The sequence below is a fragment of the Streptomyces sp. NPDC004111 genome, assembly GCF_042874215.1.
GTDB lineage: Bacteria > Actinomycetota > Actinomycetes > Streptomycetales > Streptomycetaceae > Streptomyces.
This window is the reverse complement of the sequence record NZ_JBIAMU010000002.1, coordinates 558,059-615,729: the sequence shown is the minus strand read 5'-3', so window position 1 is coordinate 615,729 and position 57,671 is coordinate 558,059. Positions and strand designations below refer to the sequence as shown.

The following is a 57,671-nucleotide window of genomic DNA, read 5'->3' as shown; positions in this document are numbered from 1 at the left end:
ACTCGGCATCTACGCAAGGCCCGAGGACGACGAACACGCCTGGACCCGCCACGCGGCGGGCGTCCTCGCCCCCGCCTCCGGGCCCGCCCCCGACACCCTGGCCCAGTGGCCGCCGCCGGGTGCCGAAGCGGTCCCGGTCGGCGGACTGTACGAGGACCTGGCAGCCGTGGGCTTCGGCTACGGCCCGGTGTTCCAGGGCCTGCGCGGGGTCTGGGTGCGGGACGGCGCTGTGTACGCGGACGTGGCGCTGCCGGACGGGGGCGCGGGGAATGCCGCCGACGGCCCCGGCACGGAGTCCACGCCCACCGGCATCGGGTCCGTCGACGACTTCGGCGTGCACCCCGCACTCCTCGACGCCGCCCTGCACGCCCTGGGCTTCGGCGGACTGGTCGAGGACTGGGGGCGCGGACAGTTGCCGTTCGCCTGGACCGGTGCACAGGTGCACGCGGTGGGTGCGCGCGCACTGCGGGTGCGGCTCACCTCGGCGGGCGGCGGTATCACGCTGACCGCGGCCGACCCGGCCGGGCAGCCGGTGCTCACGGTCGAGGGCATCCGCCTGCGGCCGGTGTCCGACGGGCCCACCGCCCGACCGGCGCTGCGCCCGCACCGCGTCGAATGGACCGAGGTCACCCCCGACGCGTCCGGCGAGACCCGGGCCGACGGAGGAACGGACCCCTTCGAGTCCGACGACCTCACCGAACTGGCAGTCCCGGGTGCGACTTTGGGCGGTGACACCGTCGCCGAGACGCATGCCGCGGTCGTCGACGTACTGGCCCGCATCCGGGCCTGGCTCGCCGACGACCGGCCGGGACGGCTGGTCCTCGTCACCCGTGGAGCCGTCGCGGCGACCGCCGACGAAGCACCCGACCCGGTGGCCGGCGCGGTGTGGGGCCTGGTGCGCTCGGCCCAGTCCGAACACCCGGACCGGTTCGTCCTCGTGGACCTGGACCCGGAGGAGCCGGCCCCGGTCGATGCGGCTGCGGACGAGGCGGCCCCGGACGTCCAGCGCCGGGGCGTCGAGGCCCCGGGCGCCCAGGCCCCGGGTGTTCATGACCCCGACGGTCAGCACCAGCACGTGACCCGGTCCAGCTCCTCCCCGTCCGCCGCCCGCACCGCCCTGGTGGCGCGTGCCGTCCGTACCGGTGAGCCGCAGACCGCCGTACGCGGCGACAGGGTGCTGGCTCCCCGGCTGGTCCGTCCGCTGCCCGGGTCCGACAGTGCCCCCGGCGTGGTCCTCGACCCGGCGGGCAGCGTGCTCGTCACCGGCGGCACCGGCACCCTCGGTGCCGTCATCGCCCGCCACCTGGCCGTCGAACACGGCGTACGCCACCTCGTCCTGACGGGCCGTCGCGGTGCGGCGGCCCCGGGCGCGGCCGATCTCGTGGCGGAGCTGGCGGAACTCGGCACCACCGCCCGCGTCGTGGCCTGCGACGCCGCCGACCGGGACGCGCTGGCCGGGCTGCTCGCGGGCATCGAACCGCCGCTGACCGGCGTGGTGCACGCGGCGGGCGTCCTCGACGACGCGACCGTGGAGTCCCTCACCCCCGAACGGGTCGCCGCTGTCCTGCGGCCGAAGGCCGACGCCGCCTGGCACCTGCACGAGCTGACCGCGCACCTCGACCTGCGGGCCTTCGTCCTCCTCTCCTCGGCCGCCGGTGTGTTCGGCGCCCCGGGGCAGGGCAACTACGCCGCCGCCAACGCCTTCCTCGACGCGCTCGCCGCCCACCGCCGTGCCACCGGCCTGCCCGGCACGGCACTCGCGTACGGCCTGTGGGAGGCGCGCGGCGGCATGACCGCCGGACTCGCGGACGCCGACGTGCGCCGGGTCGGCCGGGCGGGCATGCGACCGCTCGGCGCCGAGGACGGCACCGCCCTCTTCGACGCCGCCCTGCGCGGCGGCGACGCCCTGGCGGTGGCCGCGCTCTGGGACCTGCCCGCGCTGCGGGCCGCCGCCGACCCGCTCCCGCCGATGCTGCGCGGACTCGTCGGGCAGCCCGCCCGCAGGGCCGCGAGCGCCGGAGCCGAATCCTGGGCGCAGCGGCTCGCGGGCCTGTCCGCCGCCGAACGGGAACGCGCCACCGTCGACCTCGTACGCGAACACGTCGCGGTGGTCCTGGGCCACGCGTCGGTCGCGGCCGTGGCCACCGACCGGGCATTCCTCGACCTCGGCTTCGACTCGCTGACCGCGGTGGAACTGCGCAACCGGCTCGGCACCGCACTCGGGCTGCGCCTCGGCACCACCGCCGTGTTCGACTACCCGACCCCGGCCGCGCTCGCCGCGCACCTGCGGGAACGGCTGCTCGGCGCCGCCCCGGCCGCCCCCGCGCCTGCCGCCGCCCAGGCGGCCCCGGCCGACGAGCCGATCGCGATCGTCGGGATGGCCTGCCGCTACCCCGGCGGCATCGCCTCGCCCGACGAACTGTGGGACCTGGTGGCCGCGGGCGGCGACGCGGTGTCCGGCTTCCCCGCCGACCGGGGCTGGGACCTGGCGACCCTGTTCGCCGACGACCCCGACCGGCCCGGCAGCAGCCACACCCGCGAGGGCGGATTCCTGCACGACGCGGGCGAGTTCGACGCCGGCTTCTTCGGCATCTCGCCGCGCGAGGCCCTCGCCATGGACCCGCAGCAGCGGCTGCTCCTCGAAACGTCCTGGGAGGCCGTGGAGAGGGCGGGCATCGACCCCACCTCGCTGCGCGGCAGCCGCACCGGTGTCTACGCGGGAGTGATGTACCACGACTACGTCGCCGCCGTGGACACCCTGCCCGAGGGGGTCGAGGGCTACCTCGGCACCGGCAACTCCGGCAGCGTCGCCTCCGGCCGGGTCGCCTACACACTGGGCCTGGAGGGCCCGGCCGTCACCGTCGACACCGCGTGCTCCTCGTCGCTGGTCGCCCTGCACTGGGCGATCCGCTCGCTGCGCTCCGGCGAGAGCGACCTCGCGCTCGCGGGCGGCGTCACCGTGATGGCCACCCCCGGCGTGTTCGTCGACTTCTCCCGGCAGCGCGGCCTGGCCGCCGACGGCCGCTGCAAGTCCTACTCCACCGGCGCCGACGGCACCGGCTGGGCCGAGGGCGCGGGCATGCTGCTCGTCGAACGGCTCTCCGACGCCCGCCGCAACGGGCACCCCGTGCTGGCCGTCGTCCGCGGCTCCGCCATCAACCAGGACGGCGCCTCCAACGGGCTCACCGCCCCCAACGGCCCCTCCCAGCAGCGCGTCATCCGCAGCGCCCTGGCCGACGCCGGACTCGGCACCGCGGACGTGGACGCCGTCGAGGGCCACGGCACCGGCACCTCGCTGGGCGACCCCATCGAGGCCGAGGCGCTGCTCGCCACGTACGGCAGCGGGCGCGAGCGGGCGCTGTGGCTGGGCTCCGTGAAGTCCAACCTCGGCCACACCCAGGCCGCGGCGGGCGTGGCCGGTGTCATCAAGATGGTGCAGGCCATGCGGCACGGCGTGCTGCCCAGGACGCTGCACGTGGACGAGCCCTCCACGCACGTCGACTGGTCGGCGGGCGCGGTCGAACTGCTCACCGAGGCCAGGCCGTGGCCCGAGACGAACGGGCCGCGCCGGGCCGGGGTCTCCTCGTTCGGCCTCAGCGGCACCAACGCCCACGTGGTGCTGGAACAGGGCGAGCCGCGTCCGGCGGAGAGCGAACACGCACCGGACGCCGCACCGGCAGCCGCTCGGGCCGCCACCGAAGGGACCGTGCCCGCACCCGTACCCGTGCCGCTGTCCGCGCGGACCGAACCGGGACTGCGGCTCCAGGCCGAGCGGCTGGCCGCCGCCCTGGCCGCCGACCCCTCGCTCACCCCCGCCGACATCGCGTACTCCGCCGTCACCGGACGGGCCCGCCTCGACCACGGCGCCACCGTCGTCGCGGCCGGCCGCGACGAACTCCTCGCGGGAATCGCCTCGTTGGGCGCGACCACCGCGCCGGGCGCCGGCCGCACCGCGTTCCTGCTCACCGGGCAGGGCGCCCAGCGGGCCGGCAGCGGCGAGGAACTGGCCGCCGCCCACCCGGTGTTCGCCGCCGCGTACGCCGAGGTGTGCGCCGCCTTCGACACCGTGCTGGAGCGGCCCCTGCGGGACGTCGTACGCTCCGGCGACGGGCTCGACGACACCGCGTACGCGCAACCCGCGCTGTTCGCACTGGAAGTGGCCCTCGCCCGGCTGCTCGCCTCCTGGGGCGTCACCCCCGACCTCCTCCTCGGCCACTCGGTCGGCGAGCTGGCCGCCGCGCACCTCGCGGGCGTGTGGTCGCTGGCCGACGCGGTCACCGTCGTCGCCGCCCGCGGCCGGCTGATGGCCGCACTGCCGACGACCGGCGCGATGGCCGCGATCGAGGCCCCCGAGGCCGAGGTCGCCGCCGCACTCGTCGAGGGCGCGGTGATCGCCGCGGTCAACGGGCCCGAATCGGTCGTCGTGTCCGGCGACGAGACAGCGGTGCTGGCCACCGCCGGACACTGGGCCGACCAGGGCCGCCGCACCCGCCGGCTGCGGGTGAGCCACGCGTTCCACTCGCCGCTGATGGAACCGATGCTGGCCGACTTCGCCCAAGTGCTCGCGGACGTCGCGTTCCACCGCCCGTCCGTACCCGTGGTGTCCACGGTGACCGGGGCCCCCGCCGGGGACGAGTTCGCCACCCCCGCGTACTGGGTGCGGCACGTACGGGACGCGGTGCGCTTCGCCGACGGTGTGCGCGCCCTCGGCGAGGCCGGCGCGGACACCGCGGTCGAACTCGGCCCCGACGCCGTGCTCACCGCGATGGCTGCCCCGCTGCTGCCCGCCGACGCGGTCGCCGTACCCGTGCTGCGGGCCGGGCGGCCCGAGGCGCACGCGGTGGCCGGGGCGCTCGGCACCCTGCACCACCGGGGCGCCGCCGTGGACTGGGCGGCGTTCTTCGCCGGAACCGGTGCCCGGCGTGTGGAACTGCCCACCACCGCCTTCCAGCACACCCGCTACTGGCTGGAGTCCGCCCCGCGCCGGGGCGACCTCTCGGCCGCCGGACTCGCCGACGCGGGCCACCCGCTGCTGGGAGCCGTCCTGGAGTCGCCGCAGGGCCTCACCCTCACCGGCCGCCTCGGCACCACCAGCCACCCGTGGCTCGCCGACCACACCGTGCTCGGCAGCGTCCTGCTCCCCGGCACCGGCTTCGTCGAACTGGCCGCCGCGGCGGGCACCCGGGCGGGCCTGCCCGTCGTACGCGAACTCACCCTCGCGGCGCCCCTCGTACTGCCCGCCGATGGCTCCGTGAACCTCAGGGTCCACGTCGGGGAACCCGCCGACGGCGAGCGCCCAATCACCGTGTCCGGCCGCGCCGACGGCACCGAGGAGTGGACCGGGTACGCGACCGGCGTACTGGCCGCGAGCGGTGCCACCGCCCCGCCGCGGACCGTCGAAGCGCCGCGGACCTGGCCCCCGTACGGTGCCGAACCGGTGCCGCACACGGGCGGCTACGACGAACTGGCCGCCGCCGGATTCGGCTACGGTCCGGCCTTCCGGGGCCTGCGCGCGCTGTGGCGGCGCGAGGCGGGCGCGGCGGCCGGCACGGGCGGGGACACGGGCCAGGACGGCGGCGCCGAGGTGTTCGCCGAGGTCGAGCTGCCCCCGGTGGCCGACCCGGCCGGTTTCGCCCTGCACCCGGCGCTGCTGGACGCCGCCCTGCATGCCATCGGCGCCGCCCGGCTGCGCGCCCCCGGCGTGCCGTTCGCCTGGAGCGACGTCACCGTGCACGCCACGGGCGCCCGGACGCTGCGGGTCAGGCTCGCCCCCGTCGGCGCCGACGAGGTGTCGCTGCACGCCTGGGACGACACCGGAGCCCCGGCCGCCACCGTCGGGGCGCTGCGCCTGCGCCCGCTCGGCCCCGACGACCTGCGCGCCGCGCCCGGCACGGCCGACGCGCTGTTCGACCTCGACTGGGTACCCGCCACCGCCACCGGCACCACCACCGGCCGATGGGCGGTGCTCGGCACCGAGGAGCACGCGCTCACCGAAGCGCTGCGCCCCTTCGCCGAGGTCACCACGCATCCGGCGGCGTCCGCCGTGCCCGCGGGGACGGACCTGCTGATCGCACCGCTGCCCGCCAAGAGCACTGCGGACGTGCCGTCGGCCGTGCGCGACGTACTGCGCGAAACCCTGGAACTGGCGCAGACGTGGCTGGCGGGCGACGCCCCCGCGCACGCCCGGCTCGTCGTCCTCACCAGGGGAGCGGTCGCGCTCGACGGCGAGCGGCCCGACCTGCCGGGCGCCGCCGCCTGGGGGCTGCTGCGCGCGGCACAGTCCGAGCACCCCGAACGGATCGTGCTGGCCGACACCGACGACGCCCCCGCGTCGCTCGCGGCCCTGCCCGCCGCCCTCGCGACCGGCGAACCGCAGCTCGTGATCCGCTCCGGAGCGGTACGCGTCGCCCGGCTCGTCCGGTCCGCACCGGCCGCCGAAGCCCCCGTACCGCTGGGCGGCGACGGCACGGTGCTGGTGACCGGTGCCACCGGCGCCCTGGGCGCACTGGTGGCCCGCCACCTGGTGGCCGAACACGGCGTCCGCAGGCTGCTGCTGGCCAGCCGCTCGGGCCGGCACCCCGAACTGGCGGCGGAACTCGCCGCTGCCGGGGCGGCCGTCGACTTCGCCGCCTGCGACGTCGGCGACCGGGACGCCCTGGCCGCGCTGCTGGCCGGGGTGTCGCCCGCCCACCCGGTGACCGCCGTCGTGCACGCCGCGGGCACGCTCGACGACGGCGTGCTGGAGGCGCTCACCCCCGACCGGCTGGACACCGTACTGCGGCCCAAGGCGGACGCCGCGTGGCATCTGCACGAACTGACCGCGGACCTGGACGCGTTCGTCCTGTTCTCCTCGGCCGCGGGCCTGCTCGGCGGACCCGGCCAGGGCAACTACGCCGCCGCCAACGCCTTCCTCGACGCCCTCGCCGCACTGCGGCGGGCCGAGGGGCTGCCCGCGGTGTCGCTCGCCTGGGGGCCGTGGGCCGAGGGCATGGCACAGGGCACCGACACCCGCAGGGCGGGCCGGGCCGGACTGCTGCCGCTCGACGCCGCACAGGGCCTGGCCCTGTTCGACGCCGCACGCGGCGGGGCACCCGCCGTGCTCGCCGCACGCCTCGACCTGCCCGGACTGCGGGCCAGGGCGGCGGACCTGCCGCCCGTGCTGCGCACCCTGGTCCCCGCGCCCGCCAGGCCGGTGACCGCGGGGGAACTCCCGCTGACGGCACGGCTCGCCGCACTGCCGCCCGCCGAACGCGAACGGGCCGCACTGGACGCCGTACTGCGGCACACCGCCGACGTGCTCGGGCACCCCGGCACCGACGGCGTCGACCCCGGCCGCGGCTTCCAGCAGCTCGGCTTCGACTCGCTGATGGCCGTCGAGCTGCGCAACCGGCTCGGGGCCGCCGTCGGGCTGCGGCTGCCCGCCACGACGATCTTCGACCATCCGACGCCCACCGCGCTCGCCGCGCACCTCACGGCCGGGCTCGCCCCGGGCCGGGTCACCGTGACCTCGCTGCGCACCAGTACCCTCGCCGAACTGGAGGGTGCCTCGGCCGAGTTGGCCGCCGACCCGGAGCTGCGCGACGGGCTGCGGACCAGGCTGCGCGCACTGCTGCGGACGCTGGAGGACGACGGGCGAGCCGACGCGCGGGGCGAGGACGGGGCCGGGGAGGCGGACGACGGCGACCTGGGCGCCACCAGCCTCGCCGAACTGCTCGACCTCGCCGACCAGGAGCTTGAGGACCTTTCATGAACGACCACCACCGCACCGGGGTACGAGGAGCACAGGCGTTGTCCAACGAACAGAGCGCGGGACAGTCGGGCCGGACCGGTCGGGCGGGCGCGGCGAACGTGCCGGGGCAGGCGGGTCCGTCGGGCCAGGCGGACCAGAAGGTCATGGAGACGCTGAAGCGGCTCACCACCGACCTGCGCCGCACCAAGCAGCGCCTGCGCGAGGCCGAGGACCGCGGGCACGAGCCGATCGCGATCGTCGGCATGGCCTGCCGCTACCCCGGCGGCACCACCACCCCCGAAGAGCTGTGGCAACTCGTCGCCGAGGGCCGCGACGCGGTGTCCGCGTTCCCCGACGACCGGGGCTGGGACCTCGGGGCGCTGTTCGCCGACGACCCCGACCGGCCGGGCAGCTCGCACGCCCGCGAGGGCGGCTTCGTGCACGACGCGGGCGAGTTCGACGCCGGCTTCTTCGGCATCTCGCCCCGCGAGGCACTGGCCATGGACCCGCAGCAGCGGCTGCTCCTGGAAACGGCGTGGGAGGCGATCGAACGGGCCGGCATCGACCCCGCGTCGCTGCGCGGCAGCCGCACCGGGGTCTACGCCGGAGTGATGTACCACGACTACGGCACCGGCGCGGACCCGCTGCCCGAGGGAGTCGAGGGCTACCTCGGCCTCGGCACCGCCGGCAGCATCGCCTCCGGCCGCGTCGCCTACGCACTGGGCCTGGAGGGCCCCGCCGTCACCCTCGACACCGCCTGCTCCTCGTCCCTGGTGGCGCTGCACTCCGCGATGCGGGCGCTGCGCGCGGGGGAGTGCTCGCTGGCCCTGGCGGGCGGCGCGACCGTACTGTCCACCCCCGCCGTGTTCGTCGACTTCTCCCGGCAGCGCGGCCTCGCCGCCGACGGCCGCTGCAAGTCGTACTCCGCCGCGGCCGACGGCGTGGGCTGGGCCGAGGGCGCGGGCATGCTGCTGGTCGAGCGGCTGTCCGACGCCCAGCGGCTCCATCACCCCGTACTCGCCGTGCTGCGCGGCTCCGCCGTCAACCAGGACGGCGCCAGCAGCAGCCTCACCGCCCCCAACGGGCCCGCCCAGCAGCGGGTCATCCGCCAGGCCCTGGCCGACGCCCGGCTGGACGCCGCCGAGGTCGACCTCGTCGAGGGCCACGGCACCGGCACCGCCCTCGGCGACCCCATCGAGGCCCAGGCCCTGCTGGCGACGTACGGGCAGGACCGCACCGAACCGCTGCGGCTCGGCTCGGTGAAGTCCAACATCGGCCACACCCAGGCCGCCGCCGGAGTCGCCGGGATCATCAAGACCGTCATGGCGCTGCGGCACGCCGTGCAGCCCGGCACCGTCCACCTCGACGAACTGTCCCCGCAGGTCGACTGGGCCTCGGGCGCCGTCGAACCGCTGCGCGAGGCCCGCCCGTGGCCCGACGCGGGCCGCCCGCGCCGGGCGGCGGTGTCCTCCTTCGGCATCAGCGGCACCAACGCCCACATCGTCCTGGAACAGGCGCCCGAGGCCCCCGCCGAGAGGCAGCCCGCCCCCGCCGAGACGCAGTCCGTTGTCGCCGCCAGCGAGGCCGCCGCCCCGGCCGACAGTGGGTCCGCCGCCCCCGCCGCGACGCCCGCCGCCGTTCCCGTCGTCCTGTCCGGCGCCACCGGGCCCGCACTGCGCGCCCAGGCCCGGCGGCTCGCCGCACACCTCGCGCGCCACCCCGCCCTCGACCCCGTCGACGTCGCCCACAGCGCCGCCACCGGGCGCACCGCCCTGGCCGCGCGCGCCGTCGTCGTCGCCGACGACCGCGCCGCCCTGCTCGACGGGCTCGCCGCGCTCGCCGAACAGCGGCCCGCCCCCGCCGTCGTCACCGGCACCGCCGAACTGGACGTCCGGCGCACCGTGTTCGTCTTCCCCGGCCAGGGTGCCCAGTGGGCGGGCATGGCGGTGCCGCTCATCGAGTCCTCGCCCGTCTTCGCCGCCCGGTGGGCCGCCTGCGCACGGGCCCTCGCCCCGTGGACGGACTGGTCCCTCGACGAGGCGGTCCGCTCCCCGCGGGCGCTGGAGCGCGTGGACGTCGTACAGCCCGTCCTGTGGGCCGTGATGGTCAGCCTCGCCGAACTGTGGCGCGCCGCCGGAGTGCGGCCCGACGCCGTGATCGGCCACTCGCAGGGCGAGATCGCCGCCGCCTGCGTCGCCGGAGCCCTGTCCACCGAGGACGCCGCGAAGATCGTCGCGCTGCGCGCCAAGGCACTCCTCGCGCTCGCCGGACGCGGCGGCATGCTCTCCGTACCGCTGCCCGAGAGCGAGGTGCGGGCCGGGCTCGACCGGTGGCCGGGCCTGGGCGTCGCCGCCGTCAACGGCCCCTCGGCGGTGGTCGTCTCGGGCGAGGTGTCCGCCCTGGACGCCGCCCAGGCCGCCTGGGAGGCCGAAGGCGTACGGGTGCGCCGGGTGCCCGTCGACTACGCCTCCCACTCGCCGCAGGTCGAGGAGATACGCGACCGGCTCGCCGCCGACCTGGCGGGCATCGCCCCGCGCCCCACCGACATCGCCTTCCTCTCCACCCTCACCGGCGACCCCCTCGACACCACCGGCCTCGACGCCGACTACTGGTACCGCAACCTGCGCGAACCCGTCCGCTTCGACGACGCCACCGCGCACGCCCTGCGCTCCGGCCACCGGGTCTTCGTCGAGGTCGGCCCGCACCCGGTGCTCACCGTCGGCGTCCAGCAGAGCGCCGACGCCCTCGCCGTGCCCGTCGCCGCCATCGGCACGCTCCGCCGCGACCAGGGAGACCTGCGCCGGTTCCGCACCGCGCTCGCCGAGGCCGCCGTGCACGGCGTCGCCGTGGACTGGGCGGCCGAACTCGCTCCGTACCGGCCGCGCCGCGTCGACCTGCCCACCTACGCCTTCCAGCGCGAACGGTTCTGGCTCACCCCGCAGCGCAGGGCCGCCGTAGCCGCCGCGTCGGGCAGCGACCCCTGGGACGCCGCGTTCTGGGACGACGTCGAGCGCGCCGACCTCGACGCGCTGTCCCGGGCCCTGGGCGTCGGCACCGACGACCCGCTCAGCACCGTCGTCCCCGCGCTCTCCCGCTGGCGCCGCACCCGGCGCGACCGGTCCACCGCCGACACCTGGCGGTACGAAGTCCAGTGGGAGCGCGCCGTCGTCCCCGACGACGCCCCCCTCACCGGTACGTGGCTGCTGGTCGTCCCCGAGGCACACCACGGCCCGCTGCCCGCCGACTGCGCCCGGGTGCTCGCCGCCAAGGGCGCCGAGGTCAGCACCCTCGTACTCGCCGACGGCGACACCGACCGCACCGCGCTCGCCGCTCGGCTGGCCGGCCTGCGGCCGGCCGGTGTGCTCTCGCTGCTCGCCCTCAACGACGCACCGCACCCCGACCACCCCGCCCTGCCCGCCGGACTGGCCCTGACCGTGGCCCTCGTCCAGGCACTCGGCGACGCCGGGGCGCACGCCCCGCTCTGGTGCGCCACCCACGGCGCCGTCGCCGTCGGCCCCGCCGACCGCGTGCACGCGCCCGCCCAGGCACAGACCTGGGGCCTGGGCCGGGTCGTCGCCCTCGAACACCCCGACCGCTGGGGCGGCCTCCTCGACCTGCCCGCCGCACTCGACGACCGCACCGCGGGCCGGCTCGCCGCCGTCCTCGCGGGCGACGCCGCCGACGAGGACCAGATCGCCCTGCGCGACACCGGACTCTCGGTACGCCGCCTCGTCCGCGCACCGCTCGGCACCGCACCCGCCCCGCGGCAGTGGCGGCCCACCGGCACCGTCCTGCTCACCGGCGGCACCGGCGCGCTCGGCCCGCACCTGGTGCGCTGGCTGGCCGGCCGGGGCGCCGCCCGGGTGGTGCTGCCCAGCAGGCGCGGCCCCGACTCCCCGGTCGCGGCCGAACTCACCGAGGCCCTGGCCGGGTCCGCGACCGCACTGGACTTCCCCCGGTGCGACGTCGCCGACCGCGACCAGCTCGCCGCCCTCGTCGACGCCCTGGCCGCCGCCGGCACCCCGGTGCGCACCGTCCTGCACGCCGCGACCGCCCTCGAACTGCACCCGCTCGCGGACACCCCGGTGGGCGAGTTCGCCGACCAGGTGTCCGCCAAGGTGCTCGGCGCCCGCCACCTCGACGAACTCTTCGCGGACACCGACCTCGACGCGTTCGTCCTGTTCTCCTCCATCGCCGGGGTCTGGGGCAGCGGCGAACACGCCCCGTACGCCGCCGCCAACGCCCACCTAGACGCGCTCGCCGAGCACCGCCGCGCCCGCGGTCTGAGCGCCACCTCGGTCGCCTGGGGCATCTGGGCCGCCGTCAACGCCTGGGACGGCATCCGCGAGGGCGTCGACCCGGAGCGGGTGCGCCGGCAGGGCCTGCCCTTCCTCGACCCCGAACCCGCCGTCGCCGCCCTCGGCGAGGTCCTCGACCACGACGAGACCACCATCACCCTCGCCGACGTCGACTGGGCGCGCTTCGTGCCGGTGTTCTGCTCGGCCCGCCCCCGGCCCCTCCTCGAAGGGGTGCCCGAGGCCGCCGCCGTACTGCGCGCCGCCGCCGTCGGGACCGGGTCCGCCTCCGCACTGCGCGAGCGGCTCGCCGCGCTGCCCGAGGCCGAACGCGTCCGGGCCGCCACCGAACTCGTCCGCGAGCACGCCGCGGCCGTCCTCGGCCACGGCTCGGCCTCGGCACTCCCCGCCGACCGGGCGTTCCGCGACGTCGGCTTCGACTCGCTCACCGCCGTCGAACTGCGCAACCGGCTCGGCGCGGCCACCGGCCTCGCCCTGCCCGCGACCCTGGTGTTCGACCACCCCTCGCCCGCCGCGCTCGCCGCGCACCTGCTCGCCGAGGCGTTCGGCACCGCCACCGCGAGCGCCGACGCCGTCGCCACCCGCGCCGACGACGGCGACCCCATCGCCATCGTCGGCCTCAGCTGCCGGTACGCGGGCGGCGTCGGCTCGCCCGACGACCTGTGGCGACTGGTCGCCGCGGGTGCCGACGCGATCGGCGAACTGCCCACCGACCGGGGCTGGGACCTCGACTCGCTCTACGACGCCGACCCGGACGCCCGGGGCCGCAGCCATGTGCGGCACGGCGGATTCCTCCCCGGCTCCGCCGAGTTCGACGCCGCGTTCTTCGGGATCTCCCCGCTGGAGGCCCGCGCCACCGACCCGCAGCAGCGGCTCCTCCTCGAAGCGGCCTGGGAGGCATTCGAGCACGCAGGAATCGACCCTTCCAGCCTGCGCGGCACCCGCACCGGGGTCTTCGCGGGCGCCAACGTCGGCGACTACGCCTCCAGCCGGGGACCCGGCGCGGGCGGCTCCGACGGCCAGCTCCTCACCGGCAACGTGCCCAGCGTGGTGTCCGGCCGGATCGCCTACACCCTCGGCCTGGAGGGCCCGGCCGTCACCGTCGACACCGCGTGCTCCTCCTCCCTGGTCGCCCTCCACCTCGCCTGCCGGTCGCTGCGCGACGGCGAGAGCGACCTCGCCCTGGCCGGCGGCGTCGCCCTGATGTCCAGCCCGGCGGCGCTGATCGGCTTCTCCGCCCAGCGCGGCCTGTCCGGCGACGGCCGCTGCAAGGCGTTCGCCGACGCCGCCGACGGCACCGGACTGGCCGAGGGCGTCGGCCTGGTACTGGTCGAGCGGCTGTCCCGGGCCCGCGCCCGCGGCCACCGCGTCCTGGCCCTGGTGCGCGGCTCCGCGATCAACCAGGACGGCGCCTCCAACGGACTGACCGCCCCCAGCGGCCCCGCCCAGCAGCGCGTCATCACCGCCGCACTGGGCGACGCCGGACTGCGCCCCCGCGACGTGGACGCCGTCGAGGCGCACGGCACCGGCACCCGGCTCGGCGACCCCATCGAGGCCCAGGCCCTGCTGGCGACGTACGGGCAGGACCGTACCGAACCGCTGCGGCTCGGCTCGGTGAAGTCCAACGTCGGCCACGCCCAGGCCGCCTCCGGCGCCGCCGGAGTGATCAAGATGGTGCAGGCGATCCGGCACGGCGTCCTGCCCAGGACGCTGCACGTGGACGCCCCCACCGGCCAGGTCGACTGGACGGCCGGCGCCGTCTCGCTGCTCACCGAGCACGAGAAGTGGCCCGAGGTGGACCGGCCCCGCCGCGCGGGCATCTCCTCCTTCGGCCTGTCCGGCACCAACGCCCACGTGATCATCGAACAGGCCCCGCCGGAGGAGACACCCGCACCGGAGACCCCGGCAACGGCCGCGCCCGGGGGAGCGGCGGGGGCCGCGCACGCCGCAGCGGCGGCAACCGGGGAGACGCCCACGGAAGACGTTTCCACGGGCGAAGCACCCGCCCGGGACGCACTCGCCGCGGCAGCACCCGCCGCCCCCGCGGCCGACGCCCCGGTCCCCGCACCGGTCGTCGCCTGGCCCGTTCACGGACGGACCGGGGCCGCCCTGCGCGCCCAGGCGGCCCGGCTGCGCGACCACCTCACGGACACCCCCGAAGCCACCCCCGCCGACGTCGGCCGGTCGCTGGCCTTTGGCCGCGCCACCTTCGACCACCGGGCCGTCGTGATCGGCAGCGACCGGGCGGCGCTGCTGCGCGGCCTCGACGCCGTCGCCGCCGGCACCGCCGACCCCGCCGTCACCCAGGGCGCCGTCACGGGCACCGACCGGGTCGCGTTCGTCTTCCCCGGCCACGGCGCCCAGTGGCCCGGCATGGCCAAGGAACTCCTGGAGGAGTTCCCGGTGTTCCGGCGCAGCGCCGAGGAGTGCGCCGACGCCTTCGCCGAGTTCGTCGACTGGTCCCTGCTCGACGTGCTCCGCGACGCCGAGGACGCACCGCCGCTGCACCGGGTGGACGTGGTGCAGCCCGCCCTGTTCACCGTGATGGTGTCGCTGGCCGCGCTGTGGCGCGCGCACGGCGTGCACCCCTCGGCGGTCGTCGGGCACAGCCAGGGCGAGGTCGCCGCCGCCTACGTGGCGGGCGCCCTGGACCTGCGCGACGCGGCCCGGATCGTCGCCACCCGCGGCAAGGCGTGGCTCACCCTGGCCGGCACCGGCGGCATGGCCTCCGTGGCACTGCCCAAGGCGGAGGCCGCCCGGCGGCTGGAGCCCTGGGGCCACCGGCTGGCCGTCGCCGCCGTCAACGACCCCCGCTCGGTCACCGTCGCGGGCGACCTCGACGCCCTGGAGGAACTGCTCACCGGCCTGGAGACCGAGGGCGTACGGGTGCGCAGGGTCCGCCAGATCGTCGGCGCCGGCCACACCGCGCACGTCGACGCGCTGCGCGACCACCTGCTCGACGCCCTCGCCCCCACCGCGCCCCGCTCGTCGGCCGTCCCGTTCTACTCCACGGTGACCGGCGGCCTCCTCGACACCGCGCGGCTCGACGCCCGGTACTGGTACGACAACGCCCGCAACACCGTGGAGTTCGAACAGGCCGTGCGCGCCATGGCCGCACAGGACCACGGCCCCTTCCTGGAGGTCAGCGGGCACCCGATGTTCACCGTCGCGCTCCAGCAGACCCTGGAGGACGCGGGCAGCGGGGCCGTCGCGCTCGGCACCCTGCGCCGCGAGGAAGGCGGCCGGGACCGCTTCCTGCGCGCCGCCGCCGAGGCACACGCGGCGGGCGCCACCGTCGACTGGCGGCCGGTCTTCGAGGGCACCGGGGCCCGTACGGTCGAACTCCCCACGTACGCCTTCCAGCGCGTGCGGCACTGGCTGGAGCCCTCCGCGGGCACCGGAGACGTGACGGCGGCGGGCCTGGCCCCGGCCGCCCACCCGCTGCTCGGCGCCGAACTGGAGCTGGCGGGCGGCGGCCTCGTCCTCACCGGCAGGCTCTCCGCCGCCGCTCAGCCCTGGCTGCCCGGCGACGTCCCCGCGGCGGTCCTCGTCGACCTGCTGCTGGCCGCCGCCGACCGGGCGGACTGCGCGGGCATCGGTGAACTCACCGTGCACCGGCCGCTGTCGCTGACCGACGGCGGCGTCGGCGTGCAGGTGCGGATCGGTGAACCCGACGCCGAGGGCACCCGCACCGCCGGCGTGCACACCCGCACCGACGACGCCTGGCAGTGCCACGCCGAAGGCACCCTCGTCGCCCGCGCCGCGCCCGGCACCGCACTCGCCCAGTGGCCGCCGGCCGACGCCCAACCCCTGGACGGCCTCTATGACGGCCTCGAAGCCGCGGGGACGGCCCCCGCCCCCGGCTGGCAGGCGGTGCACACCGCCTGGCGGCGCGGCGACGACCTGTTCGCCGAGGCGGCCCTGGACACCGGGGACGCCGAACGGGCCGACGGGTTTGCCCTGCACCCGGTGCTGCTCGACGCCGCCCTGCACGCCGTCCTCGACGGCACCCGCATCCCCACCGCCTTCTCGGGCGTACGCCTCCACGCGAGCGGTGCCCGCGCGGTACGGGTGCGCGCCGAGCGGACCGGACCGGACACGGTGGCGCTCACCCTCGCCGACCCGGCGGGCGACCCGGTGCTCACCGCCGACCGGGTCCGGCTCGGCCCGCGGCCGGCCGGCGCCGGCCGGGGAAGGATCGGCCGCGACGCCCTGTTCCGGATGGACTGGGTGCCCGTCGAAGTGCCCGCCACCGGCCGGGGCGGCGGCAGTTGGGCGGTGCTCGGCGCCGACCCGCTGGACGCCGCCGCCCAGCTGCGCGCGCTCGGCCGCACCGTGCACGGCGCGGCCGGCCCGGCCGAACTCGCCCAGGTGCCCGCCGCCGCACTGCTCACCGCGGTCGGCGGCCCCGGCGACGTACCCGCCGAAACGCACGACGCCGTGCACACCGCGCTGGCGGCCGTCCGGGCCTGGCTGGCCGACGACCGGTTCGCCGACGTCCCCCTCGTGGTCCTCACCCGGGGGGCGGCGGCCGAGGCGGGCGACGACCTCGCGGGCGCCGCCGTCTGGGGACTGCTGCGCTCGGCCCAGTCGGAGCACCCCGACCGGTTCGTACTCGCCGACACCGACGCACACCCCGACTCCTGGCGGGCGCTGCCCGACGCGGTGAGCGCGGGAGAACCCCAGCTCGCGCTGCGCGCGGGAACGGCACTGGCCCCCCGGCTGGCCCGGCTCGCCGCACCGGACGCCACGGACCCGCGGGCCGCCGCGCCCTGGCACCCGGACGGCACCGTCCTGGTCACCGGCGCCTCCGGCGATCTCGGCGCCCTGGTGGCCCGCCACCTGGTCACCGAACACGGCGTACGGCACCTCGTCCTGGCCTCCCGGCGCGGCGGCACCGCACCCGGCGCCGCCGAACTGGGCGCGGAACTCGCCGGACACGGCGCCCGGGTCAGCCACGCGGCGTGCGACGTCGCCGACCGCAAGGCACTGGCGGAACTCCTCGCGGCGATCCCCGACGCCCACCCGCTGACCGCCGTCGTGCACAGCGCCTCGGTCCTCGACGACGGCGTCATCGACTCCCTCACCCCTGAGCGCGTGGACACCGTGCTGCGCCCGAAGGCCGACGCCGCCTGGCACCTGCACGAGCTGACCCGGCACCTCGACCTGCGTGCCTTCGTGCTGTTCTCCTCCATGGCCGGCACCCTCGGCGGCCTCGGCCAGGCCAACTACGCGGCCGGCAACGCCTTCCTCGACGCCCTGGCCAGGCACCGCAGGGCGCACGGCCTGGCCGCCACCTCGGTGGCCTGGGGCTGGTGGGCCGAGCGCGCCGCCAAGAGCGGCCACCCGGCGGCCGGGGAGGAGCCCGCCGCCATCAACGGCATGGTGCCGCTGACCGAGGAGCGCGGGCTCGCCCTGTTCGACGCGGCCTGCCGGGGCGGCGAACCGTACGTCGCGGCCAGCGCCCTGGACCTGCGCGCCCTGCGTGCCGCCGCCGACGAACTGCCCCCGATGCTGCGCGCCCTGTCCCGGGCGCCCGCCCGCCGCGCCGCCGCCGGTACGGGGGCCGAGACCGCGCCCGACCTGGGCCGCGAGCTCGCCGGCCGCCCGCGCGCCGCGCAGGAGGCGCTGCTCCTCGACCTGGTCCGCGCCGAGGCCGCACTGGTGCTCAGCCACCCGAGCGGCGACGACGTACAGACCCACCACCGCTTCCTGGAGCAGGGCTTCGACTCGCTGGCCGCGCTCAAGCTGCGCAACCGGCTCGGCGCGGCCACCGGACTGCGGCTGCCCCCCACCCTGGTGTTCGACCACCCGACCCCGGCGGAGCTGGCCAGGCACCTGCTGGGCGAGCTGGCCCCGGCCGAACCGGAGGGGCGCGAGGAGTTCGCCGACGAGGACGCGGCGACCGCCGTCATGGTGCTGGAGGAGCTCGCCCAGCTCGACGCCGCCATCACGCAGTTGCCCGCCGACGGACCCGAAAGGGCCCGTATCGGCACGCTGTTGGAAGGGCTTATGAACAGGTGGGGCCACTGATGATCTACGAGGCAGGAGTGCTGGTACCGTCGCCACCAGGCGCGGAAAGGCACGTGGAATCGGTAACACACAGTGAACTCAAGGGGAGTTGATGGAGACAGTAAGGGCGTGGGTGCTGCCCGCGGGACCGGCGGACCGGAAGGACGGTCCGGTGCGTGGCGAGTTGACCCTCGCCCGCGTTCCGATCGCCTCCCCCGGTGAGCACGAGGTACTGGTCGAATCCCGGGTGGGCTGCTGGGAGGCGAACATGGAGCACGCGCTCGCGCGCAGCCCCGTCGACGTCGTCCGCCAGCGCGGCGAGGAACAGATCGTCGTCGGCACCTGCGGAGTGGTGCGGGTGCTGTCGGTCGGCTCCGCCGTGCGCGGCCTGACCGAGGGCCAGGACTGTCTGTGGATCCCCTTCGGGAAGATCGACCGCAACGGCTACGCGGAGAGCATCTCCGCCTACGACGCCCCCGGTTCGCCCGGCCTGCTCGCCGAACGCCTGGTGCTGCCCGCCGACCGGCTGGTCCCGCTGCCCGCCGACGGCCGCTACCCGGTCGAGCGCTGGGCGCCGTTCGCCCGCTACTTCACCGCCTGGGACAACTGGCGCGTCACCAGCCGCTGCTGGCGCAGCCAGGTCGACGACGCCTGGGACCAGCAGCCGCTCGTGCTCGGCTGGGGCGGCGGCGTCGTCTACGCCGAACTGGAGCTCGCCCGCCGCGAGGGCTTCCGTACGGCGATGGTCTCCGGCCGGGACAGCAGGCTCAAGGAGATCGCCGCCTCCGGGGCGGTCCCCGTCGACCGCAGGGACTTCCCCGACCTGGACTACACCTGGGCCAAGGAGTCCGGCGAGCCGCACGCCATGGAGCGCTACCGCGCCTCCGAGGCCCGGTTCCTGGAGATCGTCGACGAACTCTCCGGCGGGCAGGGCGTCTCGGTGTTCCTGGACAACCTGGGCGGCGGCCTGCACCGGGCCACCCTCAAGAGCCTGGCCCGCGAGGGCGTGGTGTCCACCGTCGGCTGGAAGACCGGCATGCGGCTGTGGAACCTGCGCGCCACCGAGTGCATCAGCAGGCACATCCACGTCCACACCCACGCGTGGCGCTTCCAGGACGGTCCCCGAATACGTGACGTGATGCAGGAGACCGGCTGGCTGCCCGACATCGCGGACGCCCCGGTGACGCCCTTCGACCGGGTCCCCGAACTGGCCGCCGCCTACGGCCGGGACGACCTCGACGGCTACTTCCCGCTCTTCTCCGTGGCCGGGAGGGACTGACCCCATGCGCTCCCGAGCATTCGACGTCGCGGTCATCGGCATGGCAGGCGCCTTCCCCGGCGCGCCGGACCTCGCCCGGTACTGGGCGAACGTCGTCGCAGGCGTCGACTCGGTCACCGAGGTCGACCCGGCGCGCTGGCCCGCCGAACGGCACTGGTCGGGCCCCGCGGACGGCTCGGGAGCAACAGGGGGAGCAACCGGGGGAGAAGCACCGGAACGCGCGGTCTCGTCGCCCTCGAAGTGGGGCGGGTTCCTGCCCCCGCTCCCCTTCGACACCCTCACCCACGGCATACCGCCCACCTCGCTCGGCGGCATCGAGACCGCCCAGCTCCTCGCGCTGGAGACCGCCTCCCGGGCCCTCGCGGACGCGGGCTACGCGGAACGCGCCTTCGACCGCGAGGCCACCTCGGTGGTCTTCGCCGCGGAGGCGGGCACCGACCTCGCCTCCGCGTACGCGGTGCGCTCGCTGCTGCCGCTGCACCTTGCGGAGATACCCGCCGAACTCGACGCCCGGCTGCCGCGGCCGACCGAGGACTCCTTCCCCGGCACCCTCTCCAACGTGATCGCCGGGCGGGTCGCCAACCGCCTCGACCTCGGCGGCCCCAACTACACGGTCGACGCGGCGTGCGCGTCCTCGCTCGCCGCCCTCGACCAGTCCTGCAAGGAACTCCTCGCGGGCACCAGCGACATGGTGCTGTGCGGCGCGGTCGACACGCACAACGGCCTCCACGACTACGTGATGTTCGGCTCGGTACGGGCACTGTCTCCGACCGGCCGCTGCCGCCCCTTCGACGCCACCGCCGACGGCATCGTGCTGGCCGAGGGCGTCGCCTGCCTCGTACTGAAACGGCTCGCGGACGCCGAACGCGACGGCGACCGCGTCTACGCCGTGATCAAGGGCGTCGGCGCGGCCAGCGACGGCCGCGGCCTCGGCCTGACCGCCCCCCGCCCCGAGGGCCAGCGCCGCGCACTGGAGCGCGCGTACGCCACGGCGGGCGTGTCACCGCGCGAGGTGGGCCTGGTGGAGGCGCACGGCACCGGCACCGTGCTGGGCGACCGCACCGAACTGGAGACACTGACCGGGGTGTTCCGGGACGCCGGAGCCGCGCCCGGCAGCTGCTCGCTCGGCTCCGTCAAGTCGCTGATCGGCCACGCGAAGTGCGCGGCGGGCATGGCGGGCCTGATCAAGGCGGTCCTCGCCGTGCACACCGGGGTACGCCCGCCGACCCGCCACATCAGTACCCCGAACACCGCCTGGGCGCCGGAGACCAGCCCGTTCGCCTTCGACACGGCGGCCCGCCCCTGGACCGACCCCGAACGACTCGCCGGAGTCAGCGCGTTCGGCTTCGGCGGAGTGAACTACCACGCGGTGCTGGCAGCCCCACCCACCCGCATCACGCCTCCGGGTCCGGACGGCCCGGACACGGCGCCGCGGAAGCCCGAACTACGCCCGAACGCAACCGACTTCGCCCCCGACGGCGCGGGAACCGGCAGCACGAACGGGACCGCCGCGACCGGGACCGGGACCACCACCCCGGCCGGGCACGCACCCCGCACACCCGTCGACCCGTCCGTCACTCCCGCGTCCCGGCCCCGCCCGACCGGTCCCGCCTTCGCCGAGTGGCCCGCCGAACTGCTGCTCTTCCGGGGCACCGACGACGAGGTCGGGGACGCGCTCGTCGCGCTCGACCGGCGGTTGGGCGACGGGCTCGCGCTGCGCGGGCTGACCGGGGCCGAGGGGACCGGGCCCACCCGGGTCGCGATCGTCGCCGAGGACGTGGCCGGGCTGCGTGCGCAGATCGCTCGGGCGCTGCGGTTCGAGGACGCGCCCGAGCACGGCGTGCACGTAGGGGACGGCGCCCGCACCCCCGTCGCGCTGCTCTTCCCCGGCCAGGGCAGCCAGCGGCCCGGCATGCTCGCCGACCTCTTCCTGCACTTCCCGCGACTGCACCGCTTCCTGCGCGCCGACCCGGCCCTCACCGCCGCGATGTTCCCGCCCGGCACCTTCGGCGGCGAACCCCCACGCCTGGTCGACACCCGCCTCGCCCAACCGGCCCTCGGCGTCGGCGGTCTCGCCGCACTCGACCTGCTGCGCGCCTGCGGCGTCGAACCCGACCTGGCGGGCGGCCACAGCTACGGCGAACTGGTCGCCCTCGCCGCCGCGGGCGTGCTCCCCGCGGACGCCGTGCTGCCGCTGAGCGGTGCCCGCGCCGCGGCCATGCACACCGCGGCGGGCACGGACGCGGGCGCCATGGCCGCCGTCGCCGCCCCCGCCGACACCGTCGCCGCCCTGCTCACCGCGCAGGGCCTCGCCGACGACGTCGTCCTCGCCAACCACAACGCCCCGGATCAGGTCGTCCTCGCGGGCTCCGCCGCCGGGATCGACACCGCCGTCGGCGCACTGCGCGCGGCGGGCCGCACGGCGAAGCGGCTGCCGGTCGCCGCCGCGTTCCACAGCGCCCGCATGGCTCCCGCCGCCGCCGCGTTCGCCGACGCACTGGCCGCGCAGGAGTTCCGTACGCCGCGGATCCCCGTGTGGTCCGGGGCTACCGCCCGGCCGTACCCGGCCGAACAGGACGCCGCGCGCGCCCTGTTGGCGGGTGCGCCGGCCCGGCCCGTCCGGTTCGCCGAACAGATCGAGGAGATGTACGCGGCGGGGGCCCGCGTCTTCGTGGAGGCGGGACCCGGCACCGTACTGACCCGGCTGGTCGGCGCCGTGCTCGGCGACCGCCCGCACACCGCCCTGTCCGTCGAGGCGCCGGGCCGCCCCGGGCTGCCCCACCTGCTCGGCACACTCGCCGCCCTCGCCGTACGCGGCGCGGACGTGCGGCCGGACGCGCTGACGGACGACCGCACCGACGCTCCGGTGGCGCCGAACGCCGGCTGGACCGTGGACGGCCACCTGGTCCGTACGGCCGACGGCACACCCGTGCCCGGCGGACTGCGCCCCGCCGAGCCGCCCGTCGTGCTCGCCGCCGGGGGCGGTGAACGGGACGAGACCGTCATCGAGTTCCTGCGCGGCACCCAGCGCATCGTGGCCGCCCAGCAGGAGGTCGTGCTGCGCTACCTCGGCGGCGGGAGCACCGGATCCGCGCCGGTCACGACCCTGCCCGGCGCGCCCGTCACCGCCGCCGCCCCCGGACGGCCCGGGAACGTACACGGGTCCGTACCGGCGGAGCCGGCCGCAGCGGGCGGGCCGGGGGCCGGGGCCGGTCCCGCCCCCAGCGTGCTGGAACTGGTCGCCCGCCGCACCGGCTACCCGCCCGCCATGCTCGACCCCGACCTCGACCTGGAGGCAGGGCTCGGCGTCGACTCGCTCAAGCGCACCGAGATGGCGGCGACCCTGCTGGGCGACGCGGCGGACGGCGCGTCCGTGGGCGCACTCTCCGACCTGCGCACGATCCGCGAGATGACCGACTGGCTGGCCGCGCACACGGCCGACGGCACCGGAATCGAGGGCGGAGACAGCGGAGGCAGCGGGGGCAGCGGTGACGCCGGTGATGCGAGCGACCGCGGAGGACGCGGGGACGCCGGTGACGTGGCCGACGGCAGGAGCAGCAGTGACGGCGGGCGCGGCGCCGAAGCACCCCGCGACGGTCACCCCGCGGCCCGCACCCCCGGCATCCCCGCCGGCGAGGACGCCCGCCACGACGGGACCCACCCCGCCGCCGCCCCGCGCCGCCACCTCGTCGAGCTGGTGCCCGCCCCGCTCGGCCCGCCGGGACCGGGGCAGCGGCGGGCCCGGCGCGCCACCGTCAGCGGCGGCGGCCGGACCGGCGCCGAACTGACCGTGCTCCTCAAGGAACGCGGCACCGAGGTCGTCGACGACCCCACCGGCTGCGACACCTTCCTGCTGCTCGACGCACTCGACCCGTTCGTCGCCGACGAGCCCGTACTGCCCGCCCGGTTCGCCGACGTACGGACCGCCGTGCTGGCAGGCGCACGGACCCTGCTGCTGGCCACCTGCCACGACGCGGGCCCGGCCGGCGCGGGGCTGCACGGGCTCGCCCGCGCCGTGGCCCGCGAGTACCCGGACCTCGCCGTGGTCGCCGTCGACCTGCCCGCGGGACGCCCGCCCGCCGAAGCCGCCCGGCTGCTCGCCGACGAACTCGACACCTGCGGCCCGGCCACCGACCGCTCCGTCGGCCACCTCGACGGACGGCGCGCGCGGTGGCGCACCACGCCCGTCGCACTGCCCGCCGGTGACGTCACCGCCGCCGACCTCGGACTCGACCGCGACAGCGTCGTCCTGCTGACCGGCGGCGCGCGCGGCATCACCGCCCGGATCGCGACCGCGCTCGCCGAACGCACCGGCTGCCACGTCGAACTTCTCGGCCGCAGCGCACCCGCCGCCGACGCCTCCCTCGACGAGGCCGCGCTGCGGGAACGGCTGATCGCCGGGGGCGGGCGCGCCCCGGCCGACATCGAGCGAGAGGTGCGCGGGTACGCCGCCGCCCGCGAGGTCCGGCAGTGCCTCGACGCCCTCGCCGCGACGGCCGCCTCCGTGCGCCACCACCGGGCCGACGTGCGCGACCGCGACCGGCTGGCCGCCGTGCTCGACGACGTGTACGCCCGGCACGGACGGCTCGACACCGTCGTCCACGCGGCGGGCGTCGTGCACGACCGGACACTGCGCGACAAGACCCCACAGGCCTTCGCCGAGGTCTTCGGGACCAAGGTCGACGGCGCCCGCGCGCTCGCCGCGCAGCTGCGGCCGGGCGTGCGCCACCTGGTGCTGTTCGGCAGCATCGCGGGCGTACTCGGCAACCGCGGCCAGAGCGACTACGCCGCCGCCAACGACGCCCTGGACACCCTGGCCCGCCGGTGGACGGGACGGGTCGCCGACCGGGTACTCGCCCTGGACTGGGGCCCCTGGGCGGCGGAGTCCGGCGGCATGGTCACCGCAGGGCTGGAACGCGCCTACGCCCGGCAGGGCATCGGCCTGATCGACCCGGACGCGGGCGTCGCCGCCTTCCTGCGCGAGCTGGCGTTCGGCCACGACCCCCAGGTGCTGCACGCCGCGGGCGACCTCGACGCGTTCGGGGACGGCCTTGGCTGACGTACTCCTCGCCGCCGCGCACAGCCCCGGTGACCTGCTCGCCGCACTGCGGGCGGGCCGCCCCGGCGGCACCGGGCCCTGCCGCGTCGCGGTGCTCGACCCCACGCCCGAGCGGGTGGACCACGCCGCCGCGGTCGTCGCCGCGGGCGAGCCGTGGCGCGGCACGGGCGACCTCTGGTACACCCCGGGCCCCGGGCTCGCGGGCGGCGTCGTGTTCCTCTTCCCCGGGCTCGACGCCCGGACCGGACCGGCCCCCGACGACGTCCGCACCTGGTTCGGCCTGCCCGCCGAACCCGCGCCCGGCGGCGCCACCCTGGACGCCCGCACCGGGGCCACCCTGCGGCTCAACCGGGTGCTGGACACCGCGCTGCGCCGCATCGGGATCGCCCCCGACGCGGTGGCCGGGCACAGCGCGGGGGAGTGGAGCGCCCTGTTCTCCGCGGGCACCTTCCCCGCCGGGGCCTTCGAGGACCTGGCCCGCGACATGGGCGCCCCGCCCGTGCCCGACGTGGTCTTCGCCGCCGTCGGCCTGTCCGCCCCCGCCGCCGCCCGGCTGGCCGAGGGCGAGCCCCGGGTGGTGCTCTCGCACGACAACGCGCCCGGCATGAGCGTGCTGTGCGGCGACGAGGACGCGGTGGCGCGCTGCCTCTCACGGATCGCCGACCCGGCGGTGCCGCGCCGGGTGCTGCCGTTCCGCTCCGGCTTCCACACCCCGATGCTGGCCCCCTACCTGTCCGGCTTCACCGCCGTGTTCGACCGGATCGCACCGGGCGCGCCCACCGTGCCCGTCTGGTCGGCGACCACGGTGCGGCCCTACCCGGCCGACGAGCGCCCGCTGCGCGCCCTGCTGGCACGCCACCTCCTGGAACCCGTGCGCTTCCGCCAGGTGCTGGAGGGGCTGTACGAGGCGGGCGCCCGGGTGTTCGTACAGGTCGGCTGCGGCAGCCTGCCCCGCTTCGCCGCGGCCACTCTGGCGGGGCGCCCGCACGCGGTGGTCAGCGCCGGATCCACCGGCCGCCCGCAGCTCGACCAGCTGCGCTGGGCCGCCGCCGCGCTCTGGGCCGAAGGCCGCACCCCCGACCTGGGCGCGCTCGGCCTGATCCCGCCGGGCGGCGACACCGTGGCCGCCGCACACCGGGCGGCCGTCGCCACCGTCGGCGTCGCCATCGACGAGATCCACCGCAACTGGAAGGGGCGACTGTGAGCGGGCAACGGCGCGCAGTGGTGACAGGGGCGGCCAGCGGCATCGGCGCAGCCGTCGCCGAACGGCTGGCCGAAGCGGGCTGGGCGGTCACCGGCTGGGACCGCGAGCCGGGCACCGCGCCCGGCATCGACTGGCACGCCGTGGACGTGCGCGACGCCGACGCCGTACAGGCCGCGGCCGACGCGGCGGGCGAGACCGACCTGCTCGTCAACAGCGCGGGCGTGGGCGCCATCGCACCCTCGGCCGCACTGCGCCCCAAGACCTGGGAACGGGTCCTCGGGGTCAACCTCAGCGGCACCTTCTACTGCGCCCAGGCCCTGTTCCCCGCCCTGTCCGCCCGCGGCGGCCTGGTGGTGAACGTCGCCTCCGTGATGGCGCACCGCGCCGTACCCGGCCGCGCGGCCTACTGCGCGTCCAAGGCGGGCGTCGTGATGCTCACCGAGGTCCTCGGCGTGGAATGGGCGCCCCAGGGCGTGCGCGTCCTGGCGGTCAGCCCCGCCTACGTGCGCACACCCCTGGTGGAGAAGGGATTCGCCAACGGCAACCTCGACGAGGCCGCCATCGCCGCCCGCACCCCGCTGGGCCGACTCGCCACCCCCGGCGAGGTCGCCGACCTGGTCCTGGACCTCACCGGCGACCGCTACGCCTACATGACCGCCACCACCCTGCGCTTCGACGGCGGCTGGGTCGCCGACGGCGTGTTCCCCCGCTGACCCGCCCGCCCGCGTACCCGACGAAGGAGCACCGACCGACCATGCCACCCGCAGACTTCGGGGTCCTCGCCCTCGCGCACGCCCTCGGCGACCCGAGGGACGTCGCCGCCACCGCGGCCGACTACGTCGACGACCCGGACCGGGTCCTGCTCTGGGGCTACCGCACCTACCACCGCTCGCCCGAGGGCACCTCGCCCACCGCCCTCGCCGCCCGCGCCGCCACCAAGGCCCTCGCCAAGGCGGGCGTCGACGCCCGGGACCTCGACCTCGTCGTGGTCGCGGACAGCAGCGTGCCCGGCTACCTGCTGTGGGACGCCTCCGCGGCCCTCGCCCGGGAGATCGGCGCGGGCACGGCACCCACCCTGCTGCTCACCCAGGGCTGCGCGTCCGGCGTCACCGCCTTCCAGCAGATCGCCGGCACCTTCGCCACCCGCGAGGACGTCGGGACCGTACTGCTGGTCGCCGTCAACCAGACCAGCGAGGCGCACACCAACCGGATGCGCAGCAACACGCTCCTGTCCAGCGACGGGGCCGCGGCGGCCGTACTGCGCCGGGGCCACCGCACTCTGCGCTGGCTGGCCACCGAGCAGATCACCGACCCGACGTACAACGACTTCTACCGGGTCGAGTACGGCGGCGCCGCCGCCCCCCACCCGCCCGAGGGCACCGGCAACCTCGACGTCGACCCGCTCTCCCTGGTCTACCGCCACTTCCGCCGCGAGCCCGAGCACCTGGCCCGTTTCGTACGCACCCTCAACAACCGGGTCCGCACGGTCTTCGAGCGGGCCTGCGACAGCGCGGGCGTGGACACCGGCGAGGTGAAGAAGTTCCTGTTCCTCAACGACAACCAGGACAGCCTCGCCGACATCGCCAAGGCCGTCGGCATCCCCCTGGAGCGCACCAACGCCGAACTGGGCGCGGGTCTCGGCCACTGCGGCGGTGCCGACCAGCTGATCTGTCTCGACACCTACCTGGAGCGCGGCGAACTGGCCGAGGGCGACACGGTCGCCCTCGCGGGCATCTCCATCGGCATGCACTGGTACTGCACGCTCCTGACCGTCTGACCCTCCGAACCGTCTGACCCTCCGAACCGTCCGGCCGGCCGCGAGGCGTCCGGCCGGCCCCGGACCCACCGGCACCGCACCCGATCCACCATCACCTGAACCAGAAGAGGAAAGCACCATGGCGGAGCAGCTCACCATCCAGGACCTGATCGACGTGTTCAACCGCAGCATCGGCGACCAGGACCCGGTCGAGCCCGAGGGCGACCCGTCGGACGTCACGTTCGCCGCGCTCGGCTTCGACTCGCTGACCACGCTCAACGCCGTCCGGCGGCTGGAGCGCAAGCACCGCATCGAGCTGGGCGAGAACGTGGTCAGCGAGGCGAAGACCCCGCGCCAGCTGCTCGACCGCGTCAACACCGCTCTCACCGGCGTCTGAGGAGGAACGGCGATGTGCGGAATAACCGGATGGGTGGCGCACGGCGAGGACCTCGCCCGGCACCGCCCCGTCGTCCAGGCGATGACCGACACCATGGGCTGCCGCGGCCCCGACGCCGAGGGCGTCTGGATCGACGGGCCCGTCGCGCTCGGCCACCGCAGGCTCTCCATCATCGACCCGGCGGGCGGCGCACAGCCGATGGTCGCCGCGCGCGAGGGCCGCACCCTGGCCGCCCTCACGTTCTGCGGTGAGATCTACAACTACCGGGAGCTGCGCGAGGAACTGGCCGCGCTCGGCCACGAGTTCCGCACCCGCAGCGACACCGAGGTCGTCCTGCACGCCTACCTCCAGTGGGGCGCCGACTTCGCCGGCCGGCTCAACGGCATGTTCGCCATCGGCCTGTGGGACCCGGCCACCCGCGAACTGCTGCTGGTGCGCGACCCGATCGGCGTCAAGCCGCTGTACTACGCGCGCACCGCGAACGGCGTGCTGTTCGGCTCCGAGCCCAAGGCGGTGCTGGCCAACCGCGCCGTCCCGCGCCGGGTGGACGCCCAGGGCCTCGCCGAGATCCTCGACATGGTCAAGACCCCCGAGGTCACCCCGTTCGCCGACCTCCTGGAGGTCCGGCCCGGCCACGTCGTACGGATCACCGAGGGCGGGCTCACCAAGAGCCCGTACTGGCAGCTCACCGCGCGCGAGCACACCGACGACCTCGACACCACCGTCCGCACCGTCCGGGAACTGCTGGAGGACACCGTCTCGCGCCAGCTCGTCGCGGACGTCCCGGTCGCCACCCTGCTCTCCGGCGGCCTGGACTCCTCGGCGATCACCGCGCTGGCGCAGCGCGCCTTCGCCGCCGACGGCCGCGGCCCGGTGCGCTCGTACTCGGTGGACTTCCAGGGCGCCGCCGACGGGTTCGAGCCGGACGCGGTGCGCGGCACCGCGGACGCCCCGTACGTACGGGACTTCGTCGCGAAGGTGGGCACCGACCACCGCGAGGTGCTGCTGGACAGCGCGGAGCTGGCCGACCCCGCCGTACGGGCGGCGATCCTCGGTGCCACCGACCTGCCGCCCGCCTACTGGGGCGACCTGTGGCCCTCGCTGTACCTGCTGTGCCGGGAGATCCGGCAGCGGGCGACCGTGGTCCTGTCGGGGGAGTCCGCCGACGAACTGTTCGGCGGGTACCGGTGGTACCAGCGCGACGAGGCGGTCAACGCGCCGACGTTCCCGTGGCTCACCCCCGGCTCGGCGCGCATCTTCGGCGGCAGCTCCCTCATCGACCAGGGTCTGCTGGAGAAGCTGGACCTGGTCGGCTACCGCCGGCAGCGGTACGCCGAGGCCGTCGCCGAGGTGCCGGTGCTGCCCGGCGAGAGCGCCGTCGACCGGCGGATGCGCGAGGTGACGTACCTCAACATCACCCGGTTCATGCAGGCGGTGCTGGACCGCAAGGACCGGATGAGCATGGCCGTCGGCCTGGAGGTGCGCGTCCCGTTCTGCGACCACCGGCTGATGGACTACGTGTTCAACGTGCCGTGGGCGATGAAGTCGTTCGACGGCAGGGAGAAGAGCCTGCTGCGCGCCGCCGCCCGCGACGTGCTGCCGGACTCGATCCTGGAGCGCACCAAGACGCCGTTCCCGGCCACCCAGGACACCCGGTACGAGGAGGCCCTGCGCGCCGAACTGCGCCAGGTGCTCGCCGACCCGGACGCCCCGGTGCGCCCCCTGCTGAACACCACCCGGGTCACCCGCGTGCTCAACCGGGAGATGGACGACGTCAGCCTCCCGCACGACCGCGGCGGCCTGGAGATGGCGCTCTGGCTCAACCGCTGGCTGACCGCCTACGACGTGACCGTGGACGTCTGAGCCGCCCGCCGGGCCGGCCGCCTCGGCGGCCCGCCCGGCACAACCACGCTTCTCTGAACCAACCGTACGTTTTTTACACAAGGGGTAATGATGGTGAACCGGTCGAGCGCGGAACACTCGCTGTGGATACGGAGCTTCCATCCGTCGTCGCCCGGCGCGCCGCGCCTGCTCTGCCTGCCGCACGCGGGTGGCTCCGCCAGCTTCTACTTCCCCGTGTCGGCGGCGCTCTCGCCCGCGGTGGACGTCCTCGCGGTGCAGTACCCCGGCCGTCAGGACCGGCGGCTGGACCCGGCGGCCGAGTCCGTCGAGGCCCTCGCGGACGACCTGTTCCGGGTGCTGGACGCGGACGACGAGACGCCGCTCGCCCTCTTCGGGCACAGCATGGGAGCCGTCGTCGGCTTCGAACTGGCCCGCAGGCTGGAGGAGGCCGGGCGCCCGCCCGCCGCGTTCTTCGCCTCCGGCCGCCGCGGTCCCGCCATCCACCGCGTCGAGACCGTGCACCGGCGCGACGACGCCGGCCTGATCGAGGAGATCAAGAAGCTCAACGGCACCGACATGACCCTGCTGGACGACGCGGAGATCCTGGAGATGATCCTGCCGTCGCTCCGCGCCGACTACCGGCTGGTCGAGTCCTACCGGCGCGGCCCGGGAACCCGGCTGAGCTGCCCCGTCGTCGCACTGACCGGCGACAACGACCCGCGGGTGACGGTCGAGGAGGCCCGCAGGTGGGCCGAGGAGACCAGCGGCCCGTTCGAGCTCCGGGTGCATCCCGGCGGCCACTTCTACCTGGCCTCCCAGCAGCGGGCCGTCAACGCCCAGATCGCCGACTACCTGCGCCGGTTCGCCCCGCAGGCACAGGCCAGGACGTGAGCCGCGTGGACGCCACGAGCACCCCGGCGCCGGGCGGAGGCGGCGCCGCGGACGGCCGGCGGACGGGACGGCTGCTCGCCGTCAGCGACCTGCACGTCTCGCACGCCGAGAACCGGCGCATCGTCGAGGAGATGAAGCCGGAGTCCGAGGACGACTGGCTGATCGTCGCCGGCGACGTCGGCGAACTGACCACGGACATCGAGTGGGTGCTCGCCCTGCTGCGCGAACGCTTCGCCGAAGTGATCTGGGCACCGGGCAACCACGAGCTGTGGACCCACCAGTCCGACCCGGTCCAACTGCGCGGCCAGGCCCGGTACGACCACCTGGTCGCGCTCTGCCGCAGGCTCGGCGTGCACACCCCGGAGGACCCGTACCCGGTCTGGCGCGGAGCGGGCGGACCGGTCACGGTCGCCCCGCTCTTCCTGCTGTACGACTACACCTTCCGGGCCCCCGACCTCACCCAGGAACAGGCGCTCGCCCGCGCCTACGACTCCGGGGTGGTCTGCACCGACGAGTTCCTGCTGCACCCGGACCCGCTGCCCAGCCGCGAGGCCTGGTGCCGCGCCCGGGTCGCCGCCACCGAGAAGCGGCTCGCCGCCTGCGACCCGGAGATCCCGCTGGTCCTGGTGAACCACTACCCCCTCGTACGGGAACCCACGTCGGTCCTGTACTTCCCCGAGTTCGCCCAGTGGTGCGGCACCGTGCTCACCGCCGACTGGCACCGCCGGTTCCGTACCGCCGTCGCCGTCTACGGACATCTGCACATCCCGCGCGAGACCGAGTACGACGGGGTGCCCTTCAAGGAGGTCTCCCTCGGCTACCCGCGCGAATGGCGCAGGAGGGGACTGCCGAAGACGCTGCTGCGCCCGGTGCTCCCGGAACGGGGCGCCCGATGATCGGCGGCACGCTCCCCGCGGGCGTCCACCACGCCGACACCCGCACCGAACTGACGGACCCTCCGCTGCACCCGGGGGAGGAGGAGTACATCGCCCTGTCCGTCGACGGCCGCAGGCGGGAGTTCACCACCACCCGCGCCTGCGCCCGCCGCGCGCTGGCGGCCCTGGGCATCGCCTCCGTACCGATCCTGCCGGGGGTGCGGGGCGCGCCGCAGTGGCCCGCGGGCGTGGTCGGCAGCATGACGCACTGCACCGGCTACCGGGCCGCCGCGGTGGCCTCCACCGCGGACACCCTCACCGTCGGCATCGACGCCGAGGTCAACGAGCCGCTGCCGGACGGAGTCCTGGAGGCGGTCTCCTTCCCGCACGAGGCGGCGGCCGTGCACGCGCTGGGACGCACCCAGCCGCAGGTCCGCTGGGACCGGCTGCTGTTCAGCGCGAAGGAGTCCGTCTACAAGGCGTGGTTCCCGCTGACCGAACGGTTCCTCACCTTCGAGGACGCGCGGATCACCTGGGACGTGCCGGGCGACGGCCGGACCGTCACCGCCGGCCGCTTCACCGCCGAGCTGCTGGTCGGCGGCCCGTGGCCGACCGGCCGGCTGCTGCCCGGCCGCTGGAACCTCCAGGACGGACTGCTCTGCACCTCGATCGTCCTGCCCGCCCGCCTCCGCACCCCCGCCACCACCCCCAACCCCACCGCCACGCACACCACCGGCCCGTCCGAGGACAAGGAATACACGTGAAGGACATAGCCGCTGCCCTCCTCTCGGGGGAAGCGACCGCCGAGGACATCCGCGCGCTGCCGCTGCCCGAGAGCTACCGGGCGACGGTCGTGCGCAAGGAGGACGCCGGGATGTTCGAGGGGATGCGGTCCGCCGACAAGGACCCCCGCAAGTCCCTCCACCTGGACGAGGTCCCGGTGCCCGAACTGGGACCCGGCGAGGCACTGGTCGCCGTCATGGCCAGCTCGATCAACTACAACACCGTGTGGAGCTCGATCTTCGAGCCGCTGCCCACCTTCGCGTTCCTGGAGCGCTACGGGAAGCAGCAGCCGCAGGGCCGCCGCCACGACCTGCCGTACCACGTGCTGGGCTCGGACCTCGCGGGCGTCGTCCTGCGCACCGGACCCGGCGTGAACGCCTGGCAGCCCGGCGACGAGGTCGTCGCCCACTGCCTGTCCGTCGAACTCGAAAGCCCCGACGGCCACGACGACACCATGCTCGACCCCCAGCAGCGGATCTGGGGCTTCGAGACCAACTTCGGCGGCCTCGCCGAGATCGCGCTCGTCAAGTCCAACCAGCTGATGCCCAAGCCCGGCCACCTGACCTGGGAGGAGGCAGCCTCGCTGGGCCTGGTCAACTCCACCGCGTACCGCCAGCTCGTCTCCCGCAACGGCGCGGGCATGAAGCAGGGCGACAACGTCCTGATCTGGGGCGCCAGCGGCGGCCTCGGCTCGTACGCCACCCAGCTCGCGCTGGCCGGCGGCGCCAACCCGATCTGCGTCGTCTCCAGCGGGCAGAAGGCGGACATCTGCCGCTCGATGGGCGCCGAGGCGATCATCGACCGCAGCGCCGAGGGCTACAAGTTCTGGAAGGACGAGCAGACCCAGGACCCCCGCGAGTGGAAGCGGCTGGGCAAGCGCATCCGCGAGCTGACCGGCGGCGAGGACGCGGACATCGTCTTCGAGCACCCGGGCCGCGAGACCTTCGGCGCGTCCGTCTACGTCGCCCGCAAGGGCGGCACCGTCGTCACCTGCGCCTCCACCTCGGGCTACACCCACGAGTACGACAACCGCTACCTGTGGATGTCGCTCAAGAAGATCATCGGCTCCCACTTCGCCAACTACCGCGAGGCCTGGGAGGCCAACCGCCTGGTGACCAAGGGCCGCATCCACCCCACCCTCTCCCGCACCTACCCCCTCGCGGAGACCGGCCAGGCCGCCCACGACGTCCACCGCAACCTCCACCAGGGCAAGGTCGGCGTCCTCGCCCTCGCCCCCCACGAGGGCCTCGGCGTCCGCAACGAAGAACTCCGCACCCGCCACCTCACCGCCATCAACCGCTTCCGCCCCACCCCGGCACCGCGGCAGGCGTGAGCGCGCCGCTGGGCGAGGGACGACGGTATGAGGCCGCGTCGGCCGCTACCGCATCACGGGAACGCATCACCCGTCGATGCGGTAGCGGCTCTGAGTGATAACGGCCTGGCGCAGCTTGGTGGTGAAGTCGGTTGTGCGTGCGATGCGGTCCACACCTCCCGCCTTGTTCTGACGCAACGAGGCCTTGAAAGTGTGTTCCAGCGTGCCTGCCATGCGGGACATCAGCGCGTCGTCGAGGTGGTTCAGGTCGATGTGGAGCAGATCGCGAGGTGATGGCTGGCGCATCCGGGTCAGGGAGTAGGCGGACATGGAAGCCATGGGGTAGAGCCAGTTCTCCAGGGTCTCTCCCAGCAGCGGACGGTCTTCGGCGTACTGGACGAGGAAGGTGCGTATCAGGGCGTGGACGTCGAGGCAGAGCCGGTAGACGTCTAGGTCGTGCCGGGCGGAGAAGATCCGCATGTAGTGCATGTCATCCAGCAGCAGGGCGTCGGAGTGCCGGAGCGCGACATGGGGCTCGCGCAGCACGAATGCCGTGAACTCCCTGGCCAGACGGGCCATGCTCACGACACGGTCGAGAGGAAAACCCAGATTGCGGTAGTAGCTGGCACGACGCTCGTAGTAGTAGGTCCCGGTCTGGTTAAGGCTTTCCTCGATGTCCTTCTGGATGGATTCGGTGGCGCGCAGGGCACCGGCCGGTAGTTGGGTCTGGCTGTTGGTGGCGCGGATGATGCGGTCACGGGCGGTTCCCGACTCGGGTGCCACGACGATCTTCACCAGAAGGGAGCGGTCGCGGTGTCGGCCGCCGCGCTGGACATAGCTGTAGATCTCGTGGCTGGTCTGCAGCCCGTTGACGATCTGGGGTTCCTTGACGACGATCCTCTTGCCTGCGATCTGGGCAGCGTCCGCGACGACGGTCACGCCGTTGTTGAACCACCAGAAGTCCTCGCCCGTACCTGACCGGAGGGTTTCACCAATGGCGTTGTTCACCGCGGTGGATCCGGCATAGTCGCGCACATTGGACTCGAACAGTTCGAGGCGCAGGGCTTCATTGTCGGAGATGATGAACCGGTAGTACTCGTCAAGGCGTGCCAGACACACGTAGCCTTCGCCGAGCGAGGTGCTCATGGGTGTTTCGGTGAAGACGAGTTGGGCAACGACTTTCGCGCCGCGTGCGGTGCGCTCGCGCAGATCCGCGGCATTGAGGTATTCGATGTCGGCCGTGGTGTCCGAGGTGATTTTGGCCAGTTCCCTGCGGAGCCGGTCGCCCTTGGACTTGACGTTCGGATGTGGGGTCTCCGCCGCCTTGCTGGCGTAGATGACTTTGATGCGTACCTGTGGGAAGGAAGATGCCAGTTCTTCCAGTACATGCAGGAATCGGCGGGTCCGGTCCAGCAGTTTGGCGTTGGTGTGGTCGATCAGTTCCTCCTCGTCCCGTCCCATGTCGAGAAGTGCGGGGAGATGGAAGTGGAGCTTCTCGATCACGGTTTCCTGGTATCCCGAGGTGTTCTTGGCTTGAAGGATGACCAGCTCGATCTTCTTGGCGCGGGAGGGAAGGTACTGGTGGGCATCGGCCGTGATGTAGCGCTCGTCGACGAAGGTCCAGATTCCGTCGATACCGCAGTCGTGGGCTCCGTCCACGACACCGTCTGCGATCTCGTCGTTGTCGAGGTCCAAGTCCTGCAGGCACTTGTCCGCTGCGAAGAACGTGAAGAAGTCGTCCCTGGCCTTCTCGGGTGCGAGCTTGTTGTGCTGGTCGTCGAGAATACGGTCGAGCAACCGCTGGTCATTGTTCTGCGCCGGTGCCATGAACACCTCCACTGAAGCAGACGAACGGACAAGGAATAGGTTGGCAGCGGGTTCCGTGGAACAACAGACCGTGCGCTGAGATGAATTGATGGCTTCGGAGGTGAGCCAGTCCATCTTGCCCGGAGCCCGTCCGTACCGTTGTGGTGCGTACTGCAACGGTCTACCTGGTCCTGCGTTGGTTTACCCCTGCACCTTCGTGGGTTTACCTGTCGCCTCAACCCACTGCGGGACGCGCAGTGGGGGCCAGTCGTCCTACTGTCGCTGGCGTCCCGCAGAGTGCGGGACGTACCACGCCGCGAAAGCAGGTACTACTCATGCACCTCTCGCGCATCTCGCGTGCGAAGACGTTACTGGCAGCCGGGGCGATGGCCGCCGTGGCATTGTCCACAGGTGCCGCCAGCGCCACGCAGGACGGCCCACAAGCTGCAACGGCCACGGTGAAGTCTGCGTCGACCGCCATGGTCGCCGCTCCCAAGGACTGCCCGAAGGGATACTTCTGCGGCTACAAGAAGGCCAACTTCAAGGAGCTGGGCTTCAGGTACAAGGACTGCTACATGCAGGAGATCCCCGATGGCATGGGCAAGGGAGGCTCCTGGTACAACAACCAGACCAAGGGCACGCCCACGTGGTTCTACAACAAGAAGAAGGAGTTCTTGAGTTCAGCCGGAGGGGCGCCGAGCTGGGACACCCACGGCTCCTGGGCCCCGGTGTGGCATGTCTGGAACATTTGCTGAGACGGCCAGGGACGGGCTGCCGCCAGAGGAGGCCCGGGCAGGGCACGCGTGGCGTGCCCTGCCCGGGCCCTGGGCTCCCTCGAATACCCCGGTGGGGTGAGCGAGACATGCACGCGGCGGCAGATCCGGTCGCCGGTGACGGGTCGCACAGCGGAATCCTGAGACGGGCCGAGGGAGGCTGACCACCCCGGTCCCTGGGAATTCGTTCGATGTGGGAGCGTGAGCGGGTGAGTGAGACGACGAAAGAGACCCTGCAGTACCGCTTCGACGGTCCGGACGACGCCCCGGTGCTGATCCTGGGCCCCTCCCTCGGGACCACCTGGCACATGTGGGACCGCCAGGTGCCCGAGCTGTCCCGGACCTGGCGGGTGTTCCGTTTCGACCTGCCCGGACACGGCGGCGCGCCCGCCGAGCCCGCCTCGTCGGTCGGGGAGCTGACCGGGCGGCTGCTCGCGGTCCTCGACGAGCTGGGGATCCAGCGCTTCGGGTACGCCGGCTGCTCCATCGGCGGCGCGATAGGCACCGAGCTCGCGCTGCGCCACCCGCACCGGGTGGCCGCCCTGGCGCTGGTCGCGTCCTCGCCCCGGTTCGGCACCGCCGACGAGTTCCGCCAGCGCGGGGTGATCGTACGGACCAACGGTACGGAGCCGATGGCCGCCGCCGCGCCCGGCCGCTGGTTCACCCAGGGCTTCGCCGCCGCGCAGCCCGCCATCGTCGAGTGGGCCGTCCAGATGGTCCGCACCACCGACCCGGGCTGCTACATCGCCGCCTGCGAGGCGCTGGCCGCCTTCGACGTACGGCCCGAGCTGGGCAGGATCGCCGCCGAGACCCTCGTCGTGGTCGGCGCCGAGGACCAGGTCACCGGGCCCGCCGAGGCCCGCACCCTGGTCGCGGGCATCCCCGACGCCCGCCTCGCGCTGGTCCCCGGCGCCTCCCACCTGGCCCCCGTCGAGCAGCCCGCCGCCGTCACCGACCTCCTGGTGCGCCACTTCACCTCCGCCTGGCAGGACACCAGCACCACCCTGCTGGCCCCCGTCCCGCCGCTCCAGGCCGCCGCACCCGCCCCGGAAGCAGTGGCTCCGGTGGCGGTCGCGCCGCCGCCGGAGGCCGCCCCCGAGCAGCTCCCGGCCGGCCGCCCCGACCCGTACGACGCCGGGCTCAAGGTCCGCCGCGAAGTGCTCGGCGAGGGGTACGTGGACCAGGCGCTGGCCGGTGCGGACGAGCTGACCGGGGACTTCCAGGAGCTCCTCACCCGCTACGCCTGGGGCGAGATCTGGACCCGCGACGGCCTCGACCGGCGCACCCGCAGCGTGGTGGCCCTCACCGCCCTGGTCGCCCAGGGGCACCGGGACTCCCTCGCCACCCACCTGCGCGCCGCCCTGCGCAACGGCCTCACCCCGGCCGAGATCCGCGAGATCCTGCTCCAGACGGCCGTCTACTGCGGCATTCCCGCCGCCCACGCCGCCTTCGAGACGGCCGCCGAGGTCATCCGGCAGGAGACCACCCCCCAGCCGTAGCAGGATGGAAGACATGAGCAGCCACGACCACACCAGCGAAGGCGCGAGCGGTATCGCGCTGACCAAGAAGTCCCACGCCTGCGTCCGCCTGGAGAAGGACGGGCGCACGCTCGTCCTGGACCCGGGCGCCTTCAGCGAGGCCGACGCGGCCGTCGGCGCCGAGGCGATCCTGGTGACGCACGAGCACGCCGACCACTTCAGCGAGCCGCACCTGCGCGCCGCCCTGGAGGCCAACCCGGCGGCCGAGATCTGGACGCTGCGCAGCGTCGCGGAGAAGATCTCCGCCGCGTTCCCCGGCCGCGTCCACACCGTCGGCCACGGCGACACCTTCAGCGCCGCCGGGTTCGACCTCCAGGTGCACGGCGAACTGCACGCCGTCATCCACCCGGACCTGCCGAGGGTCACCAACGTCGGCTTCCTCGTCGACGGCAGCGTCTTCCACCCCGGGGACGCGCTCACCGTCCCCGACCACCCGGTGGAGACCCTCCTCGTACCGGTGATGGCCCCCTGGAACAAGGTCTCCGAGGTGATCGACTACGTCCGCGAGGTCAAGCCCGCGCACGCGTACGACATCCACGACGCCCTCCTCACCGACCTCGCCCTGCCGCTGTACGGCCAGCACATCGGCAACCTCGGCGGCACCGCCCACCGGCACCTCGCCCCGGGCGACCGGGCGCGGCTCTGACCTGCGCGGACACCCACGAGCACCCCGACTGTCGGACCCGACGAGTAGGTTTACGCACATGCGCATCGCCACCTGGAACGTCAACTCGATCACCGCCCGTCTGCCACGGCTGCTGGCCTGGCTGGAGAGCACCGGCACGGACGTGCTGTGCATCCAGGAGACCAAGTCGACGGCCGAACAGTTCCCCGCCGACGCCCTGCGCGAGCTCGGCTACGAATCCGCGGTCAACGCCGACGGCCGGTGGAACGGCGTGGCACTGGTCTCCCGGGCCGGCCTGGAGGACGTCGTCGTCGGGCTGCCCGGCGGCCCGGAGTACGGCGGGGTGCAGGAGCCGCGCGCCGTCTCCGCGACCTGCGGCCCGGTCCGGCTCTGGTCGGTGTACGTGCCCAACGGGCGCGAGGTCGACCACGACCACTACACCTACAAGCTGGCCTGGTTCGAGGCGCTCAGGGCCGCCGTCGCCGAGGACGCGGCGGGGTCACGGCCGTTCGCCGTTCTGGGTGATTTCAACGTCGCCCCGACCGACGCGGACGTCTGGGACCCGGCGCTCTTCGAGGGCGCCACCCACGTCACGCCCGCCGAGCGCGCCGCCCTCGCGGCCCTGCGCGACGAGGGCCTGAGCGACGTGTTCCCGCGCGCCCTCAAATACGACCACCCGTTCACCTTCTGGGACTACCGGGAGCTGGGGTTCCCCAAGAACAAGGGGATGCGCATCGACCTCGTCTACGGCAACAAGCCGTTCACCGAGGCCGTCGCCGACTCCTACGTCGACCGCGAGGAGCGCAAGGGCAAGGGCGCGTCCGACCACGCCCCGGTGGTGGTCGACCTCGACCTCTGACGTCACGGGCGCCCCTCGGGGCCCTGCGGCGGGGTCCTGAGGGGTCGTCAACACCCGCGCGCCTGTGGTGTGCACGGCCATGTGGGTGCGAACCTGAACGGTATGAATTTCTTGGACACCTGGCGCAAGCGCCACAGCACGGCTCGGGGTACGGCGGTGTACACGTCCGACGACGCCGAGCAGGAAGGCATCGCCGAGCTGCTCTCCGAGTGCGAACTGCTGCGTGTCCGAGCCGCCCAGCAGGGGCTCCGGCTGGACGACACCCCGGCCTCGCTGGCGGCCCTCGACCAGCTCCCGCCGCGCTGGCGCGACGACCCGGAGGAGATGCCCTGGCTGGGCAACGACGCCGGGCTCTACCTCGGCACCGTCATCGTGCGGACCGTGCCCGGCGCGTACTGGCACCTGTGGCCCAGCGGCACCCCGGTCGTGATGCTGGCCTCCGGCCGCGACATCGACGTGGTCGGCGCGGGCCTCGACTGGGCGGCGAGCGGAGCCCCCGAACTGTGCCAGGTGTACGCGGAGGCGTCCGAGATCTAGCCCCCCCGGCCCCCGCGGGGATCCGTGCAGATCCGCGCCGGGTGCGTCAACGCGGTGCGTCAACCGCGTAAATACGGCTAATTACTGGCTTACCACTTTTGTGCGTGTCGGGCGTGAAGTCCCTTTCCGGGATGGATAGTTTGCGCTGACCTCGACACAGCTGAGAGTGGGTAGGGCAGCGTATGGCCGTCGATCCGTTGATCGAGCTGGTGGGCGTCAACAAGTACTACGGGAAGTTGCACGTCCTCCAGGACATCGACCTCACCGTCGGCCGTGGGGAGGTGGTGGTGGTCATCGGCCCGTCCGGCTCGGGCAAGTCAACGCTCTGCCGGACGATGAACCGACTGGAGACGATCGAGTCGGGCACCATCCGCATCGACGGCAGACCCCTCCCCGAGGAGGGCAAGGCGCTGGCCAAGCTGCGCGCCGAGGTCGGGATGGTGTTCCAGTCCTTCAACCTCTTCGCGCACAAGAGCGTCCTGGCGAACGTCTCGCTCGCGCAGACCAAGGTCCGCGGCCGGAAGAAGGAGGAGGCCGACAAGCGCTCCCGGGAACTCCTGGAGCGCGTCGGGCTCGCGGCGCACGCCGACAAGTTCCCCGCCCAGATGTCCGGCGGACAGCAGCAGCGCGTGGCCATCGCCCGCGCACTGGCCATGGACCCCAAGGCACTCCTGTTCGACGAGCCGACCTCGGCACTCGACCCGGAGATGATCAACGAGGTGCTGGAGGTCATGCAGCAGCTCGCCGCCGACGGCATGACCATGGTCGTGGTCACCCACGAGATGGGCTTCGCCAGGTCCGCCGCCAACCGCGTGGTGTTCATGGCGGACGGCCGCATCGTCGAGGACCGCACCCCGGAGGACTTCTTCACCAACCCGGAGAGCGACCGCGCCAAGGACTTCCTCTCCAAGATCCTCAAGCACTGAGCGGGGGAGAGACATGTCGTACCTCCGAAACCCCCGCGGGCCCCGCGCCCAGGAGCCCCGCACCCCGGCCGTCCGCCGCCGCGCGCCCCGGGCGCGCAAGCTGCTGGCCGCTGCCGTCCTGACCCTGCTCGCCGTCGCCTGCGGCAAGGAGGGCAGCCCGCCGGTCAAGGGCCCCAGCCCCGACCAGCTCCCGCGCTACGAGGTGAGGGCCGGCTTCTCGCTGCCCGGCTCGGCCACCTGGCAGCGGGCCAAGCAGCGCGGCCGGCTGGTCGTCGGCGCCAAGGAGGACCAGCCCTACATGGGCGAGAAGGACCCGGCGACCGGCCGCTACTCCGGCTTCGACATCGAGATCGCCAAGATGATCTCCGCCTCGCTCGGCTTCGACCCGGCCTCCGTCCAGTTCCGCACGATCGCCTCCGCGAACCGCGAGACCGCCCTGCAGAACGGCCAGATCGACTACTACGTCGGCACCTACACCATCAACGACAAGCGCAAGAAGCTCGTCGGCTTCGGCGGCCCGTACTACATGGCCGGCCAGTCCCTCCTCGTCCGCAGCGACGAGAAGGACATCGACGGGCCCAAGGACCTGGACGGCAAGCGCGTCTGCTCGGCCGCCGGTTCCACCCCGTACCAGCGCATGGCCGAGGACTACCCGCGGGCCGACCTCGTCGCGTACGACACCTACTCGGTCTGCGTCGACAACCTGCTCACCTACCAGGTCGACGCCGTCACCACCGACGACACCATCCTCATGGGGTACGCCGCCAAGGTCCCCGACGAGATGAAGGTCGTCGGCACCCCCTTCTCCAAGGAGCCGTACGGCATCGGCGTCCCGCGCGGCGACAACGCGCTGCGGTTCGCCGTCGACGACGCGCTCGCCGCCCGCGAGAAGAACGGCGACTGGCAGAAGGCGTACGACGTCACGCTCGGGCTCTCCGGCCGCAAGGCCACACCCGCGCCGCCCATCGACCGCTACCCGGCGAGCTGAGGGAGGCCGCACCCGCATGAACGTACTCACCGAAAACTTCTCCCTGTACGGCAAGGGATTCCTCGGCACGGTCGAACTGACCGTCTACGCCTCCCTGCTGGCCCTCGTCCTCGGCTTCGTGATGGCCTCCTGCCGGGTCTCGCCGGTCGGCTCCTTCCGGGCGCTCGGCACGGCCTGGGTGACGGTGCTGCGCAACACCCCGCTCACCCTGCTGTTCTTCGCGGTGCTGCTCGGGCTGCCGCGCTTCGGACTGGTGCTGCCCTTCCAGGTCTTCGCGGTGCTCGCGCTCGGCTGCTACACCTCCGCGTTCATCTGCGAGGCGCTGCGCTCGGGCATCAACACCGTGCCGCTGGGACAGGGCGAGGCGGCCCGCAGCCTCGGCATGACCTTCGGACAGACCCTGTCCACGGTCGTGCTGCCGCAGGCGTTCCGCTCCGTGATCCCGCCGGTCGGCTCCACCCTGATCGCACTCGCCAAGAACTCCGCCATCGCCGGCGCCTTCTCGGTGACCGAACTCCTCGGCACCTACAAGACCCTCAACGAGCTGGGCTACAGCGTCATCTGGTCCTTCGTCTGGATCGCGCTCGGCTACCTGATCATCACCCTCACCATCAGCGCGCTCTTCCACGCGCTGGAGAAGCGCTGGGGAGTCGCCCGATGAGCCGCGCCCTGTCCACCGAGTCCACCGCCCTCTACGACATCCCGGGCCCCAAGACCCAGCAGCGCCACCTGATGTACGGGATCGTCTCCACGGTCCTGCTGCTCGGGCTGGTCGGCTGGATCGTGTACCTCCTGTTCCACACCGACCAGTTCACGGCGGCCAAATGGACCCCCTTCGAGTACAAGGGCATCCAGGAACTCCTGCTGCGCGGACTTGCCAACACCCTCAAGGCGTTCGCGTACGCGGCGGTGCTCTCCCTCGCGCTCGGCGCGCTCCTGGCGGTGGGCCGCCTGTCCGAGCACCGCCCGCTGCGCTGGGTGTCGGCACTGTGCGTGGAGTTCTTCCGCGCCATGCCCGTACTGGTGATGATCTTCTTCATCTTCGTGGCGCTGAAGGTCCAGCCGCTGCCCGCGCTGGTGGCCGGACTGACGCTCTACAACGGCTCGGTGCTCGCGGAGGTCTTCCGCACCGGAGTGAACTCCGTGGACCGCGGCCAGCGGGAGGCCGCGTACGCGCTCGGCATGCGCAAGACGCAGGTCATGACGCACGTACTGGTGCCGCAGGCGGTCCGGGCGATGCTGCCGACCATCATCAGCCAGCTGGTGGTCGCGCTGAAGGACACCTCCCTCGGATATCTGATCACCTATGAGGAGTTTCTCCATGCAGGAAAGCTCATCGCGTCCAATCTCGACTACGATTTGCCCTTCATCCCCGTAGTGCTGGTGATCTCGCCGATCTACATCGGGATGTGCATGCTGCTCTCCTGGTTCGCCAACTGGGTGGCCAGGCGCCAGCGGCGCAATCCCAAGACGGAGGCCGTGGACATCGGTCCGGCCGAGGCGGGGACGCTGCTGCCGAACAGGCGGTAGCTCAACAGAAGAGAGCACGGACCCATCCGGCGGCAGCCGGGGATCACTTGTCCCGCAGCGGTACCGACAGGCAACTCTGGTCGGCCGCGGAGGACGAGAAGGTCAGCTGCGCGCCGGACGGGTTGTGCTCGATGCAGAGCGGGCCCACGTCGTGGACGGGCGGGCAGATGTGCCGAAGGCCGGTCCCCCGCGCGGGGGACCGGCCTTCGGCGGTTTCGGCGGAGCGCTGCCGCCCTCGCCGCCGGGGGAGTGCCTACAGGGCGCTCTTGGCCTGCCAGTCGGCCCAGGAGACGTTCCAGTTGCCGTAGCCGTTGTTCAGGGCCTGGGTGCCCTTGGCGTCGTCGCCGGTGACCTCGAAGGGGTCGCCGACCTGGACCTGGTCGTAGACCCACTTGGCGTCGGCGTCGCTCATGCCCACGCAGCCGGAGCTCTTGTTGGCGTTGCCGAAGTAGCCCGCGTTCCACGGGGCGGCGTGCGCGTACATGCCCGACCAGGTCATCCGCATCGAGTAGTCGACCATCTTGTCGTAGGCGTCACCGAGGCCCACGGTCTCGGAGCGCATGTTGATGGTGCCCTCCTTCGACATCAGGACCGTCTTGCCGCGCCACGAGGCCTTCTTGCCGCCGGGGGTGCCGGCCGACATCGGCACGTCCTTGATCTGCTCGCCGTCGCGGAGCAGCTTGAGGCGGTGGTTGTCGAGGTCGACCTTGACGACCTGGTTCTTCCCGATGGTGAAGTCGGTCCGGTAGTCGCGCACGAACCAGCCGCCGCCCTTGCCGGAGTCGACCCCGCTCAGACCGGCCTGGAGGGTCACCTTGGTGCCGGGCTTCCAGTACTCCTTGGGGCGCCAGTCCACCCGGTCCTTGCCGGAGTAGTCCATCATCCAGCCCCAGGAACCCTCGGTGTTGTTCGAGGTGGTCACCTTGAGCTGCTTCTCCACCGCGGCACGGTTCTTCACCGGGTTGTCGAAGACGATCGACAGCGGGTGGGCGATACCGATCGTGGTGCCCTTGCCGGGCGCCATGGTCAGCTTGTTGACCTTGTCCGCCGCCGCGGTCGTGAACCCCGACTTCGCGGCGGTGGCGTCCGCGGCCTTCGCCTCGACCGTGTAGCTGGTCCCGGGGGAGGTGGTGCGGGTGGAGGTCCAGGACTTGCCGTCGGCCGAGATCTCGCCCGCCAGGACGCCGCCCTTGGTGTCCGTGACCGTGACGCTGTCCAGCTTCTTGCCCTCGGTCAGGGTGACCTTGACCGGCTCACCCGCCTTGGCCTGCTGCCCGGTGGCGCTCACCGAGACCTTGGTCTGCTCGGAACCCTTGGCGTCCGAGGAACCGGAGTCCGCCTGCGAACCGCCGCTGCACGCGGTCAGGGCTGCTGCCGCCAGCACCGCGGTGCCGGTGAGCGCGGCGGAACGGAGCCGGGTGTGCGGGCGGCGTGTACGGGTCAACTGGAAAACCTCCGTGGCGATGCGCGGCGCCGCCGTGCGGCACCTGTCCCTGTCTGTCCTCTCCTAAGGAGGTAATCCGGTAGGTCCTGGTTGCGGCAAACGAGGAAACGTCTTTGTGACAAGTGCCGCAGCGGGTCGGGACCAAGGTCCCGAGGCGAAGGTCCTTTGGACCCCTTGCGCGGGAAGGGAGCGGGTGATCGGCGGTCACGGTGCGTGCCTTGCCGTTGACCGGATTGCTTCCCATAATCGCGCGGTCCGCTTCCCGACCGTCCCTGTCCCGGAGGACTCCGTGCGCAAGAGAACACTCGGACCGTTGCTCGCCGCCGCCCTGCTGCTCCCCTCGGTCGCGGCCTCCGCGCCCGCCGCCGTGCCCGCCCGCTCGGGGCCGGCCGCCGCACAGGCGCCCGCCGCACCCGCCGCCCCGCAGGGCGGCGGCACCGGCCGCAAGGTCGTCCTCGACGCCGACATGGGCGAGCTGAACGACGACGCCGTCACCATGTTCATGCTCGCCAAGGCGCGCGACGTGGACCTCCTCGGCGTCACCGTGGTCACCGGCAACACCTGGGTCGAGGAGGGCACTGCGTACGCCCTGCGCCAGCTGGAACTGATCGGCCGCACCGACGTCCCGGTCGTCGCGGGCGCGTGCGAGCCGCTGATGCCCGGCCGCCAGGAGCGGCTGGCCGCCGAGAACGCCCTGTACGGGAAGGCGCCGTGGGCCGGTGCCTTCGACTCGGTGCGCCCGCCCGCGTACGACAAGCTGGCCAGGCCCCCGTACGGCGGCTACCCGAGGACCGGGCCGAAGAAGGACACGGCGGCGGCCGACTTCCTCGTCCAGCAGATCAAGCGCTACCCGCACCAGGTCACCGTGTTCGCCGACGGACCCGCCACCAACCTCGCCCTCGCCGTGCGCACCCACCCCGAGATCGTGCCGCTGATCAAGGAAGTGATCTACATGGGCGGCGCCTTCGACAAGCCGGGAAACATCACCCCGGCCGCCGAGTTCAACTGGTGGTTCGACCCGGAGTCGGCCCGGATCGCCCTGCGCACCCCCTTCCGCAAGCAGACGATCGTGCCGGACGACGCCGCCCAGCACGTGGTCTACGGAAAGAAGCAGTACGACAGGATCGTCGCCGGGCCGCAGACCCCGATCAAGAAGATCTTCAAGGACCTCCAGGGCCCCGAGTTCGCGAAGAACCCGAAGGCCACCCACCTCCTGTGGGACGCGATCACCGCCGCCGTCTTCCTCGACCCGGCCGTCGCCCGGCGAACCGAGACGCGGTACGTGGATGTGGACGCCGACTTCGGCGCGGACTACGGGCGTTCGCTCGGCTACAAGCTCGACGAGTTCGACGCGCCGAACAACCCCAAGGGCACCCGCAAGGCCCGGATCGTCCTCGACGTGGACGCCGAGCGCTTCTGGAACCTCTACACCGGGCTGCTGCGCAGCGCATGACAGCAGGTGCGCACCCCTTGCGGTTGCGCGGGTTGCTTCTCATAATCCTGCCGCAACACGAGTTGCCAACTCGTGTTGCGGCAGGCGGAGTTCTTTTGCTCCGCGACACTCACCGGATCCGGGGGTCACCATGGCCACACGCCAGGACGTGGCGCGGCTCGCGGGCACCTCGCCCTCGGTCGTCAGCTACGTGCTCAACAACGGGCCCCGCTCGGTCGCCCCCGCCACCCGCGAACGCGTCCTGGCCGCGGTCCAGCAGCTCGGCTACCGGCCCAACGCGGTCGCCCGCTCGCTGCGGATGAGCCAGACGATGACACTGGGGCTGGTGGTGCCGGACGCGGCCAACCCCTTCTTCGCCGAACTGGCCCGCTCGCTGGAGGACCACGCCTGGGCCGCCGGATACACCCTGCTGGTCGGCAACAGCGTCGACGACCCCGACCGCGAAGCCGGATACATCCGCACCTTCGTGGACCGGCAGGTCGACGGACTGGTCCTGATCCCCTCCCGGGGCGACCTGCCCTGGCGCGCCGAACTCGCCCGCTCCGGCGTCCCCGGTCTGGTCTTCGACCGCGAACTCGACGGCGTCGCCACCAGCTACGTCCTGGTCGACAACGCGCGCGGCGCCCGCACCGCCACCGAACACCTCCTCGCGCACGGCCGCCGCCGGGTCGGCTGCATCGCGGGCCCGCTCGGCATCCACCCCACCGTCGACCGGGTCGTCGGCTGGCGCACGGCACTGGAGGAGGCCGGGCTGCGGGCCGGCAGCGGGTCGGGCGGGCGCACCGGCTGGGAGGCCGTGCCGGACGCGGCGCCGCTGCTGCACGGCTCCTTCGGGCGGCTCGACGGCTACCGCTCCGGGCTCGCGCTGCTGTCCAGGGACCGCTCGGTGGACGCCCTGTTCGTCACCTCCGACGAACAGGCGGCCGGAGTGCTGCGGGCGGCCACCGAACTGGGCATCCGGGTGCCCGACGACCTCGCCCTGGTCTCCTTCGACGGCATCGCGGCAGGGGGTTACACGTGTCCGGCCCTGTCCACCATGCGCCAGCCGTACGACGAGCTGGGGCGGACCGCGGTGCGACGGCTGCTCGACCGGATGAAGGAACCCGATCTGCCGCCGACCAGGGACGTGCTCCCGGTGACGCTGCTGGCCCGCGGCTCCTGCGGCTGCCCGGACCCGGCGGGCGGCGAACACCCGGACGCCGCCGCGCGCACGCCTGCCGAGGAACCGCCCGGTGCGGGGACGGCCGGTGCGGGGACGGCCGCGGCGGGGGCGCCCGGCGAGGCTCCCCTCCCGGCACCCCGTGCCGTCCTCCCTCCGACGCCGCGCGCGGTCCCCTCCCCGGCGCCTCCGGCCGTACCCCGTGGCGCACTTCGTGGAAAGAACGGTGATACCCAGTGAGCAGTGAGCGACTGGTCGTGGTCGGCAGCCTCAACATGGACCTGTCGGTCACCGTGCCCAGACTGCCGCGGCCCGGCGAGACCGTCTCCGGGGCCGACGTCGTACGCGGCGCGGGCGGCAAGGGCGCCAACCAGGCCGTCGCCGCCGCCCGGCTCGGCGCCGAGGTGCGCATGATCGGCCTGCTCGGCGACGACGCGCTGGGCGGCGAACTGCGCGAACGGCTCGCGAGAGAGGGCGTGGACGCCCAGGGAGTGGCCCAGCTGCCCGGGGTGGCCAGCGGACTGGCGCTCATCGTCGTCCAGCAGGACGGCGAGAACACCATCACCCTCTCCCCGGGCGCCAACCACCACCTCGACGTGCCCGCCCTCGACACCCTCACCGGCGGCACCCTCGCCCGCCCGGCGGACACCCTGCTCCTGCAGCTCGAAGTGCCCCTGCCCACCGTCGTCGCCGCCGCCCGCGCAGCCCGCGCCGCCGGTGCGCTGACCGTGCTCAACGCGGCCCCGCTGCCCGCCCCCGACCACCCCGAACTGGGCCCTCTCCTCAGCTCCGTCGACGTCCTGGTGGTCAACGAGACCGAGGCGGCCGGACTCCTGACACCCGGGCCCGCCGACGACCGTGCCGCCTGGGCCGCGCACGCCGACGCGCTGCGGGACCTGGGACCGGCCACCGTCGTCATCACCCTCGGCGCGGACGGCGCCGTCGCCGCCGGGCCGCAGGGCGTCTGCACCGAGCACGGGTTCACCGTCCCTGCCGTCGACACGGTCGGCGCTGGCGACGCCTTCTGCGCGCAGCTCGCCCTCTCCCTCGGCTCCGGTACGCCGCTGCCCGACGCGGTGCGCCGCTCCTGCGCGGCCGGGGCGCTGGCCACCACCCGCCCCGGCGCGCAGAGTTCGCTGCCCTCCACCGCCGAGGTCGACGCGCTGCTCGCCGGCGCCCCGGCCCCGTACGAATCCGCGACGAACGAGGTGCACCATGCGTAACGACGGCCTCTGGCACCCCAGGCTGCTGGAGATCATCACGTCCCTGGGCCACGGCGACCTGCTGGTCGTCGCGGATCCCGGACTGCCCGTACCGGCCGGGGTGGAGGTCGTCGACCTGGTGTGGCGGCGCGGCGAACCCGCGTTCCTGCCCGTACTCGAAACGGTCCTCGACGAACTCGTGGTGGAACACGCCACCGTCGCCCAGGAGGCAGCGGACCCTGACCTGCTCGTGCTGTTCGACCAGCAGTTCGCGGGCACCGCGCTCGACCGGGTCCCGCACGCGCGGCTCAAGAAGCTGACCCGGCGGGCCCGCGCGATCGTACGGACCGGGGAGAGCACCCCGTACGCCAATGTCGTGCTGCGCGCGGGCGTCCCCTTCTGACCCGGCCCCGTCCTTCAGGCACAGTCCCAACCCATCGCTCACGGAAGGCAGTTCGACGATGAACCGCAAGCAGCTTTCCCTCGCCACCGCGACCACCGCCACCCTCCTGCTGGCCACCGCCCTGACCGGCTGCGGACAGGAGGGCGGCGCGGGCGGCGGCACCGCCGCCAAGCCCAAGGACGGCAGGCCCGCCGTCTGTCTGGTGATGAAGTCGCTCGGCAACGAGTTCTTCCAGACCATGCAGAAGGGCGCCGAGGCGCACGCCAAGAAGCTCGGCACGCTGGAGCTGAAGTCCAGCGGCATCCAGAACGAGACCGACATCGACGGCCAGGTCGCCGCCATCAACCGGTGCATCACCGAACAGGCCGACGCCCTCGTGCTCGCCCCCGCCGACTCCCGCGCCCTGGTCGCCCCGCTCGGCCGGGCCGCCAAGGCGGGCCTCAGGCTCGTCAACATCGACGTCAAGCTGGACGACGGCGCGCTCAGGTCGGCGGGACTGGAGGTGCCGTTCGTCGGACCCGACAACGCCGAGGGGGCCCGGCTCTCCGGCGACGTACTGGCCAAGAAGCTCGGCAAGGGCGGCAAGGTCGTCGTCCTGGAGGGCAACCCGGGCGCCGCCAACGCCGCCCAGCGCAAGGAGGGCTTCCAGAAGGCCGCGGCCGACGGCGGGCTGAAGGTCGTGGAGTCCAAGACCGCGCACTGGGAGACCGACGAGGCCTACACCGTCCTGTCCAACATGCTCACCGCGCACCCCGACATCCAGGGCGTGCTGTCCTCCAACGACTCGATGACGCTCGGCGCCGTCAAGGCGATCGGCGCGGCCGGGAAGAAGGGGAGGATCCCGATCGCCTCCTTCGACAACATCGAGGCCGTCAAGCCCTACCTCAAGGACGGCAGCGTCGTCGCCACCGTCGACCAGTTCGCCGCCAAGCAGGCCGCCGACGGCATCGACGTCGCACTGAAGCTCGTCAAGGGCGAGAAGTCCGAGGCGTGGGTGAAGACCGACGTCAAGGTCGTCACCGCCGCGGACGCGGGCTGAGCGGGCCGATGACGATGGACGACCTGCACACCGCGCACCGCGCCGACGGCGAGCACGTCCTGACGGCCACCGGGATCAGCAAGACCTTCCCCGGTGTCAAGGCACTGGACGGCGTACAGCTCCAGCTGCGCCCCGGCGAGGTGCACGCGCTGCTCGGCGAGAACGGCGCCGGCAAGTCCACGCTCGTACGCATCCTGGCGGGCATCCAGCCGCCCGACGCGGGGGAGATGCGGCTCGGCGGACAGGTGTACGCGCCCAGGGACGCGGCGGCGGCGATGCGCGCCGGTGTCCAGGTCGTCCACCAGGAACTCAACCTGCTGCCCCATCTGACCGTCGCCGAGAACCTCTTCTTCCAGCGGCTGCCGCGCCGCTTCGGCGTCGTCGACCGGCGCACCCTGCACCGGCGCTCCGCCGAACTGCTCGCCCGGGTCGGCCTGGACATCCCGCCGTCCACCAGGGTCGAACGGCTGGGCATCGCCCAGATGCAGCTCCTGGAGATCGCCCGCACGCTGTGGCAGGACTGCCGGGTCCTGGTGATGGACGAGCCGACCGCCACGCTCACCGCCCGTGAGACGCAGCGGCTGTTCGAGGTGGTGCGCGGGCTCACCTCGCGCGGCACCGCCGTCCTGTACATCTCGCACCACCTCCAGGAGGTGTTCGAGATCGGCGACCGGATGACCGTCTTCCGCAACGGCGCCCATGTCGTCACCAAGGACCTCGCCGACACCGACACCGCCGAGGTGATCCGGCTGATGGTCGGCCGGGACCTCGCCCAGGAGTACCCGCCGTACACGGCCCGCACCCCGGGCCCCGAACTGCTGCGCGCCGAGCGGCTCCACCCGCGCGGCGGCAGCCCCGTCTCCTTCGCCCTGCACGCCGGCGAGGTCGTCGGCGTCGCGGGGCTGGTCGGCTCGGGCCGCACCGAGACCGTGCGCGCGCTGTTCGGGGCGGACCCGCACGACGGCGGGCAGGTGTACGTGAAGGGGGAGCCGGTCCGCATCCGCACCCCCAGGGACGCGGTGCGGCACGGCATCAGCCTGCTCACCGAGGACCGCAAGGGCCAGGGGCTCGTCCTCGACATGCCGCTGAGCGCGAACATCACCCTCGCCGCGACCCGCAAGGTCTCGCGCGGCGGACTGCTCCGGCGCGCCGAGGAGGACCGGTACGCCCACGAGGCGGTGCGCGGACTCGGCGTGCGGACCCCGGGCATCCGCACCGCCGTCCGCACCCTCTCCGGCGGCAACCAGCAGAAGGTGGTGCTCGGCCGCTGGCTGCTCGCGGGCACGGACGTCCTGGTCGTGGACGAACCCACCCGGGGCATCGACGTCGGCGCCCGCTACGAGATCCACCAGCAGCTGACCGGCCTCGCGGGCGACGGCAAGGCGCTCCTCGTCGTCTCCTCGGACCTGCCCGAACTGATGGGCATCTGCGACCGGATCCTGGTCTTCTCGCGCGGCCGGATCGCGGGCGAGGTCGCCCGCGACGACTTCGACAGCTCGCGCATCCTCGCCCTGGCCTACGCGGGATACGTCACCGGAGCGGCCGTCCCCGGTGCCGAAGGGGACCGTTCCGGCGACACCCCCGCCCCGGGCGACACTCCCGCCCCCGGTGCCGCCGACGGACCGGACAGGTCCGACGCACCCGTCACACCCGTCACGAAGAACGGTGAGACCACCTCATGACCACACCCACCCCCACCACCGGCCCCGCCACGGAGGCCACCGCCGCGCCGCGCCGGCCCTCCCGCTCGCTCGCCCGGCAGGTGATGGGCGAGGCGGGCATCGGCATCGCCCTGCTGGCCCTCGTACTGGTCTTCACGCTGACCGCGCCCAAGTTCGCGACCTCCGGGAACCTCACCAACATCGCCACCGAGATCACCCTCAACACGATGCTCGCGGTGGGCATGACCTTCGTCATCCTGGTCGGCGGCATCGACCTCTCGGTGGGTTCGGTGATGGCGCTCTGCGCCGTCGTCTCCGGCGAGATCCTCACCTCCACCGGGCTCTCCACCCCGGTCGCCGTGCTGCTCGCCGTCGTGGTCGCCGCCCTCGTCGGCATGGCCTGCGGCTTCGTCAACGGCTTCGTGTCGGAGAAGTGGCGGGTGCCGTCCTTCATCGTCACCCTCGGCATGCTGAACGTGGCGCGCGGCGCCGCCCTGGAGTACACCGACGCCCAGACCCGCTACGACTTCCCGCCCGGCTTCAGCCACTTCGGCACCTCCACCCTCCTGGGCATCCCCTCGCTCTTCTGGATCGCCCTGGTCATGGTGGTGATCGGGCACTTCGTGCTCACCCGCACGGTGTTCGGCCGACTCGTCTTCGCGATCGGCTCCAACGAGGAGGCGGTGCGGCTTTCCGGGCACCGTACGGGCGTCGTCAAGGTGGCCGTGTTCGTGATCGCCGGATTCGCGGTGGGCATCGCCGCCGTCACCTACATGGCACGGCTGAACATCGCCAGCCCCATCGTCGGCGCCGGGTATGAACTCTCCGCCATCGCGGCCGTCGTCATCGGCGGCGCCTCGCTCTCCGGCGGCAAGGGCTCCATGATCGGCACCCTGCTCGGGGCCTGCCTCCTCGGCGTCCTCACCAACGGACTGCTGCTGCTCGGGGTCTCCGACTTCCAGCGGCAGATGATCACCGGCGCCGTGATCATGGTCGCCGTCGTCGTCGACCACTACCGGGGCAAGCTGGCCGCCCGCAGGCCCGACAAGGCGCTGGCGGGCTGAGCGGTCCGGGCACGGCCACCGCGCCGCAGGTCACGGGCGGGGCAGCGGCGGCGCCGGAATCGGACCCGGCCGGTTACCGTTCGGTACTGGCGCTCGGGCCGCGCAGCACCCAAGCTCTCACCATGACGCATCAAGAAGACCCGCAGGGTCCGCGGGACGCGGCGGGAACGGCGGAGACCCGGATGGAGCTGCCGCTGAGACGGGTGCTCGTGGTGCTGCCGGTCGCGGCGGTCGTCACCACCGTGATCTGGGGCTACACCATCGCCGCCCTGATCGACGGACCGAACTCGACGCTGTCCGCCACCCTGATGTCCGCGCTCGGCCTGCTGCTCCTCTTCGTCGCCGTGACGTACGTCGGCTACGCGGTCCGCCCGCTGAGCATCGCCGCCGGACCGCGCGGCCTGTCGGTACGGCTGCCGCTCTACCCCGAACGGACGCTTCCCTGGGACGATCTGGTGTCCGTACGGGCGGTGGGCGTGCGGGGCGCCCAGTTCGTCGTCGTCGAGGCCCGCGCCTCCGAGGTTTCGCTCCCCTACGTCTGCCGGCCGCGGGCCGCCTACCGCCGCCTCTCCCTGATGACCGGCAGCGCCATGCAGGTCAAGGAGGGCCTGTGCTTCGAGCGGCAGGTCTTCGAGCTGGTGCCGGAGGACGTGCTCGCCATGGTCCGGGGGTACGCGCCCCCGGGCCTTCAGGTGGTGGACCAGCGCCGCTGAGCGCGCCGGGAGCGCCGACGGCGGTCTTGCCCGGGGCGGGCTGCCGGGCCACCTTGGGACACGGCGTCACCCACCGGTGGCGTACGGACCGCGCGATCGGAGACCCCGTGACCCCCTTCGTCCCACCCCACTCCCTCCTCGGCGACGGCCCGCACCCCGTCATCGCGGTGCACGGCTGGCTCTCGGACCGCGCGGACTACACCGCCGTACTGCCCGACCTCGACCTGGAGTCCTTCCGCTACGCCTTCGTCGACCTGCGCGGCTACGGCGAGGCCAAGGACCAGCCCGGCGCCTTCACCACCGCCGAGGGCGCCGCCGACCTGCTGGCCCTCGCCGACCAGCACGGCTGGGAACGCTTCTCCCTGATCGGCCACTCCATGGGCGGCGCCGTCGCCCAACGGGTGCTGGCCGCGGCTCCGCACCGGGTGCGGCGGCTGGTCGGCGTCTCGCCCGTGCCGGCGACCGGACTCGACATGCCGCCCGAGTCCTGGGCACTGTTCGAGGGCGCGGCGGAGCACCCGGAGAACCGGCGGACCATCATCGACCACACCACCGGCGGCGTGCGCCCGGCGGCCTGGCTCGACCGGATGGTGCGGCAGTCCGTCGACCGCAGCGACCCCAAGGCGTTCCGCGCCTGGCTGGACTCCTGGGCCCGGGAGGACTTCCACACCGACATCGCGGGCACGGACCGCCCGGCGCTCGCGGTCGTCGGCGCTCTCGACCCGGCGCTCGGTGCGGAGGTGATGCGGCAGACCTGGATGCGTCACCACCCGAACGCCGAACTGGTGGAGATTCCCGGCGCCGGCCACTACGCCATGGACGAGACACCGCTCCAACTGCTGCGCACGGTCGAGGACTTCCTGCGCGCGGACGAGGCGTGACGACCGGCGAGGGAAGAGCAGAGGTCCAGGAGAGGACGTGATGAGCCGCACCTCCGGCGTCGCACCGCACGCCGCCCCCCAAGCACCCGACGCGCCCGGCGTACCCGATGTGCCCGATGTCTTCGACCCGCGCCGCTACGCCCGCGGCGTCCCGCACGACGCCTACCGCCGGCTCCGCGACGCGCACCCGGTGGCCTGGCAGGACGAGTACGAGGTGCTGGGCTGGCCCGCCGGACCCGGCTTCTGGGCGGTCACCCGGCACGCCGACGTCGTACGGGTCCTCAAGGACGCCCGTGCCTTCTCCTCGTGCCTGGGCGCCACCCAGATCCGCGACCCGGACCCGGACGACCTGCCCTTCGTGCGCCGCATGATGCTCAATCAGGACCCGCCCGCACACGGCAAGCTGCGCCGGCTGGTCAGCCGTGCCTTCACCCCGGGGCGCACCGACCGCTTCGAGTCCCGGGTGCGGGAGCGCGCCCGCGACCTCCTGCGACGGGCGGTGCGCGACGCCGAGGAGAGCGGCCGGGGGACCTTCGACCTGGTGGCGGCCGTCACCGACGAGTACGCCCTGCTCAACCTCTGCGACCTGCTCGGCGTGCCGCCCGGCGACCGCGCCCTCCTCCTGGAGTGGACCGAGCGCGTCATCGCCTACCAGGACCCCGACGAGCGGGAGCGGGTGGTGCGCGGGCCGGACGGGCTCCCGGTGAACCCGCGCTCGCCCGCGATGCTGGGCGAGATGTTCGCGTACGCGCGCGAACTGGCGGCGTACAAAAGGCGTTTCCCCAGCGACGACATCATGACGGCGCTCGCGCACGCGGCGGGGGACGGGACCCGGCTCAGCGGGCCGGAACTGGAGATGTTCTTCTTCCTGCTCACCGTCGCGGGCAACGACACGGTGCGCAGCGCGGCACCCGGCGGATTCCTCGCCCTGGCCCAGGACCCCGGCGCGCAGGCGGCGCTGCCCGGGGTCCGGGTGGAGACGGCCGTCGAGGAACTGCTGCGCCACCACCCGCCCGTCCTCAGCTTCCGCCGCACCGTCGCCGAGGACACCGAACTGGCCGGACAGGCACTGCGCGCGGGCGACAAGATCGTGGTCTTCCACGCCTCCGCCAACCACGACGAGCGCGTCTTCACCGACCCGCACCGCCTCGACCTCACCCGCGACCCCAACCCGCACGTGTCCTTCGGGGACGGCCCGCACGTCTGCCTCGGCGCCCACTTCGCCCGGCTGCAACTGCGCGTCCTGCACGAGGAGGCGCTGCGGGTGCTGCCGCGCTACCGGCTCGCCGCCCCGCCGCGCCGGCTCGTCTCGCACTTCATCAACGGCCTCAAGTCCCTGGAGCTGCGGCTGGACTGACGAGGAGCGGGCGGCAGGCCACCGGTCAGCCGGTGGCGCGGTGGGAATTGCGCGGCGGCGCGGGCAGCGGGGTCTGCGCCGCCCGCGTCACATCGGTGACCAGCTCCACCACATCGGGCCCGTACGCCTGCGAGTTGGCCACCTTCAGCAGCAGACAGAACGACCGGTCGCCGTGCTTGCGCGCCAGCTTCTCGAAGTTGCGGGCCAGATAGCGGGTGGCCGCCTGGTGGGTGATCGCCCGCTGCCCGCAGAAGAGGAACACCGGCCGGGCGCCGTCCCCGACACTGAGCCGGGCCAGCAGCACGTACTCGGCGACACCGTGCTCCAGCCGGTAGCGCTCGCTGCCGATCTGGAACGCGCCCCGGTCCGGCGTCGGTTCGTGGTCCACATTGATGCGTATCCCGGGCAGCAGGCTGGCCAGGTGGGCCACGATGCGCCGGTTCGACGAGGGGCCGCCCACACAGAACTCCGTGCGCTCGCCGAAGCCCTGCTGGGGAACGTCGTGCGAGAGGATCTGCGAGTGCGCGCCGCAGTCCTTGATCAGCGCGGACAGTTCGAGCAGCGCGAAGACGTCCGACCGGTGCAGGGCGCCGTCGGGGCCCGCGTCGCGGTTGACGACCAGCAGCGACTCGGAGTTCTTGGGCAGCCCGAAGAACGCCTGCTTGCGCTGGAGCCTGCGCCGCAGGAACCAGCTGCGGACGAGCCAGCCGAGCGCGGCACCGACACCGGCGGCGACCAGACCCAGGACGATTGTGCGGAGGTCGTCATTCATGGGCGGGGATGGTAGCGGGCATGACAGCTCCGTGGAGCGGTCGGGGCGCCACGGGGCCGGTGATGACACTGATGCAAGTGATGTGACGTTCGTACGGAACTGATGCCTTGTACGGCTGTTGTGCGGGGTGCCGCGGGGTGTTGTGTGTCGTGCGGATTGCGGCCGGGGCCAATGGCCGAGACGCGTCCACGGATACCTGGCACGGGCACCTGGGTGCGGCTACGCTGCGCGGACGCCGTTCGCCTGGAGGTACGCATGCGTCGACCCACCCGGCCCGCCGTACGGGCACTGTCTCTGCTGGCCGCGACCGCGGCAGTCGTCACGGTGGGGGCAGCCGCCCCACCGGGTGCAGCGCCCCCGCCCGCACCGGCCTCCGTACGGGGCGCCACCGCCCCCGCCACCACCACGCCCCCCAAGGTCCCGGTGGCCGTCGGTCACGGCGGTGCCGTGGCCAGCGTGGACGCGGACGCCTCGGCGGCCGGCATCGAGGTGCTGCGCAACGGCGGCAACGCGGTGGACGCGGCGGTCGCCACGGCCGCCGCCCTCGGCGTGACCGAGCCCTACTCCGCGGGAATCGGCGGCGGTGGCTACTTCGTCCACTACGACGCCAGGTCCCGCAAGGTGCGCACCATCGACGGCCGCGAGACCGCCCCGCGCAGCGCCGACAAGAACCTCTTCCTGGAGAACGGCAAGCCGATCCCCACCGACGAGGCCATGACCAGTGGCCGCAGCGTCGGCACCCCCGGCACCCCCGCCACCTGGAAGGCCGCCCTGGACGCCTGGGGCACCAAGCCGCTGCGCACCCTCCTGGCGCCCGCCGAGCGGCTGGCCCGCGACGGCTTCACCGTCGACGCCACCTTCCGCTCCCAGACCCAGGGCAACGAGGCCCGCTTCCGGGACTTCCCCGCCTCCGCCAAGCTCTTCCTGCCCGGCGGCCAACTCCCGGTCGTGGGATCGAAGTTCAAGAACCCCGAACTGGCGCGCACCTACCAGAAGCTGGGCCGCGAAGGCATCGGCGCGCTCTACCGGGGCGAACTGGCCCGCGACATCGTCCGCACGGTCAACAAGCCGCCGGTCGACCCCAACGCCACCCGCAAGGTGCGCAGCGGCGACCTCACCGAGCAGGACCTGCGCCGGTACGAGGTCGAACGGCCGGCCCCGACGAAGGTCGGCTACCGCGGGCTCGGCGTGTACGGCATGGGCCCCTCCTCGTCCGGCGGCACGAGCGTCGGCGAGGCGCTCAACATCCTGGAGCGCACCGACCTCTCGGCCGCCTCCCCGCAGAAGTACCTGCACCGCTTCATCGAGGCCAGCCGGATCGCGTTCGCGGACCGGGGCCGCTGGGTCGGCGACCCCGCCTTCGAGGACGTACCGACCAGGCAGCTGCTCTCCCAGCGGTTCGCGGACTCCCGCGAGTGCCTGATCAAGGACGACGCGGTACTGGTGAGCCCGCTGCCGCCGGGTGACCCGCGCCACCCGTCGCGCA

Annotated in this window: 36 protein-coding genes and 1 pseudogene (2 of these 37 running past the window's edge); 34 read left to right on the top strand and 3 right to left on the bottom strand. The window is 73.8% G+C overall.

Annotated elements, in window-relative coordinates; genetic code table 11:
- The 14 genes and pseudogenes from ACFYVL_RS07055 to ccrA all read left to right on the top strand — a co-directional run.
- On the top strand, positions 1–7,750 hold the final stretch of the coding sequence (locus ACFYVL_RS07055) for a type I polyketide synthase (protein WP_389241779.1). Its footprint begins 10,706 nt before the window's first position; the window shows 7,750 of its 18,456 coding nt (coding positions 10,707–18,456); its start codon lies beyond the left edge, outside the window; its stop codon occupies positions 7,748–7,750.
- On the top strand, positions 7,747–18,078 hold the full coding sequence (locus ACFYVL_RS07050) for a type I polyketide synthase (RefSeq protein WP_389241778.1): 10,332 nt from the start codon (positions 7,747–7,749) through the stop codon (positions 18,076–18,078). Before ACFYVL_RS07055 ends, ACFYVL_RS07050 begins: the two co-directional genes overlap by 4 nt.
- A 91-nt stretch (positions 18,079–18,169) precedes the next feature.
- Entirely contained in the window at positions 18,170–19,336 is a 1,167-nt protein-coding gene (locus ACFYVL_RS07045) for a zinc-binding alcohol dehydrogenase family protein (protein ID WP_389241777.1), read from the top strand.
- Positions 19,278–20,717: pseudogene (locus ACFYVL_RS07040) on the top strand (polyketide synthase); the annotation flags it as partial. The gene ACFYVL_RS07045 and the pseudogene ACFYVL_RS07040, both read left to right, overlap by 59 nt.
- Entirely contained in the window at positions 20,691–24,395 is a 3,705-nt protein-coding gene (locus tag ACFYVL_RS07035) for an SDR family NAD(P)-dependent oxidoreductase (RefSeq protein ID WP_389241820.1), read from the top strand. The pseudogene ACFYVL_RS07040 and the gene ACFYVL_RS07035, both read left to right, overlap by 27 nt.
- Positions 24,388–25,599 (top strand): acyltransferase domain-containing protein, encoded by a 1,212-nt coding sequence (locus ACFYVL_RS07030; RefSeq protein WP_389241776.1) that lies wholly within the window; start codon positions 24,388–24,390, stop codon positions 25,597–25,599. Before ACFYVL_RS07035 ends, ACFYVL_RS07030 begins: the two co-directional genes overlap by 8 nt.
- Positions 25,596–26,312: an SDR family NAD(P)-dependent oxidoreductase gene (locus ACFYVL_RS07025; protein WP_389241775.1), complete on the top strand. Its 717-nt coding sequence runs from the start codon at positions 25,596–25,598 to the stop codon at positions 26,310–26,312. Before ACFYVL_RS07030 ends, ACFYVL_RS07025 begins: the two co-directional genes overlap by 4 nt.
- A 41-nt stretch (positions 26,313–26,353) precedes the next feature.
- A complete protein-coding gene (locus ACFYVL_RS07020) occupies positions 26,354–27,376 on the top strand; it encodes a 3-oxoacyl-ACP synthase III family protein (RefSeq protein WP_389241774.1) in 1,023 nt (340 codons plus the stop codon).
- Between the two features lie 118 nt (positions 27,377–27,494).
- Entirely contained in the window at positions 27,495–27,752 is a 258-nt protein-coding gene (locus tag ACFYVL_RS07015) for an acyl carrier protein (RefSeq protein WP_389241773.1), read from the top strand.
- Between the two features lie 12 nt (positions 27,753–27,764).
- Positions 27,765–29,615 (top strand): asparagine synthase (glutamine-hydrolyzing), encoded by a 1,851-nt coding sequence (gene asnB / locus ACFYVL_RS07010; RefSeq protein ID WP_389241772.1) that lies wholly within the window; start codon positions 27,765–27,767, stop codon positions 29,613–29,615.
- A 90-nt stretch (positions 29,616–29,705) separates the two neighbouring features.
- The gene (locus ACFYVL_RS07005; protein ID WP_389241819.1) at positions 29,706–30,485 is read left to right on the top strand and encodes a thioesterase II family protein; all 780 of its coding nucleotides are present in this window, start codon (positions 29,706–29,708) and stop codon (positions 30,483–30,485) included.
- Positions 30,486–30,490: 5 nt separating this feature from the next.
- A complete protein-coding gene (locus ACFYVL_RS07000; RefSeq protein ID WP_389241771.1) occupies positions 30,491–31,381 on the top strand; it encodes a metallophosphoesterase family protein in 891 nt (296 codons plus the stop codon).
- Complete coding sequence (locus ACFYVL_RS06995; RefSeq protein ID WP_389241770.1) at positions 31,378–32,124, top strand: 4'-phosphopantetheinyl transferase; 747 nt, start codon at positions 31,378–31,380, stop codon at positions 32,122–32,124. The genes ACFYVL_RS07000 and ACFYVL_RS06995 overlap by 4 nt, the downstream gene beginning before the upstream one ends.
- Complete coding sequence (gene ccrA, locus ACFYVL_RS06990; RefSeq protein WP_389241769.1) at positions 32,121–33,476, top strand: crotonyl-CoA carboxylase/reductase; 1,356 nt, start codon at positions 32,121–32,123, stop codon at positions 33,474–33,476. The genes ACFYVL_RS06995 and ccrA overlap by 4 nt, the downstream gene beginning before the upstream one ends.
- 66 nt (positions 33,477–33,542) lie before the next feature.
- Here ccrA and ACFYVL_RS06985 read toward each other — a convergent pair whose 3' ends face one another.
- The gene (locus tag ACFYVL_RS06985) at positions 33,543–35,282 is read right to left on the bottom strand and encodes an AIPR family protein (RefSeq protein ID WP_389241768.1); all 1,740 of its coding nucleotides are present in this window, start codon (positions 35,280–35,282) and stop codon (positions 33,543–33,545) included.
- A 437-nt stretch (positions 35,283–35,719) separates the two neighbouring features.
- On the opposite strand from ACFYVL_RS06985, the gene ACFYVL_RS06980 reads away from it, so the two are divergent.
- From ACFYVL_RS06980 to ACFYVL_RS06940, 9 genes are all read left to right on the top strand, one after another.
- On the top strand, positions 35,720–36,016 hold the full coding sequence (locus ACFYVL_RS06980) for a peptidase inhibitor family I36 protein (RefSeq protein WP_389241767.1): 297 nt from the start codon (positions 35,720–35,722) through the stop codon (positions 36,014–36,016).
- A 227-nt stretch (positions 36,017–36,243) separates the two neighbouring features.
- Positions 36,244–37,533 carry an alpha/beta fold hydrolase gene (locus ACFYVL_RS06975; protein ID WP_389241766.1) on the top strand — a complete coding sequence of 430 codons (1,290 nt, stop codon included), beginning with the start codon at positions 36,244–36,246 and terminating at the stop codon, positions 37,531–37,533.
- A 52-nt stretch (positions 37,534–37,585) separates the two neighbouring features.
- Positions 37,586–38,218 carry an MBL fold metallo-hydrolase gene (locus ACFYVL_RS06970; protein WP_389241818.1) on the top strand — a complete coding sequence of 211 codons (633 nt, stop codon included), beginning with the start codon at positions 37,586–37,588 and terminating at the stop codon, positions 38,216–38,218.
- Positions 38,219–38,276: 58 nt separating this feature from the next.
- Entirely contained in the window at positions 38,277–39,056 is a 780-nt protein-coding gene (locus tag ACFYVL_RS06965) for an exodeoxyribonuclease III (RefSeq protein WP_389241765.1), read from the top strand.
- Positions 39,057–39,158: 102 nt separating this feature from the next.
- Complete coding sequence (locus tag ACFYVL_RS06960; RefSeq protein WP_389241764.1) at positions 39,159–39,593, top strand: DUF6278 family protein; 435 nt, start codon at positions 39,159–39,161, stop codon at positions 39,591–39,593.
- Between the two features lie 182 nt (positions 39,594–39,775).
- The gene (locus tag ACFYVL_RS06955; protein ID WP_389241763.1) at positions 39,776–40,519 is read left to right on the top strand and encodes an amino acid ABC transporter ATP-binding protein; all 744 of its coding nucleotides are present in this window, start codon (positions 39,776–39,778) and stop codon (positions 40,517–40,519) included.
- Positions 40,520–40,532: 13 nt separating this feature from the next.
- Complete coding sequence (locus ACFYVL_RS06950; RefSeq protein WP_389241762.1) at positions 40,533–41,507, top strand: glutamate ABC transporter substrate-binding protein; 975 nt, start codon at positions 40,533–40,535, stop codon at positions 41,505–41,507.
- Positions 41,508–41,523: 16 nt separating this feature from the next.
- A complete protein-coding gene (locus ACFYVL_RS06945; protein ID WP_389241761.1) occupies positions 41,524–42,168 on the top strand; it encodes an amino acid ABC transporter permease in 645 nt (214 codons plus the stop codon).
- Positions 42,165–43,037, top strand: a complete 873-nt coding sequence (locus ACFYVL_RS06940) for an amino acid ABC transporter permease (protein WP_389241760.1) — start codon at positions 42,165–42,167, stop codon at positions 43,035–43,037. The genes ACFYVL_RS06945 and ACFYVL_RS06940 overlap by 4 nt, the downstream gene beginning before the upstream one ends.
- A gap of 253 nt (positions 43,038–43,290) precedes the next feature.
- Here ACFYVL_RS06940 and ACFYVL_RS06935 read toward each other — a convergent pair whose 3' ends face one another.
- Positions 43,291–44,481, bottom strand: coding sequence for an Ig-like domain-containing protein (locus ACFYVL_RS06935; RefSeq protein WP_389241759.1), 1,191 nt, complete (start codon positions 44,479–44,481; stop codon positions 43,291–43,293).
- Between the two features lie 289 nt (positions 44,482–44,770).
- Here ACFYVL_RS06935 and ACFYVL_RS06930 point away from each other — a divergent pair, with 289 nt between their 5' ends.
- From ACFYVL_RS06930 to ACFYVL_RS06885, 10 genes are all read left to right on the top strand, one after another.
- Positions 44,771–45,934, top strand: a complete 1,164-nt coding sequence (locus ACFYVL_RS06930) for a nucleoside hydrolase (protein ID WP_389241758.1) — start codon at positions 44,771–44,773, stop codon at positions 45,932–45,934.
- A gap of 130 nt (positions 45,935–46,064) precedes the next feature.
- A complete protein-coding gene (locus ACFYVL_RS06925; RefSeq protein WP_389241757.1) occupies positions 46,065–47,333 on the top strand; it encodes a LacI family DNA-binding transcriptional regulator in 1,269 nt (422 codons plus the stop codon).
- Entirely contained in the window at positions 47,330–48,316 is a 987-nt protein-coding gene (locus tag ACFYVL_RS06920) for a ribokinase (protein WP_389241756.1), read from the top strand. The genes ACFYVL_RS06925 and ACFYVL_RS06920 overlap by 4 nt, the downstream gene beginning before the upstream one ends.
- On the top strand, positions 48,309–48,698 hold the full coding sequence (gene rbsD, locus ACFYVL_RS06915) for a D-ribose pyranase (RefSeq protein WP_389241755.1): 390 nt from the start codon (positions 48,309–48,311) through the stop codon (positions 48,696–48,698). Before ACFYVL_RS06920 ends, rbsD begins: the two co-directional genes overlap by 8 nt.
- A gap of 58 nt (positions 48,699–48,756) precedes the next feature.
- Positions 48,757–49,737 carry a sugar ABC transporter substrate-binding protein gene (locus ACFYVL_RS06910; RefSeq protein ID WP_389241754.1) on the top strand — a complete coding sequence of 327 codons (981 nt, stop codon included), beginning with the start codon at positions 48,757–48,759 and terminating at the stop codon, positions 49,735–49,737.
- 8 nt (positions 49,738–49,745) lie between these two features.
- Positions 49,746–51,419, top strand: a complete 1,674-nt coding sequence (locus ACFYVL_RS06905; RefSeq protein WP_389241753.1) for a sugar ABC transporter ATP-binding protein — start codon at positions 49,746–49,748, stop codon at positions 51,417–51,419.
- Positions 51,416–52,462: an ABC transporter permease gene (locus ACFYVL_RS06900; RefSeq protein ID WP_389241752.1), complete on the top strand. Its 1,047-nt coding sequence runs from the start codon at positions 51,416–51,418 to the stop codon at positions 52,460–52,462. The genes ACFYVL_RS06905 and ACFYVL_RS06900 overlap by 4 nt, the downstream gene beginning before the upstream one ends.
- A 122-nt stretch (positions 52,463–52,584) precedes the next feature.
- Complete coding sequence (locus ACFYVL_RS06895; RefSeq protein ID WP_389241751.1) at positions 52,585–53,175, top strand: hypothetical protein; 591 nt, start codon at positions 52,585–52,587, stop codon at positions 53,173–53,175.
- A 107-nt stretch (positions 53,176–53,282) separates the two neighbouring features.
- The gene (locus ACFYVL_RS06890) at positions 53,283–54,056 is read left to right on the top strand and encodes an alpha/beta fold hydrolase (protein ID WP_389241750.1); all 774 of its coding nucleotides are present in this window, start codon (positions 53,283–53,285) and stop codon (positions 54,054–54,056) included.
- Positions 54,057–54,096: 40 nt separating this feature from the next.
- Positions 54,097–55,413 (top strand): cytochrome P450, encoded by a 1,317-nt coding sequence (locus ACFYVL_RS06885; RefSeq protein WP_389241749.1) that lies wholly within the window; start codon positions 54,097–54,099, stop codon positions 55,411–55,413.
- Positions 55,414–55,438: 25 nt separating this feature from the next.
- Here the strand turns inward: ACFYVL_RS06885 and ACFYVL_RS06880 are convergent, their stop codons facing one another.
- Positions 55,439–56,185: a hypothetical protein gene (locus tag ACFYVL_RS06880; RefSeq protein ID WP_389241748.1), complete on the bottom strand. Its 747-nt coding sequence runs from the start codon at positions 56,183–56,185 to the stop codon at positions 55,439–55,441.
- Between the two features lie 255 nt (positions 56,186–56,440).
- Here ACFYVL_RS06880 and ggt point away from each other — a divergent pair, with 255 nt between their 5' ends.
- On the top strand, positions 56,441–57,671 hold the 5' portion of the coding sequence (gene ggt / locus ACFYVL_RS06875; RefSeq protein ID WP_389241747.1) for a gamma-glutamyltransferase. Its footprint extends 620 nt past the window's final position; the window shows 1,231 of its 1,851 coding nt (coding positions 1–1,231); it begins with the start codon at positions 56,441–56,443; the stop codon falls past the right edge of the window.

Coding starts and splice junctions, on each gene's coding strand:
- ACFYVL_RS06955 (WP_389241763.1), top strand. CDS start 39,776: ATGGCCGTCGATCCGTTGATCGAGCTGGTGGGCGTCAACAAGTACTAC.
- ACFYVL_RS07045 (WP_389241777.1), top strand. CDS start 18,170: ATGGAGACAGTAAGGGCGTGGGTGCTGCCCGCGGGACCGGCGGACCGG.
- ACFYVL_RS07015 (WP_389241773.1), top strand. CDS start 27,495: ATGGCGGAGCAGCTCACCATCCAGGACCTGATCGACGTGTTCAACCGC.
- ACFYVL_RS07020 (WP_389241774.1), top strand. CDS start 26,354: ATGCCACCCGCAGACTTCGGGGTCCTCGCCCTCGCGCACGCCCTCGGC.
- ACFYVL_RS06960 (WP_389241764.1), top strand. CDS start 39,159: ATGAATTTCTTGGACACCTGGCGCAAGCGCCACAGCACGGCTCGGGGT.
- ACFYVL_RS06995 (WP_389241770.1), top strand. CDS start 31,378: ATGATCGGCGGCACGCTCCCCGCGGGCGTCCACCACGCCGACACCCGC.
- ACFYVL_RS07050 (WP_389241778.1), top strand. CDS start 7,747: ATGAACGACCACCACCGCACCGGGGTACGAGGAGCACAGGCGTTGTCC.
- ACFYVL_RS06945 (WP_389241761.1), top strand. CDS start 41,524: ATGAACGTACTCACCGAAAACTTCTCCCTGTACGGCAAGGGATTCCTC.
- ACFYVL_RS06905 (WP_389241753.1), top strand. CDS start 49,746: ATGACGATGGACGACCTGCACACCGCGCACCGCGCCGACGGCGAGCAC.
- ACFYVL_RS06965 (WP_389241765.1), top strand. CDS start 38,277: ATGCGCATCGCCACCTGGAACGTCAACTCGATCACCGCCCGTCTGCCA.
- asnB (WP_389241772.1), top strand. CDS start 27,765: ATGTGCGGAATAACCGGATGGGTGGCGCACGGCGAGGACCTCGCCCGG.
- rbsD (WP_389241755.1), top strand. CDS start 48,309: ATGCGTAACGACGGCCTCTGGCACCCCAGGCTGCTGGAGATCATCACG.
- ACFYVL_RS07005 (WP_389241819.1), top strand. CDS start 29,706: ATGGTGAACCGGTCGAGCGCGGAACACTCGCTGTGGATACGGAGCTTC.
- ACFYVL_RS06895 (WP_389241751.1), top strand. CDS start 52,585: ATGACGCATCAAGAAGACCCGCAGGGTCCGCGGGACGCGGCGGGAACG.
- ACFYVL_RS06925 (WP_389241757.1), top strand. CDS start 46,065: ATGGCCACACGCCAGGACGTGGCGCGGCTCGCGGGCACCTCGCCCTCG.
- ACFYVL_RS06885 (WP_389241749.1), top strand. CDS start 54,097: ATGAGCCGCACCTCCGGCGTCGCACCGCACGCCGCCCCCCAAGCACCC.
- ACFYVL_RS06985 (WP_389241768.1), bottom strand. CDS start 35,282: ATGGCACCGGCGCAGAACAATGACCAGCGGTTGCTCGACCGTATTCTC.
- ACFYVL_RS06950 (WP_389241762.1), top strand. CDS start 40,533: ATGTCGTACCTCCGAAACCCCCGCGGGCCCCGCGCCCAGGAGCCCCGC.
- ACFYVL_RS06900 (WP_389241752.1), top strand. CDS start 51,416: ATGACCACACCCACCCCCACCACCGGCCCCGCCACGGAGGCCACCGCC.
- ACFYVL_RS06940 (WP_389241760.1), top strand. CDS start 42,165: ATGAGCCGCGCCCTGTCCACCGAGTCCACCGCCCTCTACGACATCCCG.
- ACFYVL_RS06910 (WP_389241754.1), top strand. CDS start 48,757: ATGAACCGCAAGCAGCTTTCCCTCGCCACCGCGACCACCGCCACCCTC.
- ACFYVL_RS06880 (WP_389241748.1), bottom strand. CDS start 56,185: ATGAATGACGACCTCCGCACAATCGTCCTGGGTCTGGTCGCCGCCGGT.